The organism is Aeromonas sp. ASNIH8, assembly GCF_002919855.1.
GTDB classification, from domain to species: domain Bacteria; phylum Pseudomonadota; class Gammaproteobacteria; order Enterobacterales; family Aeromonadaceae; genus Aeromonas; species Aeromonas caviae.
This window is the reverse complement of the sequence record NZ_PQLN01000037.1, coordinates 1-40,921: the sequence shown is the minus strand read 5'-3', so window position 1 is coordinate 40,921 and position 40,921 is coordinate 1. Positions and strand designations below refer to the sequence as shown.

Sequence of the window (40,921 nt, the reverse complement as noted above, 5' to 3'; positions counted from 1 at the left end):
TTCATGCCCACTTTCTGGCACAACGTAGCGAACACCAGTGGTGGTACCCATCAAGATTGGCCGCAACGAGCCGTGTCCCTTTGGCTGCGGCTAGAAGTACAAGCAGTGCTGTTTGCACTGACCAACAACATAGATAGCAAGAGAGGGCCATTGGCCCTCTCTTGCATTAGGCAACATGGGGAGGATAGGTACAGTTATGTGGTCAACGCTGTTCATCAGGCTAGTCCGAGTTGAGTCGTCGACAATGATAACTAGTCTTGTAGGTGTGGGTTCAAATGTGGGTTCAAAACGAAAAAGGCACTATCAATAAAATGATGGTGCCTTTATTTTCAATAGCTTAGCTGTTATGGCTTAGTTCATGCCGTAACGCTTGAGTTTCTTGCGCAGGGTGCCGCGGTTGATGCCCATCATCACGGCGGCGCGGGTCTGGTTGCCACGGGTGTACTGCATGATCACGTCCAGCATGGGAGCTTCGACTTCGGAGAGAACCATATCGTACAGATCAATCACTTCCTGACCGTTCAACTGGGCCAGGTAGTTACGCAGGGCCTGTTGCACAGAGTCACGCAGGGGGCGTTGGGTCGGCTCGGCAGCGTGATTGTGAGTAGTTGTTACCAATGCATCAGAAGTCAGGGTTTGTTCGAACATATTCGGTCGGCTCTTTAGTTATGCGTTAACCTAATCCATCGAAATACGCTTCGAGTGCCTCGAGTTGTGCGTCTGCACAATCCAGGGCATTGAAGTGCTTACGGAATTCTCGGCCCGCCTCTTCTTCATCCAGATACCAGCCCACGTGTTTACGGGCAATGCGCGCTCCCAGATAGGCACCGTAAAACTGGTGCAGATTGGTGACATGCTCGTTCATCAGGGTGCGAACCTCTTCCCTGTCGGGAGGCGGCAGCTTGGTGCCCGTTTCAAGAAAATGGCGGATTTCCCGGAAAATCCAGGGTCGTCCTTGCGCAGCACGGCCGATCATCACGGCGTCGACACCGGTATAGTCGAGGACATACCGGGCTTTCTCCGGGCTATCGATGTCGCCATTGGCGACAACAGGAATCGATACGGCCTGCTTAATCGCCCTGATAGTGTCGTACTCCGCTTCGCCCTTGTAGAGGCAGGCACGGGTACGACCATGCACGGCAAGGGCCGCGATACCGCAATCTTCGGCGATTCGGGCGATCTCCTCGCCATTGCGGTTATCCGGATCCCATCCTGTGCGGATCTTCAAGGTGACAGGTACTTCCACCGCATCCACCACGGCCCGGCAGATGGATCTGACCAGGTCTGGCTGACGCAGCAGGGCGGAACCTGCCAGCTTCTTATTCACTTTTTTTGCCGGACATCCCATGTTGATGTCGACGATCTGAGCGCCCTGCTCCACGTTGTAGCGGGCAGCAAACGCCATCATCTCGGGGTCGGCACCGGCAATCTGGACCGATCGCAAGCCGCCTTCAGCAGAGTGATCCATTCTCATCCGGGTTTTCTGGGTATCCCAGACATCCGGGTTGGCCAGCAGCATCTCGGAAACGGCCATACCGGCTCCCAAACGTAAACAAAGTTCACGAAATGGTCGGTCTGTTACACCGGCCATGGGGGCCACGATCAGGGGAGTTTCAAGCGTGTGGGGACCTATCTGCATTCCACGGTTACCATCGGCTTAGGGCGGCGTATATTACGCATTTTTTAGTCAGGAGAAAAGGTTAGTATTTGAGCGTCAGCCATTTTTTTCTGAAAAAAACGTCGCGCCAAGGCTTGCAAATTCAGGAGTGCTTGAAAATCGGACATATTGTCTGTGACCATGGTCAGGGGGGCGCGAGTGAGGGGGATGGTGATTTGTGAGTCTCCCTCTCAAGTCGGTTTAGGCTATGATAGCGGGCCTGAATTGAGCAAAGGCTCTACACAATTTTATTACAAACGGATCGGGGATGTATGACGGCAAAGTTCATCAAATCGCTCTGCCCATGCCTGCTGGGTGTCGTGCTGGGGTCGGCCCAGGCGCAGACGGTCAGCTTTACCGAGGCCTGGAGTCGGGTCATCCAGCAGGATGACGGCTTGGCGGCAGAGCAGGCCGGGGTGGAGAGGGCCCAGCAACTGCGGGAGGCGGCCAAGGCCATGTACCTGCCCAAGGTGGATGTGGGGGCCAGCTATACCCATCTTGATCAGCCGATGGAGCTGGACATGCTGGATCTCAACCCCATCGCCAATCATCCGGAATTCGGCAAGGTGCTGGGGCCCGTGATGCAGGCACTCAACCTCAGCCCGAGCGATTTCGTCACCCCCCTCACCAAGCAGAACGTGGTGACCAGTTCGGTCAAGATGCTATGGCCGCTCTTTACCGGCGGGCGCATCGATGCGGCCCAGGATATTCGTCAGGCCCAGGTGAGCGAGGCTGAGCAGTTGCTGGTGCTCAAACAGCAGTCCACCTTCGAGAGCCTCTCCCAGACCTACTTCGGGGTGGTGCTGGCGGCGCAGGTGGTGCAGACCAAGCAGGAGATCGAGCAGGGACTGGCACACCATCTGGATCATGCCAAGAAGCTCGAAGCCCAGGGGCAGATCGCCAAGGTGGAGCGCCTTTCGGCCCAGTCTGCCTATGACAGGGCACGTATCGATACCCAGAAGGCCAGGCGCAGCCTGGAGATCGCCCAGCTGGCGCTCGGCCACATGCTCAAGCTCAAGCAGGCTGAGCCCAATACCGCCCTCTTCATCAACGAAGGGATGCCGGCCTTGTCTCCCTTTGTGGAGGAGACCCTGTCGGTGCATCCCGGTCTCAAGCTGTTGACGGCCAAGAAGGAGCAGGCCCAGGGGATGATCAAGCTGGAGAAGGGCAAATACGCCCCCGAGCTCTTCCTGTTCGGCAACTACAACCTCTATGAAGATGATTCCATCGTCTCCAAGACCACACCGGACTGGCTGGTTGGTGTCGGGGTCAGCATGCCGCTGGTGAGTCGTGATGGCCGCTCCGAGACGGTCCAGGCAGCCAAGAGCGCCGAACTCCAGGTCAACCTGCTGCAAGCCAAGACCCGCCAGGATCTGGAGCTGCTGGTCGAGAAGACCTGGCGCGAGGCTGCCCAGGGACTGGAGGAGTATCACTCTCTCTCCTCGACCCAGGCGCTGGCCGAGGAGAACGTGCGGTTGCGTGACAAGGCATTCGGTCAGGGGCTCTCCACTTCCCTCGATGTGGTCGATGCCCAGACCCAGCTTGCCGGGGTCAAGACCCAGCGCGCCGCCGCCGCCTATCAATACGTGATCTCTCTGGCCCGCCTGTTGGCACTCTCCGGTCAGATGAACAGTTTCAACCAGTATCAGCATGGCCAGGCGATCGAGGTGAACTCATGATCGCGCGCTCTTCCACTCCGTTATTCATGTCCGTTTCGACCGTCAAGGGTCGCCCGTTTGCCGAGGTGAATTCATGAGTCATCCCCCCATCAAGAAGAAGATGAGCCAGGGCAAGCCCTGGCTGCTGCCACTGGCGCTGGTATTGCTTGTGCTCTGGCTGGGCTGGCGCTTCTGGCTGGCCTATCAGCCGGAGCCGGTGCGTCTGCAGGGGCAGATAGAGGCGCAGCAGTATTCGGTCTCTTCCAAGGTGGCGGGCCGCATCGACGAGGTGCTGGTGAAGAAGGGGGATCAACTGGCCAGGGGCCAACTGGCGTTCACTCTGGCGAGCCCGGAGATCGAGGCCAAGCTGAGTCAGGCCAAGGCCGGGCAGGCCGCGGCGGGTGCCATGGCCGAAGAGGCCGAGAAGGGGGCGCGAGTGCAGCAGATCGCGGCCGCCAAGGATCAGTGGCAACAGGCCAAGGCGGCTGCCCTGCTTCATGGTAAAACCTACGAGCGCATTGCCAGCCTGCATCGGGATGGCGTGATGTCGCTGCAAAAGCGTGACGAGGCCTGGACGGCCTGGCAGGCGGCGAAGTACAGCGAGGGCATGGCCTGGCAGCAATACCAGATGGCGCTGGAAGGGGCGCGGGAAGAGACCAAGATAGCGGCCCGCGAGCAGGCCAAGATGGCGGCTGGCGGCGTGGCAGAAGTGGAAGCCTATCTGGCCGATACCCGCATCGCCAGCCCACACGAGGGGGAAGTTGCCCAGGTGCTGTTGCGTAGCGGCGAGCTGGCTCCCCAGGGCTTCCCCGTGGTGACCTTGCTCGACATGAAGGATGCCTGGGCCCAGTTCCATGTCCGTGAGGACCTCTTGCCAAGGTTCCCGGTCGGTACCGAGTTTGATGCCCGTATTCCCGGCCTGGGGGATCAGCTGGTGCGCTTCAAGGTGACCCATGTGGCCGTAATGGGGGATTTCGCCACCTGGCGTGCCACCGACACCCGCCAGGGGTTTGACATGAAAAGCTTCCAGGTGGAAGCGCGCCCCTTGCAGCCGGTTGACGGGCTGCGGGTCGGCATGAGCGTGCTGGTCGAGCTCTGATGGGGCGCGAATGGCGGTTGCTCTGGCAAGACCCGTTCGGCCGGGCGCTGGCGAGCTGGGTCCCCTTGGTGCTAATAGGGATCCTGTGCTGGATCTTTTCAGCCGGCCTGGCGCGGGATCTCAAGGTCGGTCTGGTGGATCTGGATCGCAGCACCCTCTCCCGACAACTGGCGTTCTCTCTCGATGGCTCCGCCGGGCTCAAGATAGCGCAGCAGTTTGACGCCATCGACGAGGGGGCCAGGGCACTGCGTGGGGGAGACATCTATGCCCTGGTGGTGATCCCCCATCACCTGGAGCGGGATGCCCGCGAGGGGACGCAACCCAGGGTGACCGTGTTCAACAATGGCCAGTTCATCCTGATTGCCAAGCTGGTCAACTCCGCACTGGCCCAGGTGGTGGGAACTCTCAATGGCCAGGTGGGCGTGCTCTCGGCCATGGCCGACGGCACGACGCTGCCCGGTGCCCTGGGACAATCCGTACCCATTGCGAGCCAGGTTACCGCGCTCTACAACATCAATTCCAGCTACGCCCAGTTTCTGCTGAGCGCCCTGCTGCCTGCGGTGTGGCAGATCCTGGTGGTGCTCTATGGCCTGAACGCCCTGGCCCGCACCGATCGCCTCGGGTTGGACTGGACCACCAGAGGGGTCTGGTTCGGCCTCTGGCGTACCCTGCTACCCCATGTGCTCATCGGCTGGGGGTGGGGTCTGGCGTGGAGTCTGCTGCTGTTCAAGGGGCTTGGGTACCCCATGCAAGGCAGTTGGCTGGTGCTGACGGCGGGGCTGGGACTGGCGTCGGCCGCTTGCGTCACCATGGGGGCTTTCTTCTACGCCATCATCCGGGATCCGGCGCGGGCGCTCTCTCTGGCCGGCGCCTACACGGCGCCGGGATTTGCCTTCATGGGGGTCACCTTTCCGGTCAGCGCCATGGGTGATGTGGCCCAGTTCTGGCGCAGCCTGCTGCCCATCTCCCACTATGTGGAGCTGCAGATCGGGCAAACCAACTACGGTCAACCGTTGACGGCGGCCCTGCCCCAGCTCGGGGCTCTGCTGCTGTTTCTGCTACCCCTGTTGCTGGTGGTACACCGCTACCGGACGCCGTCGGGCGCGGCCCTGCCCCATGAGGAGTCCAGGCCATGATGGGATTCTGGGATCTGGTGCGCCTTGAGCTGCGCACCCTCTTGGCGGATCGCGCCATCATGCTGACCCTGTTTGGCGGCGTCTTCTTCTACTCCTTCCTCTACCCCCAGCCCTACCTGCACCAATTGCCCAGGGAAGAGCCCGTGGTGGTGGTCAACGAGGATGGCAGCCAGCTTTCCCGCCAGCTGGAGTTTATGGCCGATGCCACGGCGCAGGTCAAACTGGTGGCCCGTGCCGGTTCGCTCGACGAGGCCCGCCAGATGATGCTGACCGGCAAGGCGAGCGGCATCTTGCACATTCCCCGCCACTTCTATCGGGATCTGATGCTGGGCAGGAGCGTGACCCTGGGTTATGCCGGAGATGCCTCCTACTTCCTGGTCTATGGCACCATTGCCGAAGGGCTGGCCCAGGCGGGGGGCACGCTCGCCGCCCAGGTGAAGGTGGCCAGGCTGCTGAGCCAGGGCGAGGCGCTGCCCCAGGCCGCCATGGGCTGGAACGCGGTGGCCCTCAATGTGCTGCCGGTATTCAACCCCACCATGGGCTATGTGAACTACGTGGTGCCTGCGGTATTCGTGCTGATCCTGCATCAGGTGTTGCTGATGGGGACCGGCATCCTGGGGGCGACCCAGAACCAGCGCAGCCGCCGTGGCGAGTCAGGCTACTGGCAACATGCCCCCGTGCCGGCCTTGTTGCTGGCCCGCACCCTGGTGGTGGGGGTTCTTTTCGTCCTTCCGGTGACCTACTTCTTCGGCTTCTGCTTCGATCACTACGGTATTGCCCGCACCGCTGTACCCGGCGAACTCTGGCTCTTTACCCTGCCGTTCCTGCTGGCCACCACCTGGCTCGGGATCGTGCTCGGCGCCCTGTTCACCCGCCGTGATCTACCGACCCAGGTGGTGCTTGTCTCCTCTTTGCCGCTAGTCTTCCTGGCCGGCTTTATCTGGCCCCTTGAGCTCATCCCGGCCCCCCTCAACTGGCTGGCCCAGTGGGCACCGAGCACGCCGGCCATCGAGGGATTCCTGCGCCTCAATCAGATGGGGGCCGACTTTGCCCAGGTCTCCCGCTACTGGTGGCAGTTGTGGGGACTGGCGCTGCTGTATGGCGCTCTGGCGTGCTGGTTGCTCCGATGGCGTCAACCGTGCCCTGCAATGCGGCCGGATGATGGGGCGACAGCGTCTTCCACCGACTAGGCGCCTTGCAACAACACGGTCAGCCACTGGGCTGACCGTGTTGCCATTCACAGGGATCATGGCTGATTCAGACCCGGATCGCCGATGGCATAGATCTGGCCGCACGCCTCCTGGTCGCTGAGCAGTTGCAAACCCCGTATAGCCACATCCTGGCGCCTGACCAGGCCATGCCTCTCCTGCCCCTGGCTCAGGATGGCCTGACCCGTGGGCTCCCCATCCTGCAACCCTGCGGGGCGTAAAATGGTCCACTCAAGGGTGCTTGTCTGCAGCCAGCTTTCCGCCAGGCTCTTGAGGCGTACCTAGTGTCCGAAGGCGGCGCGAGCCCGTTCGGGCAGGTATTGCCAGCTGTCGCGACAACCGAGGGAGGTGACCAGCAGCAGGCGGCTGAGCCCGGAGTGCTCCATCTCGTCGATCACATGGCGGTTGCCCTGATAATCCACCGGTGCACTCTGGCGAAAGCCGCCGAGGGTGGAGACTACCCGGGCATCCCTGTCCGCCAAGCGGCAAGCCTGGGCCACGGCCTGGGGGTCCAGGGCATCCCCGATGACGACCTCGACTCCCAGGGTATGCAGCTCGCTGGCCATGTCGGCATGGCGCACCAGGGCAACGACCCTGTGGCCCAGTTGCAGTGCGTGGTCGGTGAAGGCGCGGCCCAGTCCTCGACTGGCACCGAAGATGAGTGTGGTTGGCATGACAGGCCCTCTCGAACAAAAGAGCAAGCCTAGAGCCTGGATGGCTCTCTGTAAATGAGAGTGGTTTTTATTTGTGAGGTGCAGGGGATATGAAGGGCCGCACATCAGGGACGCCGGCCCGACGGGATCAACCGTTGTAATGGCCGATGCTGGGACGGCGGCTGGGTCCGCTCAGGTGGATGTCCACCGGATTGAACGCCTTGATCGCCTCATAGCTGAAATCACCGATGGCCTGATGCAGGCTCTGGGGGCTGTGGTTGGTGATGATGATGACGCTTTTGGACAGGTTGCGACGACGGCGCAGCAGGTGGCCGAGGAAGCTGGACTGACTCTCGGCCATCTTGGCACGGTTGGCCGCCACCTCGTCGATGATCAGCAGGTCCACCTCTTCCAGGGCGCGGCGGTACTGGTTGCGCTCCTCCTGATCCTGGATGACGTTGAAAAAGAGCCTGTCCACGATGGAGGCCCACTGCTGGAAGATCACCGACTTCTGGTGGCGCGCGATCAACTCGTGGGCCACGGCACCCGCCAGGGTGGATTTGCCGGTGCCGTAATCGCCGTAGATCAGCATGCAGCCCCCGCCGCTCTTCTCCCAGTGCTCGAAACCGCTGATGAAGTAGCGGGCTGTCTCGATGGGGTATTGCAGGGCCGGGTCACCGGAATCCATCTTGTCGAAGATCCAGTCCGGATTGAGGTCGGCCTGGGCGATCAGCTTCTGGATCCGCTCCTGGCGGGCGGCCTTCTGCAACTCGCGCACTTCGGCATTGGCCTTGGCGTCGTACTCCTTGCGCAGGGTCTCGTAGTCGTACTGGCTGCCGCCGGTTGCGGCCCGCAGTCGGAGAATACGTTGCTGCAGGCTGCTGACGTGACGCTTGAGCTCGGGATCATGAGCCCGTTGCTCCTGTCTCGCCTTGGCGATTTTCTGGCGTTTGGCCTCGATCTCTTCCAGTGCCTGGCGCATCGGGTCGTGCGGATCTGTCATGGAATTCTCCTTCTGCTAGGGCTGTGGCTGGATGGGCAGGGGGTCAATAGTGCACTTCGTGGCCGCCTGGTATCAATCATTCTCCGGCTCCTGAGCTTGTGCCAGCCGTTTGGCCTCATCGATCATCTCTTGCGCCCGGCGGCTCGGGCCAGCCTCTACCGGGGCTGGCGCGACCTGCTGGTACCCGGTGACCACGGTCGCCGGACGGCGGGCGTAGCGCCGACTCTTGAGGGCCCGAATAAATTTCAACATCCACTGGTGCTGGGAGTCGAACACCTCGGGGCGGCCGAGCCAATAGGCGATGAACTCCCCGAGATCCTCTTCGCTGTAGCTGGCATCGATCACCCCGCACAGGCGTGCGAGAGCAGGCAGTTCTTCGTCCGGACGCCACTGCAGGTGCATCTGGAACGGGCGTGCCGGCAGAGGGCTGCGCACCCGCTGGCTCAGCAACGGCAACTGGAAAGGGCACTGGTGGTAGTGCTCACTGTCAGCCTGGGCCTCGACCTGAAGCAGTTCGGCCTCCATCAGCTCGTCGAGCAGTTCGGTCAGCTGGCGAGCGTTGACCTGATAGCTGAAACCACCGGAATTGCCCGGATCGACGACAGCCAGTGCCCGGCCAAGCTCGGGATAGTTGAGTCGGGCCAGCCGATTTTCCAGCACCAAGCGGCGCAGTTGCAGGGTATAGAGGCTGCGGGCCGGATGGGAGAGTCTGGGATGGGCGAGGGCGCTGTATTCGGCTGGCGTCATGGTCTGCTTCACGATCTGGAGTGGAGGGCATTATCCCTCATGGCGGTGCCTCATACAATTCATGGTGCCGACCTGCGAGAGAACGGCTGCCGGGCGACGGTTGCCGATCATCTCTGCGCAAGGGGGCGAGCAAAATAGTCGGACCATTTCAAACGCTTGGCAGATACCAAGGCCAACCTGGCTCGCTGCTCGACAATATTGTGTGGCGGTATCCAGCGCCCATGATCTAGTCTTAATGCTCAAATAACCATTTGACTAATAAGAGCTTTGTCAAGATGTCAAAAGCCGGACTACGGATCTTGGTGGTAGAAGACGAAGCGGTTTTTCGCCACTCACTGGTATCTTATCTCGAGCACGACGGGGCCTGCGTCTTTCAGGCAGAAGACGGGATTGAGGGGCTCTCTGCCGCAGCGCTCTATCACCCCGATGTGGTGTTGTGTGATCTGAACATGCCGAACATGGATGGCCATGAGGTGATTGCCTGCCTCACCGCCCGCTATCCACAGGTGCCCGTCATCGTCATCTCCGGTCAGGATCAGATGGCTGCGATCGAGCGTGCGCTGCGGGCGGGGGCCAAGGACTTCTTCATCAAACCGGTGAATGACTATGAGCAGATCCGCCGCAGCATCGAGCAATGCCTGACAAACCTCGGGCATCAGAGCCAGCAGCTGGAACTGATGGAGCACATCGACTTCTTCCGTGGCCACGATCTGGCGAGCAGCCGGCTGCTCGCCTGGTTGTCCCCCCCTGGCATGCAGGAGTGGGGGCCCTGGCAGGTCACCTTTGCTGGCATGGGCAATCTCTTCATCCCGGATACCTTCAAACTGGACGACAAGCTGCTGGTACTGGTGATGGAATTGCCCATCCTCGGTGTGGATGCGGCCTTCTGTGGTGCCTTGGTGCGATCCCTGATGAACGGCCCCTACCGCCAATACCAGCAACAAGAGAGCCTGCTGTTGACCCAGCCACACCGATTGCTGGATTACCTCAATCTGCAACTGCTGGAGTCGGGCCTGCGTCACTCCTTTGCCATGGCGGCCCTGCTGTTCGATCAGGAAGATGGGCTGCTTTTTGCAAATGCCGGGCTCACCTCACCTCACTGGTTGATGCGTGCAGGGGGGTTGCCGCTCGGCTTGATGCGCAGCAGTCGCTACACGTTGCACAGGCGAAGCTGGCACGAGCCCTTTGATCTGCAGTTTCGCAGTGACAGCGGCAGCGCCCTGACGATGCAGGTTCGTCACCACTGACGCAGTGAAGTGAACACATGCAAACAGGGCGCCCATGGGCGCCCTGTTTGGTCTCTGCTGTCCTGACCGGTCAAACGGTCGCGGACTGCAGTTTCTGCTCTTGTTTTTCGGGCTCTTTGGCCGGGCCTTCGGCACCGTGCATCCAGTAGACCAGGCGGTTGGCCATGGTCAGCAGGATGAGGGAGCTGATCACGGCGGCCAGTGCGATGCCACCGAAGATGGCCATGGCACCGGACTCGCCGACGAAGGAGCCGATGAAGCCGGCGGCATAGTTGGCCAGGGCCACGAAACCGAACCAGGCACCCATCATCAGGGAGGCCAGGCGCAGCGGAGCCAGCTTGGTCACCATGGAGAGACCGATGGGAGAGAGGCAGAGCTCGCCCAGGGTATGGAACAGGTAGGCACCGACCAGCCAGAACATGGAGGTCTTGACAGCCTGATCACCACCTTGCTCCAGCACGGCGCCGATCATGAACAGGAAGCCGACGGCCAGGAACAGCAGGCCCATGGCGAATTTCACCGGGGAGTTCGGCTCTTTCTTGCCGAGCTTGATCCAGATGGCGGCCACGACAGGGGCCAGGGTGATGATGAAGAAGGGGTTCAGGGACTGGAACCAGGCTGTCGGCACTTCGAAGCTGCCGATCATGCGGTCGGTATACTCCTGGGCATACAGGTTCATCAGACCACCGGCCTGCTCGAAGCCGGCCCAGAAGATGATGGTGAACAGGCCCAGTACCAGGATCACCTTGATGCGATCCACTTCCTGTTTGGTCAGGGGCGCTTTTTGCTCCTTGGAGCGCTGCAGAGCGGCACGCTGGGCGGCGGGCACACGGCCGATGTCGCCAAGGAAACGCTGGGCCATGGTGGCCTGCACGACCAGGGAGAGCAGCATGCCGATACCGGCGCTGACGAAGGCGGCCTGCCAGCCATAGGCGGTGGCGGCGGCGCCGCAGATCACGCCGGCCAGCAGGGAGCCCAGGTTGATGCCCATGTAGAAGATGGTGAAGGCGCCGTCACGACGGTGATCCCCTTCTTTATACAGGTCGCCCACCATGGTGGAGATGTTCGGTTTGAACAGGCCGTTGCCCACGATCAGCAAGCCAAGGCCGGCATAGAAGACGGTGTTGACCATGTCAGGGAACATGGCGTGAGGCAGTGCCAGGGTAAACTGGCCGGCGGCCATCAGCACGGCACCGAACAGGATGGCACGGCGCTGGCCCAGGAAGGTATCGGCGAGCCAGCCGCCGATGATGGGAGTGATGTAGACCAGACCGGTATAGATGCCGTACAGCTTGAGGGCGTCGGCCTGGGTCCAGCCCATGCCACCGTTGGCGGTCAGGTCGGTCAGATAGAGGACGAGCACGGCACGCATGCCGTAATAGGAGAATCTCTCCCACAGTTCGGTACTAAAGAGCAAAAAAAGCCCTTTAGGGTGACCTAAAAAGGTCCCTTTGGACGGGTTATTCATTGGAACTTCCACCTGTGTCTTATATTTTTTTAGAAATTTTATGCAAGGGCTAGGAACAAGCCTTAATCCTTATAGAACAAGCGACTTTAAATTACAATATTATGATTTAGCGATATTTTATCTATCAATGGTTGAATATTTGTTTATAAAATGAAAAAGGGCATCGAATGATGCCCAGTTTTTTATTCTGCTTATCTTGTAAATATTCAGAGATTACAGCTCTTTGGCAAACTGCTTCAGCCAGCTGGTGAATTCTTTGCTGAGTTCCCGATGGCGCACGGCGTATTCCACATTGGCCTTCATGTAACCGAGCTTGCTGCCGCAATCGTGGCTGCGTCCCTTCATGAAGTAGGCATTGACCTGCTCCTTTTCCATCAGCATGGCGATGGCATCGGTCAGCTGGATCTCGTCGCCGGCGCCGGCCGGGGTTTTTTCCAGCAAGGGCCAGATATTGGCCGAGAGCACATAGCGACCGACCACGGCCAGGTTGGACGGGGCTTCATCCCGGGGCGGCTTCTCGACGATGGCCTGCATCGGCAGGGACATGCCTTCGCTCAGGGCCTCCCCCTTGATGTCGGCGATGCCGTATTTGTCCACTTCGCTCTCGGGGACGGCTTCCACCATGATCTGGCTGATCTGCTCCTCTTCGAACAGATGCACCATCTCCGCCAGGTTGTCCTGCTTCAGATCGCTGGCCACCTCGTCGATGAGCACATCCGGCAGCAGAACGGCGAAGGGTTGATCCCCGATGAGGGGGCGGGCACACAGTACTGCATGACCCAGGCCTTTTGCTTCCCCTTGACGCACGTGCATGATGGTGACGTCTTTGGGACAGATGTGCTGAACCTCTTCCAGCAGTTGGCGCTTGACCCGCTTCTCCAGGGTCGCCTCCAGCTCGAAGCTCTTGTCGAAGTGGTTCTCGATGGAGTTCTTGCTTGAATGGGTCACCAGGATGATCTCCTTGATGCCGGCGGCGATGGCTTCGCGCACCACATACTGGATCAGCGGCTTGTCGACCACGGGCAGCATCTCCTTGGGGATGGCCTTGGTGGCGGGCAGCATGCGGGTACCCAGACCGGCAACGGGGAGAACGGCCTTGCGAACAACGAGCGGTGTCTTTTTCATGGAGTGAGTCCGAAGATACAAAGTGGGCTCATGATACCCGAAGAAAAATAGGGCAGCCACAGGCTGCCCTTGGGATGACAGGGATTCAAACCGGTTACTTGACGATAATCATGTCCCGGTTTGCTTCCAGCGTGGCAGGTCCGATGCCACTGACGTCCGCCAGTTGATCGACGGAGGTGAACTTGCCCTGCTTCTCCCTGTGGTCGATGATGGCCTGTGCCTTCTTCTCGCCAATGCCCTTCAGGGCGGTGAGCTCGCCGGCACTGGCGGTATTGAGATTGATCTTGCCGCTCTCCTTGACTTGGGTGGTGGCCACAGGCTTGGTCGCCGCCTTGTCGGCGGCCAGCAGAGGTTGGCTCAACAGGGGGAGGCAGCCCAGCAGCAGTGCGGCGATCAGGGTCTTCTTGTTCATATCGTCATGTCCTTATGTGGCGTTAGTATCACATTTATCATTAGCTGTGTTGCGCCACTTTTTGTCTGTCAGTTTTGACACTGTATAAGTCAGTGCAAACGGCTATAAGCCGAAGATACTCACTCGGTTACACTGACCAACCCTTTGAGCGAGAACTCTTTTCCATGTATCTACCCGCCATTTCCGAACTGGAGCCCATCGCCCGCGCTGCCGGTGAGGCCATCATGTCCATCTACAGCCAGCCCTTTGCGGTGGAGTACAAGCAGGACGAGAGCCCGCTGACGGCGGCGGACAAGGGGGCCCACGAGGTGATCGTTCAGGCGCTGGCCCGTCTCACTCCCGATATCCCGGTGTTGTCGGAAGAGTCCTCCCCCGAGGTGATGGCTGCGCGACTCGGCTGGTCCCGTTACTGGTTGGTGGATCCTTTGGATGGCACCAAGGAGTTTGTCTCCCGCAACGGCGAGTTCACGGTGAATATCGCCCTGATTGAACAGGGGACCCCGCGCTGGGGGCTGGTCTATGCCCCGGTACTGGACAAGCTCTGGTATGGGGGCAAGGGGATTGGCGCCTGGCGTGTGGCTGATGGCAGGCACGAGGCCATCCAGACCCGCCCTCATGACGCTGGGCAAGTGTGGCGCGTGGTGGGCAGTCGCAATCACCTGTCGCAGGAGACACTCGAGTATCTGGCCCGTTTTGGCGAACTGGAGCGGGGCGAGATCGAGCTGGTTTCCATGGGCAGCTCTCTCAAGTTTTGCATCATTGCCGAGGGGGAGGCCGAGCTTTACCCGCGGCTCGCACCGACCTGCGAGTGGGATACGGGGGCAGCTCAGGCGGTACTGGAAGGGGCGGGGGGCAGCGTCACCCAGCTCGATGGTTCGCCGCTTTGCTACAACAAGCCCGATATCCTCAATCCCTGGTTTGTGGCCAGGGCATGAGTCACCATCGGATACGAAAAGGCCGGACAGTGTCCGGCCTTTTTCTTGTCAGCCTCGATGGGCTCAGAAGACTTTCTTGAACGGTTTGATGGTCACTCTGGCGTAGACCCCTGCCGCAACATAGGGGTCCGCATCGGCCCAGGCCTGGGCGTCGGCCTGACTGGCAAAGTCGGCGATGACGGTGCTGCCGGTGAAGCCCGCATCGGCCGGATCCTCGGCATCGATGGCCGGGTTGGGGCCGGCCGTCAGCAGGCGGCCCTCATCCTGCAAGGCTTGCAGGCGGGCCAGGTGGGCAGGGCGTGCCAGCTTGCGCTGGGGCAGGCTGCCCGCGACATCTTCGGAGTAGATCAGATACCACATGGAACAATCCCTTTCTGGTTGCGGTTATTTTTTCTGTTCTGCGTTCTGCTCGGCCGGCATGTGGCGATAGAGATAGACGCCGCTGAGCAGGGTGAAGACCAGGGTCATGCCCAGCAGGCCGAACACCTTGAAGTTGACCCACATCTCCTGGGAGAGGTTGAAGGCCACGTAGAGGTTGAGCAGACCGCACAGGGTGAAGAAGCCGACCCAGCCGAGATTGACGTTGTCCCAGACCCGGTCGGGGGCTTGGAGCTCCTTGCCCAGCATCTGCTTGATGAGGTTCTTGCCAAAGCCATAGCGGCCGATGAGCAGGGCGAGGGCAAAGAGCACATTGATGACGGTCACCTTCCACTTGATAAAGGCATCGTCGTGGAAGAAGACGGTGAGGCCGCCGAAGAAACCGACCAGCACGAAGGTGAACAACTGCATCTTCTCGACCCGGCGATAGCGAAGCCAGCTGTACAGGAGTTGCAGGCCGGTGACGACCACCAGGGCGCCAGTGGCGGTGTAGATGTCGTAAAACTTGTAGACCGCGAAGAAGACGATCAGGGGGATGAACTCGATAAACTGCTTCATGCTGGGCTCTAACCTCAAAATTTCACTCAGTGTACCTGCCCGTCAGACAACGGCAAATGAATAAGACCGTCCATGCTGCAGGCAGTTCTTTCCCGGGGCGGCGGGTTACTCGAACAGCTGGCTGGCAATCTGGTTGCCAAGGCGCACCTGATCGTCCAGCAATGCGCGTATGTCTGCTTCCTTGATGAGGGGGTTGAGCAGGACGGCGCGCAGCAGCGTGAGTGGTTGCTCGCCATAGCGGGACACTGCGCGCTGGGTACGTGAGACAAAGCTGTGCCCCTCGGCCCGCTGGGCTTTTTGCAGTGCCACGTTGAAGTCGTTGATCTGCGCATTGGCCGTCTCATCCAGCACCTTGCCCTGCAGGTGGGGCGGGATGCAGCGGTAGGAGAGCAGGTTCATCACCGGTGCCGACATCAGCTCGAAGGCGGGGTCACTTTCGATGAGATCTGCCATCAGCCGGGCGCGGTCGTAGTTGGCTTCGATAAGCTCGGCGTAACCTTGCTGGCCGAAGAGTTGGAAAGCGGCATCCAGATAGAGGGCATTGGCCGGGCGGGTGCCCTCCAGGGTAAAGCGACCCTGATCGAACGAGGTGGCACGAATGGCGTAGGGCGCCTCCCGCTTGACCGCCATCATCAGGTCGGGCTGGCGGCAGAGCAGCATGCCGGTACCAAGCGGCACCAGCAGTTGCTTGTGGCCATCGAGGGTGACGGTGTCGGCCTGCTCTATTCCGGCCAGCAAACCTTGATAGCGGGGGGAGAAGAGGGTCGGGCCACCCCAGGCGGCATCCACGTGGAAGTGGATCTGCTCGCGCTCGGCTATGGCGGCCAGCTCAGGCAGGGGATCGATGGAGCCAAAGTCGGTACTGCCTGCCACGCCGACCAATGCCAGTACTTTCAATTTCTGCTCTTTGCACTGGATCAGCGCCTGCTCCAGCGCAGCCAGACTGAGCCGGTTCTGCTCGTCGGTCTCAAGGCGCCAGACGCTGCGGGCGCCCAGTCCCAGCAGATCCATTCCCTTGTCGAAGGAGTAGTGCATCAGGCGTGAACCGAGAATGACGGCGCCCCGATAGCCCTGCTCATAGAGGGCGAACAGGTTGTCGCCACAGGCGCGGTTGCGGGCCAGCCACAGTGCCGTGACGTTGGCGATGGTGCCGCCGCTGGTCATGACGCCGAGGGCGGCATCCTTGGCATGCATCTGCTCGCCGTAGAAGGCATCGTCCCGGCCATAGATGAGGCGGTGCAGCTTGGCCAGCACCTCTCGCTCCAGAAAGCTGAGCAGGCGGGAGGACTCCATCTTCATCGGATTCTGGTTGAGCATCACCAGCAGGCGCGACAGCTCGGCGGTATAGGCTGGCAGTGGCGCCGTCATATGGCCCATGTAGCGTGGCGAGGTGAGGTGCGAGGCACCGGGCACCAGAGTAGCCAGCCGCGCCAGATACTCCTCGATAGATTGGCCGACTGCAGGCATGCGGGATTGATCGAGCTGGTGGGTGAACAGGTCGCGCTGATAGGGGGCCTGACTGTCGTCGGAGTGGTGGAAGCTCTCCAGCAAGGTGTTCATCGCCTCGCCAAAGGCGGGATCCGCTTGTGCAAACAGCTCAGTCAACTTCATCAGGTTCTCCAGACCAGGTCACCGGGGTAGGTGTCTATGCCGCTTGTCTCGGGCATCGGCGGCAGAGCATACACCAAAGGTTGGCAGGTGACAGCCACTCCATTTTTTAAGCGAACACTTGTACTCCGAAATGGCGCTGGGTAGAGTGAGCCACAGTTATTGTGGAGTCGATGTTATGAGTGGTGTGATGGATTACTCCCCCCGGGAGGAGCTGGCAAACCGGCTGAGTCACGGTGCGGGATTGTTGCTGGGGATTGTCGGGCTGGTGCTGTTGCTCATCAAGGGATGGGGGCAGGGTACGCAGGCGCTGGTGAGCTACAGCCTTTATGGCGGCAGTCTGGTGCTGCTCTATCTCGCCTCGACCCTCTACCACAGCATGGCGGAAGGGCGGGCCAGACGCTGGTGCAAGGTGTTTGATCACTGCGCCATCTATCTGCTGATTGCCGGCACCTATACCCCCTTCCTGCTGGTGGCGCTCGATACGCCGCTGGCGAAGGGCTTGATGGTGGTGATCTGGGCCCTGGCGCTGGCTGGGGTGGCGTTCAAGCTGGTGTTTATTAACCGTTTCAAGAAGTTGTCGCTCTTTACCTACCTGATGCTGGGTTGGCTGTCGCTGGTGGTCATCTACCAGCTCTATATCCATCTGGCCGGTGAGGGGCTGCTGCTGCTCGGGCTTGGCGGCCTTATCTACAGCCTCGGGGTCATCTTCTATGTGGCCAAGCAGATCCCCTATAACCACGCCATCTGGCATCTCTTTGTGCTGGGTGGCAGCGTTTGTCACTTTATGGCCATTTACGGCTACGTCGCCTAACGTCTTGCAACTAGCCCTTAATTGGTATTTTTAGCGCGTAAAAGGATAAATTCGTGCGGTATCACACAGTTGGCATCAGCGTTTGCTGACAAGCTAGGGCCAGTTCAATTCGCAAAGGATGCACGAAATGAGTGAAATCGCGCTTTCCATCAGCATGTTGTCGCTGGTGGCAGTGCTAGGACTCTGGCTGGGAAACTGGCGAGTCTATGGCGTTGGCTTGGGAATAGGGGGGGTGCTGTTCGGTGGCATCATTGTGGGTCACTTTGCAGGCGCCTCCGATCTCGCGCTGGATGCACAAACGCTTCACTTTATTCAAGAATTCGGCCTGATCCTGTTTGTCTATACCATCGGCATCCAGGTCGGGCCGGGTTTCTTCTCGTCATTGCGCAGTTCGGGTCTCAAACTCAACGCCTTTGCCGCCTTGCTGGTCATCCTTGGCTGCGTGGTGGCCGCTGGCTTGCATCAATTTTTCGATGTGCCGTTGCCGGTCATTCTGGGGGTCTTCTCCGGTGCCGTCACCAATACGCCATCTCTCGGTGCGGGCCAGCAGATCCTGGCCGAGCTGGGCGCCGCGCCCGGTTCTACCGGCCTGATGGGGATGGGATATGCGGTTGCCTATCCGTTTGGTATCTGTGGCATTTTGCTCACCATGTGGCTGGTCAGGGTCTTCTTTCGCATCAAGATCGACGATGAAGCCGCCCAGTTCGAGCTACAAACCGGTAAAACCAAGGAGAGCTTGCAGACCATCAACATCGCGGTGCGCAATCCCAACATGCACGGCCTGATGCTGAGCGAGATCCCGAGTCTCGACGAGTCCGATGTCATCTGTTCACGGCTCAAGCGTGGCGACGAGCTGATGGTGCCACGGCCGGAATCCCGTATCGAACTGGGTGACTTGCTGCACCTGGTGGGTGAGCGCCATGCGCTGCACAAGGTGTTGCTGGTGTTGGGGGAGGAGGTGGAGACCTCGCTCTCGACCCGCGGCACCGATCTGCGAGTCGAGCGGGTTGTGGTGACCAACGAGCAGGTTCTTGGCAAGAAGATCCGCGATCTGGATATCAAACAACGCTATGACGTGGTGATCTCGCGCCTCAACCGTGCCGGTATCGAACTGGTGCCGACCAGTCAGACCAGCCTGCAGTTTGGCGATATTCTCAACCTGGTGGGGCGCCTCGATGCCATCGAAGCTGTCACCAATGTGGTCGGCAACGTGCAGCAAAAACTGCAGCAGGTGCAGATGTTGCCGGTATTTATCGGGATTGGCCTTGGCGTATTGCTCGGCTCCATCCCCTTCTACCTGCCCGGTTTCCCGGCCGCTCTCAAATTGGGTCTGGCGGGTGGGCCACTGGTGGTGGCGCTGATCCTGTCGCGGATCGGCAGCATCGGCAAGCTCTACTGGTTCATGCCACCCAGCGCCAACCTGGCGCTGCGGGAGATCGGGATCGTGCTGTTTCTGGCGGTGGTCGGCTTCAAGTCCGGTGCCGGCTTCGTCGATACCCTGATCAACGGTGATGGCCCAGCCTGGATGCTCTACGGTATGGCGATTACCCTGATCCCGCTGCTGGTAGTCGGTGTGCTGGCGCGCCTCTACGGCAAGATGAACTATCTGACCCTGTGCGGCTTGCTGGCCGGCTCCATGACAGATCCTCCCGCGCTGGCCTTTGCCAACGCCATGCACCCGACCAGTGGCGCCAGTGCGCTCTCATACGCTACTGTCTACCCGCTGGTTATGTTCCTGCGGATCATCTCGCCACAGCTGCTGGCTATCATCCTCTGGGCGGGGGCCTAGGGTTAATCCTGACGGGAGCATGCTTTGTCATGCTCCCGTCATCATTCTGTAATTTATTGATAATTTTGGTTTTTGCCATTCTCGCAACCTCGTTTTACACACTTCTGTCTGGCTGAACAGTTCAGCCTCAAATCGGTCTATCCTTTCGAATTTTCGAGCTGGTTATTTTTTCCCTCAGTCTGCAAAGTAGGCTGTGGCTTATTGCATTCAAATCAGGATTCAGGAGAGAACATGATCACCAATGCCGTTACCTTGGAACAGGGCGTAACCGTAACCCAACTTAAAGGACAAATTTATCTGGTTGCCGCAGATGGCAGCCGGAAGCTGTTGGCTGAAGGTGATGTGCTGCCGAAAGGGGCGGTGATCATGTCGCCGGATGGCGCCAGTTTCATGGGCGGCGGACAGTCATTCAATGTGCAACCAGCCAGCGAGCAGAGTGAGCCTGCCGAAGAGGGAGATGCTCCCCAGCTGGCGCAAAACGGCGCTGCAGGTACTCCTGATGATATCAGTGCCTTGCAACAGGCGATCTTGGGTGGCGCGGACCCGACCCAGGCCTTTGAAGCCTCTGCCGCAGGCGGTGCACCTGCTGCCGGTGGTGGCGGTATTGGGGGCGTCGCCGGTGCCAGTGGCAACGGCGGTTTTGTCACCATCGACCGTACCGGTTCCGCAACCATTGCTGAAGCCACTTTCGATACCACCTACAACGCCAATGGTGAGCCACCGCTTGAAGCCGTTGGTGAAGATGATCCCCTTTTTACCTCCGCCAACCTTGTCTTGAGTGCAGATGCACAGGTGAATGAAGGTGGGTTTATCACCTTTACTGCGACATTAGATGAACCTGTTTTTGGTTCTGACTTGGTTATTCAGCTGTCAAATGGTGCAGTGATCACCATTCCCGTCGGCCAGAGTTCCGGTTCAGTCACTGTTGCTGCTCCAGCAGACAGCCCTTATGTCGACCCGTCAACGATCACCGTTTCGATTACCGGTACTCAGGGCGGTGGTTTCAACCAGATTATCACTGGACCTTCAACGACTACCCAGATTAACGACACTGTCGACACCACCACCGTGACCCTGGGCGCCCCGGCGCAGGTCAACGAAGGGGGCCAAATCACCTACAGCGCCAGCGTCAATAACGCCCCGCAAAGCGATCTGGTGCTGACCCTGTCCAACGGCGCCAGCATCACCATCAAGGCGGGCGAGCTGAGCGGCAGCGTGACGGTCGATGCCCCGAGAGACGACGTTTACAACGATGGCAGCAGCCTGACGGTGAGCATCACCGGCAGCAGCGGTGGCAACTACGAGCAGCTGGACACCAGCAGCAAGGTGACCACCGAGGTGGTCGACACTGTCGACACTACCACCGTGACCCTGAGCTCGGCCACCAACGGCCAGACCGTGACCGAGGGCGGCAGCATTGTCTACACCGCCAGTGTCAGCAACCCGGTGACCGGCAGCCCGCTGACCGTGACCCTCTCCAACGGGGTGGTGATCACCATTCCAGTGGGCAGCAGCAGTGCCAACAGTGAACCGGTACCGGTTCGTGGAGATGACATTTATCAGCAAGGTGAAGAGTCACTGAGCGTCACTATCGACAAGACTAGCGGCGGCAATTACGAGAATTTGGTTAGCACTGGCACTATCACCAATACAGTCGTGGATGACAGTGACGTGACCACCGTGACTCTGCGTGGGCCGGGGAGCGTAGTGGAAGGCGAGAGCACGGTGACCTACATCGTGACCCTGAGCGATGCCGCGCCGGCAGGTAGCATCGTGACTCTGAGTTACACCTACACCACTGCCAGTGGTGCTGACATCACCGAGACTACCCAAGCGGTTATTGGTGCTGATGGTAAGACAGCAACATTTAGTATTTCTACCTTGGCCGACTTCATATATGAAGGAAATGAAAGTTTTGATGTCTCTGTCAGTGGTATTCAAGTGCCAATAGGCACGTTAGGTTTTGAAAAACTGGATCTGTCAGATGCGAATATCAAGACAATTATCACTGATGAAGCAGACCGTCCGACCCTGTCGGTCACCGATGCCGGTGACGTGTCTGAAGGCAGCAACGCGGTGTTCACCGTGGGCCTGACCCATGCTACCGAAGCGCCGCTGACCATTAACCTGGGGCTCAACCTTGGCACTGCCGAGGCGGGTGACCTTGGCACCATGACCGTCACCTATGTGGACGGCAACGGCGACACCCAGACCTTAACCGTGGCCACCAATGGCGATGTCACAGTCCCGGCGGGCGTGACCAGCCTGACCGTGACCGTGGCCACCACCCAGGACAGCGTCTATGAAGGCGATGAAACCTTCAGTCTGAAAGTGACCGAAGCTGGCGGCGTGACCACCAATGGCAGTACCGGTGTGACGGGCAATGCCACCATCGTTGATGATGGCTCCGTCACCCCACCGGGCGGCGGCACCCCGGACGATGATCGTCCGACCCTGTCGGTCACCGATGCCGGTGACGTGTCTGAAGGCAGCAACGCGGTGTTCACCGTGGGCCTGACCCATGCTACCGAAGCGCCGCTGACCATTAACCTGGGGCTCAACCTTGGCACTGCCGAGGCGGGTGACCTTGGCACCATGACCGTCACCTATGTGGACGGCAACGGCGACACCCAGACCTTAACCGTGGCCACCAATGGCGATGTCACAGTCCCGGCGGGCGTGACCAGCCTGACCGTGACCGTGGCCACCACCCAGGACAGCGTCTATGAAGGCGATGAAACCTTCAGTCTGAAAGTGACCGAAGCTGGCGGCGTGACCACCAATGGCAGTACCGGTGTGACGGGCAATGCCACCATCACCGACAACGACAGCGCACCGAAGGTGGCAACCATCGTGGGTGACACAGTGGTGGAAGGGAATGCCAACAGCTTTGCGGTGGGGCTGACCAACACCTCGAGCACCCCGACCACGCTGACGCTGACCCTGGCCAGTGGCACTGCCACCAAGGGGGTCGACTTCAGCGGCACCCAGGTGACCGTCACTATCGGCACGGCGGTGCAGACCGTGAACGTCAATGCGGATGGCACCTTCAACGTGACGGTACCGGCCAACACCGACAGCTTCAGCGTCAAGGTGAGCACCGTGAATGACACTGTGTTCGAGGCGAGCGAGAACTACACCCTGAGCGGTGCAGGCACCAGCAGCACCGTGACCGGCACGGCCACCATCACCGACAACGACAGCGCACCGAAGGTGGCAACCATCGTGGGTGACACAGTGGTGGAAGGGAATGCCAACAGCTTTGCGGTGGGGCTGACCAACACCTCGAGCACCCCGACCACGCTGACGCTGACCCTGGCCAGTGGCACTGCCACCAAGGGGGTCGACTTCAGCGGCACCCAGGTGACCGTCACTATCGGCACGGCGGTGCAGACCGTGAACGTCAATGCGGATGGCACCTTCAACGTGACGGTACCGGCCAACACCGACAGCTTCAGCGTCAAGGTGAGCACCGTGAATGACACCGTGTTCGAGGCGAGCGAGAACTACACCCTGAGCGGTGCAGGCACCAGCAGCACCGTGACCGGCACGGCCACCATCACTGACAACGACGCTCCCCCTACCGTGGTGATCAATAAACCTGCGGTGGTGTCCGAAGAGGGGCTGACCAACGGGTTGCCTGATACCACAGGTAATACTGATACCACCAATGCGACCATCGCTAGCGGCACTATTACAGTGGCGGATATCGATAGCAGTAGCTTGACGGTCAGCCTCTCTGGCCCGTCCGGGCTCAAGTCTGGCGGGCTGGATGTGAAGTGGAGTTGGGATGCGTCAGGCAAGGTGTTGACTGGGTATACCGGTACCTTGGGTGGTGCGGACTACAAGGCTGTGCTTGATGTCAAGCTGACTGCACCAGCAGGTAGTACCAAAGGAGATTGGGGTTATGACGTTACTCTGAAAGGCGCCCTCGATCATCCGGTGACTACTGCCGAGGATACGCTGAGTTTCAACATCGGAGTCTCTGTTTCTGATGGTCAGAGTACTACGAGTGCTTCGCTGCCCATCACTGTGGAGGACGATGCCCCCATTGCTGGCGATGCTGCCGCGGTTTCGCTGGTGAAAACCAGTATTCCTGATGTATTGACCGGCAAGTTCAGCATGACCGGCTATAGCGGGAATAGCACCAGCATTGATGGTGGCAAGTTCACCATCACGGCTAAAGGTTTCCTCTCTTCAACATCTACTGCTCTGACTGATGCGCTGGTTAATGGCTCGAGCGAAGGCATTGGTGTCAAGAGCTCGACAGCCCCTTACCACAATATTGAGAACGAGGTCGATTTCCGCAAACTGGCCGACGGCTCAGGGGTATCTGAAGAGCTGGTGATCAAACTGGATGCTGGCACTGTGGCTTACGGTGCCAAGATCGAGTTCAGCAAGATGTTCGGTGGTGAGCTGGAGAGTGGTGTGGTCGAGTTCTACCGTGATGGAGTTCTGATCTCAACACTTCCCTTTAGGTCGGATGCGGCGGGTGGAGAGTACAACCAGAACTTCCAAGTGCAGCAGGGTGGTTTTGACACCATGGTGATCAAAGCAACCGATAACGGCAATTCGTTCAACGTCAAGGACAACAGCGACTTTACAGTCAAGTCTATCGAGTTCCTTGGCTCCTCTACTCCGCAGGCAATTGCCTATGGCTCGGGGACAGTGGCACCGCAATGGGGAGCTGATGGTAAAGGGCGTCTGGAGCTGGTTACCGGCACCGTTGAAACGGGTCTGAAAACGGCAGCTGGTCTGGCAATTACCATTACCGCGGAAGGTGCCAACAGCATGGTTGGCAAGGCCAGTGATGGCAGCTTGATCTTCAAGATGCAATTCACGCCTGCAACGGGCAAGTGGGAATTCTTCCAGTATGCAGAGATGCAGCGCCCGGTTGGTGATGGCGACATCGACTTCACCTTCAAGGCCTATGATCGGGACGGTGACGGCTCGCAAGGCAGCTTTGCTGTCAACCCGCTGGCGCGCCCTGATGTAACCGGTGTATTGAGTGCCACTGTGGTTGAAGGGGCTACCTTGCAGCATGTTGTGACCTTGAGTGGTGCGACTAATGTAGCGACTGAGTACAGCCTCTCAATCGCGGGCAGTGGTACTCATGCTGCCTCTAACTCTGACTGGGGAACTCTGCAGTTCAGTCACGGTGTTACCTATAACAGCAGCACAGGCAAAATCTCAGTACCAGCTGGTGTGACGAGCTTTACCGTGTCAGTGCCGACAGTGAATGACAAGTTGGTAGAACAGACTGAAACCTTGACTCTGACAGTAGGTGGTGTGACCGGAGCCGGAACCATTACTGACAACGATCTCTCTGTGCGACTGAGCAATGGTCTGGTTGATGAGGATGGTTTGTCTGGCGGAAATGCACACTTGCCTGAGCCTGTGGGTATGCCTGCTAGCGGCCCGCTTTCTGTGACTCAGTCGCTGCAGGTGACTGATGGCAGTGGTGGCAATGTCTCTGGCGTACAACTCAAACTTGTTGGCATCACGGGTCTGAGCGGGGTGACGGGTATTGATGGTCAGCCGGTCAATGTTGTTCAGGATGGCGCCGGGCTCAAAGGGTACTTTGGTAACAACCCCGCCAATGTAGCCTTTACTGTGACGGTGGATAACAGTGCCAATCCACCGAGCTACACCTTTACTCTGCTCAAGCCGCTTAGCCACACAGTGGATGGTCAGAGCACAGCGTTGACCAGCCAGGACGAACTGCGCTTTACCGTCAACTATGAGGTAAGCAAATCTGGAGCTGAGACTGCCACTGGCTCGTTTGACTTGGCTGTGCGTGACGATGTGCCGGTTGCAGTGGTCGATGATGCCCGAGTTAGCGTTCTGGTTGATTCGTTTGATGTGAGTGGTATCGAGGCAAACTGGACTGATTGGAGAGGTGGATCCTCCGTGACTAGAGGGGACTCTAATGACAATGACTCTGGGTTGGATCAAATTCGCTGGGGAGGCGGTAACAATCCCTCTGGTTACGGTTTCATGGACAATGATGCCGCGTTGAACGGTGCAATTCCGATCAATGAAGAGATCAAACTGGGCACATTCACTCATTACAACAACCCGATTTATAACGATGCTATCAGTGCTGCAACGATGGAGGTTACTTTCTCCGTAACTGATGCATTGGGACGGGTCACGCCAATAAAACTTGTTGTGAATTTCAATCATAACGAAACCCCCAATGACAGATGGGGGAATGGTGATGACATCATCTCAATCGGTAATACGACTGCTACCTTCAACTTTGAAGGTAAGGCATACACGCTGGAGGTACTGGGTTTCCGCGATGCGGGTGGCAACGTGGTGAAGACTATCTACACCAAAGAGAATGCCAGCAACAGCTTCGATCTGATCGTCAAGTTGGTGGAGGGTTCTGGTTATCAGCTGCCACAGACCACAGGCAATGTGCTGGCCAACGATCTTGCCGGTGCTGATGGTGGTCTGAGTGTCATTGGCTACGGAGTCGGCAGCAGCTCGACCACCTATACCAATGGTGCGGGTACCCAGGTAGTTGGCCTGTACGGGGTACTGACCATTCTGGCCAACGGTGCCTATACCTATCAGGTCACCAAGAATGGCAGCCAGATCCCGGCTGATGCACGCGAGGTGTTCAGCTACAGCGTGCGCGATGGTGATGGCGATACCACCAACAGCACCTTGACCATCAGCGTCAATCCGGTGGACAGCAACGGGGTTCCGGTTCATCTGCCGCTGACGGTAGATGGTACTGACCTCAACGACTCTATCGTGGTACGCAATGGCGAGAGAGCGGCTAATCCTGACCGTCTTGATGTTTCCTTCGGCGGTAATCTGCTGGGCGAAGTCACTACCAGTAACGGCGGTACCGACCACATACATGCCGGTACCAGCTACAACAAGGGAAGTGCCGACCAGATCGTCAGCAGCGGTGCAGGCAATGACCATATCGAAACCGGCAGCGGTAATGATGTGATTTATGCAGGCAAAACCGGGGCTGATGGATTCGGTACCGACGATTCGTTGCAACTGACGGTAAATCAGCTCAAGGCTCATCACATCATGACAGGCAGCTTGTCTGGTGCCGATGCCATGCTCGATGGCGACGGTCTGTTGCTGAGTGTTGATGTCAGCAGTAGCAAAGCGGATGTGGTCAATGGTGGCAGCGGCAATGACAAGATCTACGGGCAGTCAGGTTCCGATATCCTGTTTGGCGGTACCGGTGACGACTACATCGATGGCGGCAGTCATAACGATGGGCTGCGCGGCGGTCTGGGGAACGATATCCTGATCGGCGGGCTAGGCAATGATGTAATGCGTGGTGACGTCGGTTCAGATACCTTCGTCTGGAATCAGGGGGATACAGTATCCGGCTCCCTGACCAAGGATTACATCATGGACTTCAACAAGGGGTCAGGCACCATCAACCGTTTGGAAGAAGACAAGCTGGATCTGAGCGATCTGCTGGATCACGATGGTTCTCACAGTACGACTGACCTGAAGAGTCTGCTCTCGGTGTTCCAGGACAATGAAGGGGTGCACCTGCAGGTCAAGGAGAGCAGTGCCGCGCCGGTGACCCAGGAGATAGTGCTGATGAACCACACCTTCGACACTCTGACGGGCGGTTCAGGGACGACTGCCAACCAGGTGATCGACTTCATGTTGCAAAACAACATGTTGGATATCAACAAGTAACAGCCAAGCGGGCTGGGCAAAAGCGGCAGAGCAATCTGCCGCTTTTTTTATGGGGGATTTTCGGGTGGATGGACGCAGACGAGGGGGAGGGCAATGCAAGATGAAGGTGAAAAAAGGGCGCCCTTCAAGAGAAGGGCGCCCGGGGTAGACGGGATGATTACCAGAGGATCAGGCGTTGACCCCTGCCAGGCGGGAGCCGCGCTGGAAGCAGTTGGCCAGCAGCAGCAAGGTGGTGACACCGACGGTGCCGAGCACCAGCCAGGGCAACCAGGGTTGCCCCTGGGCCATGGCGTAGTCGTGCAGGGCGCCGCCCCCCACGTAACCCGTCATGCCCCCGAGCGCCAGTCCCAGTCGGCTGAAGCCCATGTAGCTGCCCCGCGCCCCCGGTTGTGCCAGCTTGGTCATCAGGGTTTCCCGCGCCGGCTCGGCGATAACGATGCCGAGATAGAAGCAGGCGAGCAGCAGGAAGACGGCGGGCAAGGTGGTGGCAAAGGCCACCAGCCCGATCCCCGTGGTCATCAGCAGCACCCCCGCCATCAGGCGGTTCTCCAGCTTGAAGTGGCGCTCGCCGAACCGGGCAAGGGGGTAGAGCAGGGCCAGGGAGATGGCCGTCTCCAGGGTGTACATCCAGCCCACCGCCGTGGTGCTGCCTGCCATCTGTTTGACGAGAATGGGGAAGATCAGCATGACCTGCACCCAGAGCGCGTAGTAGCCGCTTAAGATCAGCACCAGTCGGCAGAAGGCCTTGTCCGCCAGTACCTGGCCGAGGCCGTCCCGGATCGGCGTCGGACGCACCGAAAGCTTGTAGGGGGGCAGGATCAGCAGGTTGCACAGGGCGGCGCAGACGAACAGGCCGGCACCCAGCAGGCAGACATATTCAAAATCGAAGTTGAGCAGCCAGCTGCCGAGCAGGGCTCCCACCACGGCGCCGGCGCTCTCCAGCATCATCAGCAGGGAGATGTAGCGACCCCGCTCCCGTGGCCGGGTGAACTTGATCACCAGGGCGGCGCGGGGGGGATCGAACAGGCAGCCACCCAGCCCCGAGATGATGCAGGAGAGGATCAGTTCCAATCCGCTCTGGGCATAGGCCAGGCTGGCAAACCCCAGCGCCCGCAGCAGCATGCCGCAGACGATGAGGGGGCGCGCCCCGAACTTGTCGGCGAGGGAGCCGCCAAAGACCCCCAGCCCTTGCTGGGTAAGCTGACGCAGCCCCAGTGCCAGTCCGACCACACCGGCGGCCCAGCCCAGTTGGTCGACGAAGCGCAGGCTGATCATGGGCATCACCACGAAGAAGCCCAGGATCACCAGCAGGGAATCTAATGCCAAGAACCACCGCCCCAACCGCCTCGCCCGATCCACCATGACCCTGATACCTCTGTTTGCTTCGCTGATATTGTTGTCTTTCTTGCCCGAACGGCGCCGTCACCAAACAGAGCCAAGGAGGATGACAACTCCCTGGCTCGGTGGCGTTCAGCCGATTCATGACGATTGATGCTGCTATTCTGGTGGGGCTCCAGATATAGTGGTAGCCGACAACTGGCTATATTTCATATTGGATTTGGTTATGGCTATGACCCTCGACGATTTGCAACTGCTGCTGGATGTGGCCAACCGTGGCAGCTTCAGCAAGGTGGCCGCTATTCGCGGCTGGTCACAACCCATGGTGAGCCAGCGCATTGCCGTGCTGGAGCAGGAGCTGGGCCAGTCCCTGTTCCGTCGCCATCGTCGGGGGGCCACCCCGACCCCGGCCTGCGAGCAGTTTCTGCCTGCCGCGACTGCGGCCCTGAGCGCACTGGAAGGGGGGCGGCTGGCGATGCAGGGGGCGCCTGCATTGCCGCGGATCCGGCTTTCCTGCCTCCCCTCTCTGACCACGGCGGTGTTCGGCCCCCTGCTGCTGGCCCTGGTGGACGAGACCTTCGAGATCCGCTGCAACACGGATCACTCTGGCATCATCATGCAGGAGTTGCTGACCGGCGAGACCGACGTGGGCTTCATTCTCAAGTGCCCTGCCATCGCGGGCATCCAGCTCGAACTGCTTTACCGTTCCCCGATCATCGCCGTGGCCTGCGCCACCCACCCGCTGGCCGGGCGGCAGGGGCTGACCCTGCAGGACATTGCCAACGAGCGGCTGGCGCCCCAGCAGTGGGGGACGGGCTGCGACGAGCTGATCCTGCAGTTGCGTCTGCTGCGCCAGGTGGCGAGCCCGCTGCACGCCATCCAGCCAGCGAGTGCGGCACGGGAGCTGGCGCTGGAGCACGGCTTCATCACCCTGATGCCGGCGCTCGCCATCACCCGGGATCTGGAGTTCGGTCGCCTGGTGAAGCTGGACGTGGTGGATCTGCCACCGGATCACTGGGACGTGATGATGGCCTGGCGCAGCGGCAAGCGCCCCAATCCCGCCAAGGAGCGGGTGCTGGAGGCGGCCCGTACCCTGGCCCGGCGCTGGTCGGGCAAGCGGACATAAAAAAGCGCCGGACCAGGCCGGCGCTCTTTGCTTATTCCCCTTGATGCCCGCTCAGACTCAGTAGCTGGCCTTGAGGGTGACGCCGGAGAAGGCGCTGAACCCGCTCAACTGCACGTGCCAGGTCCCCGCCTTGGGGGCGTTCAGGGTACAGGTTTCGGCATTGCCGCTCTTGTAGGGGCGGCAGTCATAGCTGCTGGCGGTCGGCGCGCTGCCGAACTTCACGTAGAGATCCGCATCCCCGCTGCCGCCGCTGCTGGTCACCACCAGCTGGCTTCTGCCGGCGGGCACCTCGACGGTGAAGTTCAGCTTGCCCCCCTTGGCGGCGGTGAGATTGCTCACCGGTACCCCGTTTTGCAGCACGCTGCCCGGTTGGGGCGTGGTGCCGCCGCAGGTGGCATTGACCCCGACGGCGGTGAAGGCGGCTGCCACGTCGCTCACGCTGTAACCGAGATCCGTGGCGGCCCTGGTCACCCCGCACGCCCCCTGATCGAAGGTGGTGTTGGGGCCCCAGTAGAGGCGGTTGGCCAGCACGAACACCTCGAACGCCTTGCGGGTTTGCCAGCCGCTGGTGTTGGCCAGCAGGTAGAAGGCGCGGTTGTAGACCCCGGAACTGTGGTGCACGTCGATGCCGTCATAGTAATCGCTGGCATGGCCGATGGACTTGCCGTCCCGGGCCGGGTCCTCGAAGTAGCGCAAGGAGCCGTTGCCCTTGAAGATCTGGGCCCCCACCAGCCAGTCGTTGCTGCCCTTCACGTAGTATTCGGCCGCTTCCCCCGCCATGTCGGAGAAGGCCTCGTTGATGCCGCCGGACTGACCGGAGTAGACCAGCCCTGAGTTCTGCTCGGTGAAGCCATGGCTCACCTCGTGGGCCGCCACATCCAGGCTCACCAGTGGATAGAAGGTGGTGGCCCCGTCGCCGAAGGTCATCTGGCTGCCGTCCCAGAAGGCGTTCTCGTAGTTGCGGCTGTAGTGCACCCGCATCTTGAGCTTGAAGCTCAGCGGTGCCGTGTTGTACCAGTTGCGGTACATGTCGAACACCACGTTGCCGAAGTAGTGGGCATCGTTGAGAGGAGAGTAAGCACCGTTGATCTCCTTGACCGTGTTCTCCGGGCAGGTGAACTGGTGGATGGCGCCCCCCGTGGTGCCGTGATTCATGTTGAGGGTGTCCACGTTGGTCCCCGTCATGCGGCAGTTGTCATCCACCTGCAGGGGGCCAAAGTCGGCGCCGTAGAAATACTTGCCGGTCTTGACGTTGCCCCCCGGGCCGGTGGCGTCCTTGTGGTTGATCCCCTCCCAGCGTTTGAGCTCGCTGCCGGTCTGGGCGTCGATCATCACGAAGGGGCGGCTCGGTTCCTTGCTGGCGGCGAGCCAGGAGACCAGATAGACCAGTCTGGCCTGGCCGGTCTCATCCTGCATCACGAACAGCTTGACCTGTTCGTTGCTCCCCTTGGCACCGCTGCGAGCCTGGCGTGCGGCGTCGCTGGCGGAGAGGGCAACGGCCGGGCCCGTCAGGTCGGCATCGATCTTGCGCAGCATGGTGCCGGACACCTGATTGACCTGGCCCCCCAGCGCCTGATCGGCCACCAGAACCTGGCCCCACACCGGAATCCCCTGCCAGGTCTGCTCATAGCGTATCCGCTGCTGGCCATTGGGCAGCGTCACCGCCCGCACCTTGCGAAACTCGCCATCCCCGGCGCCAAGGGCGCCAATCTTGGCGGCGCCGCTCACCGCACCGGTCAGGTCGGAGACCTGGTTCACTTCCACCTGTTCTGCCGCCATGGCGGCGCTTCCCCAGCAGGCCAGCATGACGGCCAAATAGACTTTGTTCATCTCGTCTTTCCTTAGTCGATGAAGATTACACGCCGGGTCCGTTGCCCGGCGCTCTTACACTAGTGGGAAGGGGGAAAATAACGGCCTGTCATTTGTCACAGGGCAGCGAAAACAGGTAGCACGATTCACTTTTACAGCGTCAATCATCCACAAATACTGGTAATGGCAGCATGTTGAACCGCTGCGAGGGGTGATTGATGACCTTGGGATCAAGGTGCCCGCATGGGGATCGCCATATGGGGGTTGCCAGCGGGGAAGCCAGTTGAAAAGTCCTTGGCAAACAAGGGATTGATTGACTACATTGGCTCCCATGACGGCAGATGGCCGGAGCGAAACCGGGGAGGAGTGGCGATGTTTTCATGGCAACTGGATGACGAGCTGGCGCTCCTGTTCCTGCAACCCGACATGGCCAGCGAGCTGTTTCGCCTCTGCCAGCGCAACCGCGATTACCTCTCCCAGTGGCTGCCCTGGGTGCCCCACATTCAGCAGCCCGCCGACAGCGCCACCTTCATTCGCCACGCCATCGAGAAGTTTGCCCGGGGGGAGGGGCTGACCACGGCCATCGAGTATCAGGGGGAGGTGGTCGGCGTCATCGGTTACAACCAGATCGATCAGGATCTCGGCAAGGTGACCATCGGCTACTGGCTGGCGGAGCGCTGGCAGGGACACGGCATCATCACCCGGGCCTGCCAGGCCCTGATCCATCACGCCTTCGAGGAGATGGGGATGGAGAAGGTGGAGGTCAGCGCCGCCCTCGAGAACGAGGCGAGCCGAGCCGTGTGCGAGCGGCTGGGAATGACCCAGGAGGGGATGACCCGGCGGGCGGAGCGGCTGGCGGGCAGGGTGGTGGATCACGTGCACTACGGCCTGCTGCGGGACGAGTGGCTGAGGCTGAGGGATCTCTGATGACCCTTCTGTCCGCTTCCAATCTCCTGAGGGCGAGATGACGATGCTGCCCCACATTGTCACCCCCCGTACCCGGCTGACCGTGCTGACCCCGGAGCGGGCCTGCCTGATGGTGGATTTCTATCTGCGCAATCGCGCCCACCTCTCCCCCTGGGAGCCCAGGCGGGAGGAGAGCTTCTACACCCTCGCTCACTGGCAGACCCGCTTGCGCGACGGTTACGGCCACTATTTCGAGGGCAGTGCCGTGCAATTGGTGGCGCTCGATCCCAGGGGGGAGCGGGTGCTCGCCACCTGCAATTTCACGAACATTGTGATGGGCATGTTCAAGGCGTGCCACCTGGGCTATGCCATCGACAAGGAGCACGAGGGGCAGGGCCTGATGCAGGAGGTGGTGGCCGCCGGCATCGATCACCTGTTCCGGGAGCGGGGCCTGCATCGCATCATGGCCAGCTACATGCCCACGAACCTGCGAAGCGGCGCGCTCCTCGAACGGCTGGGGTTCGAGCAGGAGGGGTACGCTCGGGACTATCTGATGATCAACGGCCGCTGGGAGGACCACGTCCTCACCGCGCTCATCAATCCCGCTGGCTAGCAGAGCCGTTGTCGAAAGGGGGGCTGGCGGGTGACCGCCATCGCTTTTTCACTGCAAGATCGCACTATCTGTACACCTCTCATACCCCTGGGGATAAAAGCGTGTAAAATTGCGCCCTGAATTTTCCCGGCCGGCAGACGCAGGCCGCGACTCCATACATGCAAGGCAGACATTGTGACAGAAGTAGATAGATTCGCGGACATTCGCCCCTATCGCGATGAAGAAGTGCCGGCTGCCATCGAGCGGCTGATCCAGGATGACGAGTTTATCGGCGCCATCGCCAAATACCGCTTCGGTTCCCTGATGAGCTGGCTGGGCTGGGCCATTCGCCCGCTGATCCGCCAGTTCCTGCGCCACAAGTGGGCCAAGGTCAGCACCATCCATCAGGTACAGATGGGGGTGACCCGCTACATGACCCGGATGATCGCCACCTCCACCCAGGGAGTGAGCTTCTCCGGGCTCGAACACCTCAAGAAGGAGCAGGGCTACCTGTTCGTCTCCAACCACAGGGACATCGCCATGGATCCGGCGTTCGTCAACTGGGGGCTGCACACCCATGGTTTCGATACCGTGCGCATCGCCATCGGCGACAACCTGCTGCGCAAGCCCTGCGCCACCGAGCTGATGAAGCTCAACAAGAGCTTCATCGTCAAGCGCTCCGCCAAGGGGCCGCGGGAGATGATGAAGGCCCTCGGCGAGCTGTCGGCCTACATCGGCCAGTCGGTGCATGAGGGGCACTCCATCTGGATCGCCCAGAAGGAGGGGCGCGCCAAGGACGGGGATGACAAGACGGATCCGGCCATCCTCAAGATGTTCTACGTGGACGGCAAGAAGCAGAAGATCGAGTTCGTCGACTACATGCGCAGCCTCAACATCGTGCCGGTGAGCATCAGCTACGAGCTGGATCCCACCGACAAGGCCAAGGCGCGCGAGCTCTACGAGAAGTCGGTCAACGGCAGCTACGAGAAGGGCGAGTTCGAGGACATCGAGAGTATCGTCGCGGGCATCGTCGGCCAGAAGGGGCGGGTACACGTCTCCTTCGGCGCCCCCATCACCGAGGGCTTCAGCGATCCGGACGAGCTGGCGGCGCTCATCGACAAGGCGATCTGGAGCAGCTATCGTCTCTTCCCGGGCAACTACCTCGCGGCGGATGTGCCCGGCAAGGCCAGCACCATAGAGCAGAGCGCCTTCCTGACTCGCCAGTCCGAGGTGCCACAAGAGCACAAGGCCATCTGGCGCGCCATGTACGCCAAGCCGGTGGAAAACGCCGGCAAGGTTTGAATGGCACCGCTTTTGAGCGGGTGATGGAAAAAAACGGGAGCAGATGCTCCCGTTTTTGCGTCTGGTCAAAGTCGGGGGAGATTGGGTAGTGAATAATATTGTTTCAACTGGTACGATCATCGGGTGAATGGGCGAGTATCTCTTGGCAGGGGCGGACGAGTATGCAACAGTGACTCGGCGCCATCGGCTTGGAAGCGACAGCGCCCCCGTCTGCACGGATGGCAGACGAGACGATAAAAGGACCTTCAATGGTCCTTTTTCATTGGTGCACAAAGATAGACCACAGATATACCTAAGGATGCGAACCTCATGATCACCGGCAGTCTGGATACCTTGCAACGCACCCCCTTGCCCGCCCCCCTGAACCGTATCGTGGCCGAGGTGGTGCAAAGCGTCGAACGCTGGCTGCACGCCCCCCTCGGCAAGCAGGAGGTCGACGACCTCATGCTGTTCTGCCTGGTGAGCGAGGATCTGACAGAGCCGGTGGCGGATCGCCGGGGCGAGTTTCATGAGCAGTATCTGGACATCCAGCTGCTGCTGCGCGGCGAGGAGTGGATCGGCGTGGGCCCTCACGCCTACAGCCGGGAAGGTGCCGATCATCCTCACCCCGATCTCTGGTTCGTCGATGACGAGCAGACCAGTTATCTGGCGTTGCAGCCCGGCGACTTCGCCATCTTCTGGCCGGGAGAACTGCATCGCCCCCTCTGTACCCTGACGACCCCAGGTCCGGTCAAGAAGCTGGTCGTCAAGGTTCACCAGTCGCTGCTGACCGGCGCCTGAGTGGCATTCGGGGCCTGGAGTCCCGAGTGATTGGGCCAACAGAGGCCCGTTGCGAATCGCTGATTCGACGCGCGCGCCAGACGAACGGTCTGCGCCCAACGATTTGAAAAATTGGACGCACCCTCCTGCGACCATAAGCCCCCGGCAGGGGAATCCCATCCATCGCTGGATGACACGACACTGTCGGCGTAAAGCCGAAGCACAGGAAGATGTAGAACATGAGCAAGTTGGTATTGATCCTTAACTGCGGTAGCTCTTCCCTGAAATTTGCCGTAATGGACGCTGAAACGGGCGAGGACATGCTGTCCGGCCTGGCCGAATGCTTCAATCTGGATGACGCACGTATCAAATGGAAACTCCACGGGGTCAAGGGCGACGCCATGCTGGGCGCCGGTGCCGCGCACCAGGAAGCCCTCGACCACATCGTGGGCCACATCCTGCCCCAGGATCCCGCCCTGGCCGATCAGCTGGTCGCCATCGGCCATCGCATCGTGCACGGCGGCGAGCAGTTCTCCCGTTCCGTGCGCATCGATGACGGCGTGATTGCCGGCATCGAGGCCGCCATTCCGTTTGCCCCCCTGCACAACCCGGCGCACCTCATCGGCATCCGTGCCGCCCTCAAGGTGTTCCCGGCCCTGGCCGACAAGAACGTGGCCGTGTTCGACACCGCCTTCCACCAGACCCTGCCAGAGGAAGCCTACCTCTACGCGCTGCCCTACAAGCTCTATCGCGAGAACGGCATCCGTCGTTACGGCGCCCACGGTACCTCCCACCGCTTCATCGCCGAAGAGACCGCCAAGGCGCTGGGCAAACCGCTCCATGAGCTCAACATCATCAACTGCCATTTGGGCAACGGTGCCTCCGTCTGCGCCATCAAGAACGGCGAGTCCGTCGACACCTCCATGGGGTTGACCCCGCTGGAAGGGCTGGCGATGGGCACCCGCTCCGGTGACATCGACCCTGCCATCGTCTTCTTCATGCACGACAACCTGGGTTACAGCGTGGACAAGATCAACCAGGTGCTGACCCGCGAATCCGGCCTGCTGGGCATGACCGAGGAGAGCAGCGACTGCCGCTACGTCACCGGCAACTACGCCACTGACGCCGGTGCCAAGCGTGCGCTGGATGTCTTCACCTATCGCGTTGCCAAGTACGTCGGTGCCTATGCTGCCGCCATGGATGGTCGCCTTGACGCCCTGGTGTTCACCGGCGGCATCGGCGAGAACGCCGCCATGGTGCGCGAGATGGTGCTGGCCCGACTGGCCCTGCTCGGCTTCAAGATCGACAAGGAGGCCAACAACGCAGCCGTGCTGGGCGGTGAAGGCCCCATCACCGTCGAAGGCAGCCGTCTGGCCCTGGTGATGCCCACCAACGAAGAGCTGGTGATCGCCCGTGATGCCCTGAGCCTGGTCGGCTAAGGCACCCTCTGGTGATGACAACGCCCGGCCCCTGCCGGGCGTTGTCGTTTCGGCAAGAGTGAGCGGCCTGTCATTTGACATGGGGGACCAGATGCGTACCCTGACCGCTGTGTGATATTGCGGAGGTAACGATGAAAGAGATGTTTTTCAACTGGTTGTCAGGCCTGGGGGTCGATGTGACCCCCATGATGGCCCTGGTGATCGCCCTGGGGTTCATCGTGCTGACCGCCATGGTGCTGCACCTGGTGCTGCACCGCATCCTGCTGGTGCGCCTGGTGGGGCTGCTTGGCAAGACCAAGCAGATGTGGCTGCCGCCCCAGTTGCAGCAGCGCCTCTTCTACCGGCTCGCCTTCGTGTTCCAGGGGGCCGTGCTGCTCGGTCAGGCGGAGATCTGGCTGCCCAAAGCGTCCGAGAGCCTGGCGCTTATCGAGTTGCTGGCCCAGCTCTGGATCCTGCTGTTCCTGCTGCTGGCCCTGTTTGCCCTGCTCGACTGCCTGCTCTCCCTGAGCCGGCATACCCGGCTTGGGCGGGATCTGCCCCTGCGCGGCATCTTCCAGGGGGTGAAACTGGTGGCCAGCATCCTGGTGGGCATCCTGATGATCGCCCTGCTGCTCGGCAAGTCGCCCCTCTTCCTGTTCAGCGGCCTGGGGGCCATGACCGCGGTCCTGATGCTGGTGTTCAAGGACCCCATCCTCGGCCTGGTGGCGGGTATCCAGCTCTCCGCCAACCGCATGCTGAGCGTCGGTGACTGGCTGCAGATGGACAAGTACGGGGCGGACGGCGAGGTGACCGACATCGGCCTCACCACGGTCAAGGTGTCGAACTGGGACAAGACCATCACTACCATCCCTACCTATGCCCTCATCTCCGACTCCTTCAAGAACTGGCAGGGGATGACCGAATCCGGCGGGCGCCGCATCAAGCGCAGCGTCAACATTGACATGACCAGCGTGCGCTTCCTCACCTCGCAGGAGCAGTTGCAGCTCAAGCAGGCCAGGTTGCTGGCACCCTACCTCAGCCGCAAGGAGCAGGAGCTCAGCAGCTACAACCAGCAGCTCAGCGATGCCATCAGCTGCCCCATCAATGGTCGCCACCTCACCAACCTCGGCACCCTGCGCGCCTATCTGGACGCCTACCTGCGGGCTCATGCGGGCATTCGCAAGGACATGACCCTGATGGTGCGCCAGTTGGCACCGACCACGGACGGCCTGCCGCTGGAGATCTACTGCTTCACGGCGACCACCGCCTGGGCCGAGTATGAAGGGATACAGGCTGATATTTTCGACCACATATTTGCGATAATTGAGCAATTCCATCTGCGTTTGCATCAGTCGCCAACCGGTTATGACATGCACAGTTGGAAAAACGGCTGATCCCGCTTATGGCAAGGTGCCGCGGCGCAGTGCGGCACCGTATTTAATCACCGACCCGTCAGCACGTGGCGGTTGAAATTTGCATGGCAGAGGAGAAAAATGGCGGCCTTCTCTTCGCCCCGGGCGCGCCCGTCGCCTCCGCGCTGGCCAGAGTGCTGAACCACCCCCTTTATCACAGGAAAGTTATGAAGCTCCTCCACAACACGGCGGCCGCACTGTGCTGCTCCCTGATCCTGGCCGCCATGCCCGCCCTCGCCATCGAATATGCCCTGCCCGCAGCCAACAGCCGCCTGGTGGGGGAGAACCTGGACTACGTGGTGTCCCCGGAAGAGGCGGGCCAACCCCTGGAAGCGGCAGCGGCCAGATTCCAGCTCGGCTTGACCAACATGCTGGAAGCCAACCCCAAGGCAGACCCCCTGCTGCTGCAGGCGGGCGAGAAGCTGGTCGTGCCCCATCAGCTGATCCTGCCGGATGCCCCTCGTGAAGGCATCGTGCTGAACGTCGCCGAGATGCGCCTCTACTACTACCCCAAAGGCAAGAAGGTGGTGGAAGTGCTGCCGATTGGTATCGGCCAGCTCGGCACCGACACCCCGGAAGACTGGGTGACCAGCGTGCAGCGCAAGAAGGCGGGCCCGACCTGGACCCCGACCGCGAAGATGCACGCCGAGTACGCCGCCCGTGGCGAGACTCTGCCTGCGGTCTGGCCGGCCGGTCCGGACAACCCCATGGGGCTGTTCGCGCTCTACATCGGCAAGATGTACGCCATCCACGGCACCAACGCCCAGTTCGGCATCGGCCTGCGGGTGAGCCACGGCTGCGTGCGTCTGCGCAACGACGACATCGAGTACCTGTTCAAGCAGGTCCCGGTCGGTACCCGCGTCCAGTTCGTGAACCAGCCCATCAAGGCCTCTGTCGAGCCGGATGGCCGCCGCTACCTGGAAGTGCACCAGCCCCTCTCCCGCAACCAGGAGGAGTTCAACTCCAGCCTGCCGGCCCCGCTGCCCATGTCCACCGCCGTGACCCGCTTCATCGCCCACGCGGACAGCGACTCCCAGCTGGTCAAGCAGGCCCTGGAGCAGCGCAGCGGCATGCCCATCGCCATCAACCGCTGATCCCGCCCGTCGGTATCCCGAGCCCCGGCCACTGTCGGGGCTTTTTTATGGCGCGGGGGAGGGGATCATCAGGGTAAACCCTTGGCAGGTCGGGATAAAATCCGGCCTTATTGCAATTGAGTGGTTGCTTGGTTAGGTGTTAAACGTTTTCCGTGTGTTTTTTATTTGTTAAAAGTGGTTGTGGTCCGGCGATCTGCTGATTACTCTAGGCCGGTTTTTTTAAGGAAGAGTTCGTCGCAAGAACGAACACAGACGTCACATAACGGAGTTTTGAATGACAGCTAGCACCCCCATGCTCATCACCTTTCTGGTGTACATCCTCGGGATGGTGTTGATCGGCTTTATCGCCTATCGCGCCACCCAGAACTTTGACGACTACATTCTCGGCGGCCGCCGCATGGGGAGCTGGGTGACCGCCCTCTCCGCCGGCGCCTCCGACATGAGTGGCTGGCTCCTGATGGGCCTGCCTGGTGCCGTCTTCATCGGCGGTATTTCCGAGAGCTGGATCGCCATCGGCCTCATCATCGGCGCCTACTTCAACTGGCGCTGGGTGGCCGGTCGGCTGCGGGTTCACACCGAGAAGAACCGCAACGCCCTGACCCTGCCGGACTACTTCACCTACCGCTTCGAGGACAAGAGCCGGGTGCTGCGCATCCTCTCCGCCCTGGTGATCCTGCTGTTCTTCACCATCTACTGCGCCTCCGGCGTGGTGGCCGGTGCCCGCCTGTTCGAGAGCACCTTCGGCATGAGCTATGACACCGCCCTCTGGGTCGGCGCCGCAGCCACCATCACCTACACCTTCTTCGGCGGCTTCCTCGCGGTGAGCTGGACCGATACCGTGCAGGCCACCCTGATGATCTTCGCCCTCATCCTCACCCCGGTGTTCGTCATCATCGCCGTGGGCGGCATCGACACCGCCATGGTGCAGGTGGCGGCGCAGAACGCCAGCAACCTCGACATGTTCAAGAACCTGGACTTCATCGCCATCATCTCCCTGATGGCCTGGGGCCTGGGCTACTTCGGCCAGCCCCACATCCTGGCGCGCTTCATGGCGGCGGATTCCCACCACTCCATGGCCAGCGCCCGTCGCATCAGCATGACCTGGATGGTGCTGTGCCTGGGCGGCGCCGTGGCCATCGGCTTCTTCGGTCTGTCCTACTTCAGCACCTTCACCGAGCAGGCGGCTGGCGTGAGCGGCAACCCGGAGCGGGTCTTCATCGAGCTCTCCAAGATCCTGTTCAACCCCTGGATCGCCGGTGTGCTGCTCTCCGCCATCCTGGCGGCCGTGATGAGTACCCTCAGTTGCCAGCTGCTGGTCTGCTCCAGCGCCATCACCGAGGATCTCTACAAGCCCTTCCTGCGCAAGAACGCCTCCCAGAAAGAGCTGGTGTGGGTCGGCCGCGCCATGGTGCTGCTCATATCCCTCATCGCCATCGCCGTGGCGGTGAACCCGGAGAACCGGGTGCTGGGGCTGGTAAGCTACGCCTGGGCCGGCTTCGGTGCCGCCTTCGGTCCCGTGGTGCTGCTCTCCGTGCTCTGGTCCCGCATGACCCGCAACGGCGCCCTGGCGGGCATGCTGACCGGTGCCCTGACCGTCATCATCTGGAAGCAGTTCGGCTGGCTGGGTCTGTACGAAATCATCCCGGGCTTCCTGTTTGCCACCCTGGCCATCGTGCTGTTCAGCCTGTTGGACAAGGCCCCCTCCAAGGCCATGCAGGATCGCTTCGCAGAAGCCGAGCAGGAGTTCCAGAGCCCCATGGCAGACGCCATCGCGGCAAAATAACCCCCGCCTCGACGACAAAAGCCCCGCAATTGCGGCAATGCTGTTCACTTAAGCGGAGCCGCATTGCGATCTACCGGAAAACGGGTCTTTGATATCTTCACCGCCCTGGGTCTCGATGGCCTGGGGCGTTTTTCTATGAACATGACGCCTATGCAGCCCCGCAACTCCGCCAACCTCCGTGGCGTATGGGCTGGCGAT

30 protein-coding genes and 2 pseudogenes are annotated in these 40,921 nt (G+C 60.4%); 18 read left to right on the top strand and 14 right to left on the bottom strand.

From position 1 onward, the window contains the following. Positions 1-351: 351 nt before the first annotated feature. Positions 352-648 (bottom strand): DNA-binding transcriptional regulator Fis, encoded by a 297-nt coding sequence (fis, locus tag C3418_RS11570; RefSeq protein ID WP_005309538.1) that lies wholly within the window; start codon positions 646-648, stop codon positions 352-354. A gap of 25 nt (positions 649-673) precedes the next feature. Then, positions 674-1,639, bottom strand: coding sequence for a tRNA dihydrouridine synthase DusB (dusB, locus tag C3418_RS11565; protein ID WP_010675552.1), 966 nt, complete (start codon positions 1,637-1,639; stop codon positions 674-676). Between the two features lie 290 nt (positions 1,640-1,929). Between dusB and C3418_RS11560 the strand changes: the two genes are divergently transcribed. The 4 genes from C3418_RS11560 to C3418_RS11545 all read left to right on the top strand — a co-directional run bounded on the left by C3418_RS11560 (position 1,930) and on the right by C3418_RS11545 (position 6,740). Next, positions 1,930-3,336 carry a TolC family protein gene (locus C3418_RS11560; RefSeq protein WP_010675551.1) on the top strand — a complete coding sequence of 469 codons (1,407 nt, stop codon included), beginning with the start codon at positions 1,930-1,932 and terminating at the stop codon, positions 3,334-3,336. Between the two features lie 73 nt (positions 3,337-3,409). Then, positions 3,410-4,414 (top strand): HlyD family secretion protein, encoded by a 1,005-nt coding sequence (locus tag C3418_RS11555; protein ID WP_080767988.1) that lies wholly within the window; start codon positions 3,410-3,412, stop codon positions 4,412-4,414. Continuing rightward, positions 4,414-5,550: an ABC transporter permease gene (locus tag C3418_RS11550; protein ID WP_103858544.1), complete on the top strand. Its 1,137-nt coding sequence runs from the start codon at positions 4,414-4,416 to the stop codon at positions 5,548-5,550. The genes C3418_RS11555 and C3418_RS11550 overlap by 1 nt, the downstream gene beginning before the upstream one ends. Next, entirely contained in the window at positions 5,547-6,740 is a 1,194-nt protein-coding gene (locus tag C3418_RS11545; RefSeq protein ID WP_103858543.1) for an ABC transporter permease, read from the top strand. The genes C3418_RS11550 and C3418_RS11545 overlap by 4 nt, the downstream gene beginning before the upstream one ends. Before the next feature lie 56 nt (positions 6,741-6,796). Here C3418_RS11545 and C3418_RS11540 read toward each other — a convergent pair. The 3 genes and pseudogenes from C3418_RS11540 to C3418_RS11530 form a co-directional block, all read right to left on the bottom strand. Beyond that, positions 6,797-7,432: pseudogene (locus tag C3418_RS11540) on the bottom strand (SDR family oxidoreductase). Positions 7,433-7,559: 127 nt separating this feature from the next. After that, positions 7,560-8,414, bottom strand: a complete 855-nt coding sequence (locus C3418_RS11535; protein WP_010675546.1) for a DnaA ATPase domain-containing protein — start codon at positions 8,412-8,414, stop codon at positions 7,560-7,562. A 72-nt stretch (positions 8,415-8,486) separates the two neighbouring features. Continuing rightward, complete coding sequence (locus C3418_RS11530) at positions 8,487-9,161, bottom strand: DnaT-like ssDNA-binding domain-containing protein (RefSeq protein WP_052815581.1); 675 nt, start codon at positions 9,159-9,161, stop codon at positions 8,487-8,489. Positions 9,162-9,436: 275 nt separating this feature from the next. Between C3418_RS11530 and C3418_RS11525 the strand changes: the two genes are divergently transcribed. Next, on the top strand, positions 9,437-10,408 hold the full coding sequence (locus tag C3418_RS11525; RefSeq protein ID WP_052815576.1) for a response regulator: 972 nt from the start codon (positions 9,437-9,439) through the stop codon (positions 10,406-10,408). A 70-nt stretch (positions 10,409-10,478) separates the two neighbouring features. Here C3418_RS11525 and C3418_RS11520 read toward each other — a convergent pair whose 3' ends face one another. The 3 genes from C3418_RS11520 to C3418_RS11510 all read right to left on the bottom strand — a co-directional run bounded on the left by C3418_RS11520 (position 10,479) and on the right by C3418_RS11510 (position 13,413). Further along, positions 10,479-11,876, bottom strand: coding sequence for a peptide MFS transporter (locus tag C3418_RS11520; protein ID WP_103858542.1), 1,398 nt, complete (start codon positions 11,874-11,876; stop codon positions 10,479-10,481). A gap of 213 nt (positions 11,877-12,089) precedes the next feature. Continuing rightward, entirely contained in the window at positions 12,090-13,001 is a 912-nt protein-coding gene (gene galU, locus C3418_RS11515; RefSeq protein ID WP_010675542.1) for a UTP--glucose-1-phosphate uridylyltransferase GalU, read from the bottom strand. 94 nt (positions 13,002-13,095) lie between these two features. Further along, entirely contained in the window at positions 13,096-13,413 is a 318-nt protein-coding gene (locus C3418_RS11510) for a ComEA family DNA-binding protein (protein WP_041213860.1), read from the bottom strand. Between the two features lie 164 nt (positions 13,414-13,577). On the opposite strand from C3418_RS11510, the gene cysQ reads away from it, so the two are divergent. After that, a complete protein-coding gene (gene cysQ, locus C3418_RS11505; protein ID WP_103858541.1) occupies positions 13,578-14,348 on the top strand; it encodes a 3'(2'),5'-bisphosphate nucleotidase CysQ in 771 nt (256 codons plus the stop codon). 63 nt (positions 14,349-14,411) lie between these two features. Here the strand turns inward: cysQ and C3418_RS11500 are convergent, their stop codons facing one another. The 3 genes from C3418_RS11500 to C3418_RS11490 form a co-directional block, all read right to left on the bottom strand. Further along, on the bottom strand, positions 14,412-14,708 hold the full coding sequence (locus C3418_RS11500) for a YciI family protein (RefSeq protein WP_010675539.1): 297 nt from the start codon (positions 14,706-14,708) through the stop codon (positions 14,412-14,414). A 24-nt stretch (positions 14,709-14,732) separates the two neighbouring features. After that, positions 14,733-15,284, bottom strand: coding sequence for a septation protein A (locus C3418_RS11495; protein WP_010675538.1), 552 nt, complete (start codon positions 15,282-15,284; stop codon positions 14,733-14,735). A gap of 105 nt (positions 15,285-15,389) precedes the next feature. After that, the gene (locus tag C3418_RS11490) at positions 15,390-16,895 is read right to left on the bottom strand and encodes an aminotransferase class V-fold PLP-dependent enzyme (protein ID WP_103858540.1); all 1,506 of its coding nucleotides are present in this window, start codon (positions 16,893-16,895) and stop codon (positions 15,390-15,392) included. Between the two features lie 175 nt (positions 16,896-17,070). Here C3418_RS11490 and C3418_RS11485 point away from each other — a divergent pair, with 175 nt between their 5' ends. The 3 genes from C3418_RS11485 to C3418_RS24385 all read left to right on the top strand — a co-directional run bounded on the left by C3418_RS11485 (position 17,071) and on the right by C3418_RS24385 (position 27,184). Beyond that, positions 17,071-17,706, top strand: coding sequence for a hemolysin III family protein (locus C3418_RS11485; RefSeq protein ID WP_058056972.1), 636 nt, complete (start codon positions 17,071-17,073; stop codon positions 17,704-17,706). Positions 17,707-17,833: 127 nt separating this feature from the next. Further along, the gene (locus C3418_RS11480; protein ID WP_005335335.1) at positions 17,834-19,495 is read left to right on the top strand and encodes a putative transporter; all 1,662 of its coding nucleotides are present in this window, start codon (positions 17,834-17,836) and stop codon (positions 19,493-19,495) included. Positions 19,496-19,726: 231 nt separating this feature from the next. Next, a complete protein-coding gene (locus C3418_RS24385; RefSeq protein WP_181023094.1) occupies positions 19,727-27,184 on the top strand; it encodes a retention module-containing protein in 7,458 nt (2,485 codons plus the stop codon). A gap of 168 nt (positions 27,185-27,352) precedes the next feature. Here C3418_RS24385 and mdtH read toward each other — a convergent pair whose 3' ends face one another. Continuing rightward, entirely contained in the window at positions 27,353-28,546 is a 1,194-nt protein-coding gene (mdtH, locus tag C3418_RS11470) for a multidrug efflux MFS transporter MdtH (protein WP_029314794.1), read from the bottom strand. Positions 28,547-28,748: 202 nt separating this feature from the next. Here mdtH and C3418_RS11465 point away from each other — a divergent pair, with 202 nt between their 5' ends. Continuing rightward, positions 28,749-29,648 carry a LysR family transcriptional regulator gene (locus tag C3418_RS11465; protein WP_029314793.1) on the top strand — a complete coding sequence of 300 codons (900 nt, stop codon included), beginning with the start codon at positions 28,749-28,751 and terminating at the stop codon, positions 29,646-29,648. Between the two features lie 57 nt (positions 29,649-29,705). Here the strand turns inward: C3418_RS11465 and C3418_RS11460 are convergent, their stop codons facing one another. After that, positions 29,706-31,478, bottom strand: coding sequence for a M4 family metallopeptidase (locus C3418_RS11460; RefSeq protein WP_103858539.1), 1,773 nt, complete (start codon positions 31,476-31,478; stop codon positions 29,706-29,708). A 351-nt stretch (positions 31,479-31,829) separates the two neighbouring features. On the opposite strand from C3418_RS11460, the gene C3418_RS11455 reads away from it, so the two are divergent. The 8 genes from C3418_RS11455 (at position 31,830) to putP (ending at position 40,723) form a co-directional block, all read left to right on the top strand. Continuing rightward, positions 31,830-32,384 carry a GNAT family N-acetyltransferase gene (locus C3418_RS11455; protein WP_103858538.1) on the top strand — a complete coding sequence of 185 codons (555 nt, stop codon included), beginning with the start codon at positions 31,830-31,832 and terminating at the stop codon, positions 32,382-32,384. 37 nt (positions 32,385-32,421) lie between these two features. Continuing rightward, complete coding sequence (locus C3418_RS11450; RefSeq protein WP_181023093.1) at positions 32,422-32,976, top strand: GNAT family N-acetyltransferase; 555 nt, start codon at positions 32,422-32,424, stop codon at positions 32,974-32,976. Positions 32,977-33,150: 174 nt separating this feature from the next. Next, complete coding sequence (locus C3418_RS11445; protein ID WP_010675527.1) at positions 33,151-34,257, top strand: 1-acyl-sn-glycerol-3-phosphate acyltransferase; 1,107 nt, start codon at positions 33,151-33,153, stop codon at positions 34,255-34,257. 309 nt (positions 34,258-34,566) lie between these two features. Further along, the gene (locus tag C3418_RS11440) at positions 34,567-35,037 is read left to right on the top strand and encodes a YhcH/YjgK/YiaL family protein (RefSeq protein WP_103858537.1); all 471 of its coding nucleotides are present in this window, start codon (positions 34,567-34,569) and stop codon (positions 35,035-35,037) included. A gap of 218 nt (positions 35,038-35,255) precedes the next feature. Beyond that, a complete protein-coding gene (locus C3418_RS11435; RefSeq protein WP_010675525.1) occupies positions 35,256-36,455 on the top strand; it encodes an acetate kinase in 1,200 nt (399 codons plus the stop codon). Positions 36,456-36,586: 131 nt separating this feature from the next. Continuing rightward, entirely contained in the window at positions 36,587-37,828 is a 1,242-nt protein-coding gene (locus C3418_RS11430; RefSeq protein ID WP_010675524.1) for a mechanosensitive ion channel family protein, read from the top strand. A 185-nt stretch (positions 37,829-38,013) separates the two neighbouring features. Then, positions 38,014-38,940, top strand: a complete 927-nt coding sequence (locus C3418_RS11425) for a L,D-transpeptidase family protein (RefSeq protein WP_010675523.1) — start codon at positions 38,014-38,016, stop codon at positions 38,938-38,940. Between the two features lie 274 nt (positions 38,941-39,214). Then, positions 39,215-40,723, top strand: a complete 1,509-nt coding sequence (gene putP / locus C3418_RS11420) for a sodium/proline symporter PutP (protein ID WP_103858536.1) — start codon at positions 39,215-39,217, stop codon at positions 40,721-40,723. Positions 40,724-40,767: 44 nt separating this feature from the next. Here the strand turns inward: putP and C3418_RS11415 are convergent. Beyond that, positions 40,768-40,921: pseudogene (locus C3418_RS11415) on the bottom strand (IS4 family transposase); the annotation flags it as partial.

Coding starts and splice junctions, on each gene's coding strand:
- putP (WP_103858536.1), top strand. CDS start 39,215: ATGACAGCTAGCACCCCCATGCTCATCACCTTTCTGGTGTACATCCTC.
- C3418_RS11510 (WP_041213860.1), bottom strand. CDS start 13,413: ATGAACAAGAAGACCCTGATCGCCGCACTGCTGCTGGGCTGCCTCCCC.
- C3418_RS11425 (WP_010675523.1), top strand. CDS start 38,014: ATGAAGCTCCTCCACAACACGGCGGCCGCACTGTGCTGCTCCCTGATC.
- C3418_RS11450 (WP_181023093.1), top strand. CDS start 32,422: ATGACGATGCTGCCCCACATTGTCACCCCCCGTACCCGGCTGACCGTG.
- C3418_RS11435 (WP_010675525.1), top strand. CDS start 35,256: ATGAGCAAGTTGGTATTGATCCTTAACTGCGGTAGCTCTTCCCTGAAA.
- C3418_RS11550 (WP_103858544.1), top strand. CDS start 4,414: ATGGGGCGCGAATGGCGGTTGCTCTGGCAAGACCCGTTCGGCCGGGCG.
- C3418_RS11525 (WP_052815576.1), top strand. CDS start 9,437: ATGTCAAAAGCCGGACTACGGATCTTGGTGGTAGAAGACGAAGCGGTT.
- C3418_RS11535 (WP_010675546.1), bottom strand. CDS start 8,414: ATGACAGATCCGCACGACCCGATGCGCCAGGCACTGGAAGAGATCGAG.
- C3418_RS11500 (WP_010675539.1), bottom strand. CDS start 14,708: ATGTGGTATCTGATCTACTCCGAAGATGTCGCGGGCAGCCTGCCCCAG.
- cysQ (WP_103858541.1), top strand. CDS start 13,578: ATGTATCTACCCGCCATTTCCGAACTGGAGCCCATCGCCCGCGCTGCC.
- mdtH (WP_029314794.1), bottom strand. CDS start 28,546: ATGGTGGATCGGGCGAGGCGGTTGGGGCGGTGGTTCTTGGCATTAGAT.
- C3418_RS11555 (WP_080767988.1), top strand. CDS start 3,410: ATGAGTCATCCCCCCATCAAGAAGAAGATGAGCCAGGGCAAGCCCTGG.
- C3418_RS11455 (WP_103858538.1), top strand. CDS start 31,830: ATGTTTTCATGGCAACTGGATGACGAGCTGGCGCTCCTGTTCCTGCAA.
- C3418_RS11495 (WP_010675538.1), bottom strand. CDS start 15,284: ATGAAGCAGTTTATCGAGTTCATCCCCCTGATCGTCTTCTTCGCGGTC.
- C3418_RS11520 (WP_103858542.1), bottom strand. CDS start 11,876: ATGAATAACCCGTCCAAAGGGACCTTTTTAGGTCACCCTAAAGGGCTT.
- fis (WP_005309538.1), bottom strand. CDS start 648: ATGTTCGAACAAACCCTGACTTCTGATGCATTGGTAACAACTACTCAC.
- C3418_RS11530 (WP_052815581.1), bottom strand. CDS start 9,161: ATGACGCCAGCCGAATACAGCGCCCTCGCCCATCCCAGACTCTCCCAT.
- C3418_RS11465 (WP_029314793.1), top strand. CDS start 28,749: ATGGCTATGACCCTCGACGATTTGCAACTGCTGCTGGATGTGGCCAAC.
- galU (WP_010675542.1), bottom strand. CDS start 13,001: ATGAAAAAGACACCGCTCGTTGTTCGCAAGGCCGTTCTCCCCGTTGCC.
- C3418_RS11460 (WP_103858539.1), bottom strand. CDS start 31,478: ATGAACAAAGTCTATTTGGCCGTCATGCTGGCCTGCTGGGGAAGCGCC.
- dusB (WP_010675552.1), bottom strand. CDS start 1,639: ATGCAGATAGGTCCCCACACGCTTGAAACTCCCCTGATCGTGGCCCCC.
- C3418_RS24385 (WP_181023094.1), top strand. CDS start 19,727: ATGATCACCAATGCCGTTACCTTGGAACAGGGCGTAACCGTAACCCAA.
- C3418_RS11440 (WP_103858537.1), top strand. CDS start 34,567: ATGATCACCGGCAGTCTGGATACCTTGCAACGCACCCCCTTGCCCGCC.
- C3418_RS11490 (WP_103858540.1), bottom strand. CDS start 16,895: ATGAAGTTGACTGAGCTGTTTGCACAAGCGGATCCCGCCTTTGGCGAG.
- C3418_RS11485 (WP_058056972.1), top strand. CDS start 17,071: ATGAGTGGTGTGATGGATTACTCCCCCCGGGAGGAGCTGGCAAACCGG.
- C3418_RS11480 (WP_005335335.1), top strand. CDS start 17,834: ATGAGTGAAATCGCGCTTTCCATCAGCATGTTGTCGCTGGTGGCAGTG.
- C3418_RS11430 (WP_010675524.1), top strand. CDS start 36,587: ATGAAAGAGATGTTTTTCAACTGGTTGTCAGGCCTGGGGGTCGATGTG.
- C3418_RS11545 (WP_103858543.1), top strand. CDS start 5,547: ATGATGGGATTCTGGGATCTGGTGCGCCTTGAGCTGCGCACCCTCTTG.
- C3418_RS11560 (WP_010675551.1), top strand. CDS start 1,930: ATGACGGCAAAGTTCATCAAATCGCTCTGCCCATGCCTGCTGGGTGTC.